Consider the following 55,705-nt stretch of genomic DNA (forward strand, 5'->3'; position numbering starts at 1 on the left):
ATCCCGACAAAGTGGACATGGCCAAGGCCCGTAATTTCCCCTCGCGCCAGAGCGAGTTCGCCCGCCGCTTCAAGCACCTGCGCGCCTATGGGCCGCACGCCTTCGGCTGGAAGATGTCCGACCTCAATTCCGAAGGCGTCGCCGGCAATGCTGCTGCCGCCACCGCCGCGCGCGGCGAAGTCCTCATCGCCCACGCGGTGAAAGGTATAATCGAGTTGCTCCAGGACGTTCAGGCCTTCGACGCCGGCGACTTTGCCTGACCGCGTCGCCTGCGCCGTGTGCCGGCGAAAGGCCGCCCCGCGCATTTGCGCTTCGCTCCGCCATCTCCTATATGAGACGCCAACACTTTTGATAGCCGCGGCGCATCGCCAATCCTCGAGGCCCCCATGACCGAAACATCGACGCAGAAGCCGATCCCCGTCACCGTGCTTACGGGCTATCTGGGCGCCGGCAAGACGACGCTCCTCAACCGCATCTTGAGCGAGAATCATGGCCGCCGTTATGCAGTCATCGTCAACGAATTCGGCGAGATCGGCATCGACAACGACCTGATCGTCGAGTCCGACGAGGAAATCTACGAAATGAACAATGGCTGCGTCTGCTGCACGGTGCGCGGCGACCTGATCCGGGTCGTCGAAGGGCTGATGCGCCGTCCCGGCCGTTTCGACGCGATCATCGTCGAGACCACCGGGCTCGCCGATCCGGTGCCGGTCGCCCAGACCTTCTTCATGGACGACGACGTGCGCGCCAAGACCGAACTCGATGCCGTCGTAGCGCTGGTCGATGCCAAGCACCTGCCGCTCCGGCTGAAGGACAGCCGCGAGGCGGAAGATCAGATCGCATTTGCCGACGTCGTGCTGCTCAACAAGACGGATCTCGTCACGCCGGAAGAGCTCGACCGCATCGAGGCGACGGTACGCGTGATCAACCCGTCCGCCCGCATCTACCGGACGCAGCGCTCGGAGATCGAACTGGCCAAGGTCCTCGACCAGGGCGCCTTCAATCTCGAGAAGGCGCTCGAGAACGACCCGCACTTCCTCGATCAGGACCAGCATGACGATCATGTCTGCGGCCCCGACTGCGACCACGATCACCACCACCATCATGATCATCATGATCACCACGATCATCATGATCATCGCCACCATCATCACCATGACCACGCCCCCTCGCCGATCCATGATGTGACGGTGCAATCGATCTCTCTGCGCGGTGGCGAGTTGAATCCGGAGCGCTTCTTCCCCTGGATCCAGAAGGTCACCCAGACGCAGGGACCAAATATATTGCGCCTGAAGGGCATCGTGGCTTTTTCCGGCGACGCGGAACGCTACGTGGTCCAGGGGGTGCACATGATCATCGAAGGCGACCACCAGCGCCCCTGGAAGGAGGACGAGAAGCGCGAGAGCCGCCTTGTCTTCATCGGCCGCGATCTCGACCGCGAGAAGCTCGAACGCACCTTCAAGGCCTGCGAAGCCCAGGCATGACCGCCAGACGCGGATTTGCCGGATTTCGAATGACGTCAATCTGTAACCAGAGAGCCTCACCAACCGATGCCGACCGTCGCACCGCTCGATCTCGAAGGCCACATCGTCGGCGTGGCCTTTCTGAAAGACATTCCCTTTTTTGCCGGGGCCGTCGGCGCCATTCACCGGCTCGATCACGGCCACAGGACCACCGAAGCGCACGACGGCCTGCTATCGCTGGCCCATGACGAAGTAACGGATACGCTTCTGACCGGTGGAGAGGATGGCAAGGTGATGCGCATCCTGGCCGACGGCACGGCGAGCCTCGTCGCCGAAACGCCGCGCAAGTGGATTTCCGAAGTGGCGGCCGGGCCCCAAGGCGCGGTCGCATACGCCTTCGGCAAGACCGCCTATGTCCGCCTTGCCGACGGCAACACAAAGGAATTTGCCGAGGACCGCACGGTCGAGGGCATTGCCTTTGCCCCCAAGGGCTTGCGCATCGCGGTTGCACGCTACAACGGCGTGTCGTTGCACTGGGTGGCGATGGCCGGAAAGCCGGTCGACCTCGAATGGAAGGGCGCCCATACGGGCGTCACCTTCTCTCCCGACGGGCGCTTCGTGGTCACCTCGATGCAGGAAAACGCCCTGCATGGCTGGAAGCTCGACGCGAAACCCGGTGCCGAGGCTCGGCACATGCGCATGACCGGCTATCCCGCCAAGGTGAAATCGCTCTCCTGGTCTGCCAAAGGCAAGTGGCTCGCCTCCTCCGGCGCGCCGGCGGCGATCGTCTGGCCCTTTCAGGGTAAGGACGGGCCCATGGGCAAGGCGCCGCTCGAACTCGGCACCCGCGGCAATACCATGGTGACGGCGGTCTCCTGCCACCCGGCGGAGGATATCGTCGCGATCGGATATGAGGACGGCATGATCATCGCCGCCCGTTTCGCCGACAGCAAGGAAGTACTGCTGCGCCGTCCCGGCAAGGGCGCAATCACCGCCATGGCCTGGAACAAGACCGGCCGTCAACTCGCCTTCAGTTCGGCCGCCGGCGATTGCGGCGTCGTGGACCTTGCGGGGTAGCGGGTGACGCCTGCGATGGCCAATCGCATCTCGACGCGAAAAGTCCCTTCAACCAAGATTTGCCGAATGTTGCACACAACGGTTGCGCGCACGCAACAGCTGTGAGACCACTGGGCTTCCTTGAGGGAGGATATCATGAGCGACGCCACGACACTTGCATTCGCGCTCGTTGCCTTTATCGGCATCGCGACGCCAGGTCCGACGGTTCTCCTCGCGCTCACGAATGGCTCGCGCCACGGCATGAAGAAGGCGGTGGCGGGCATGATCGGCGCAGTTCTGTCCGATTTCGCCCTGATCGGCGCCGTGGCGCTCGGTCTCGGAGCTCTGCTGGCAGCATCCGAATTCTGGTTCACGGTGGTCAAGTGGCTGGGCGCTGCTTATCTCGCTTTTTTGGGCATCCTGCTTCTGCGCTCCAAGGGCACGCTTGATGTTGCGAGCGGAACGCCGGACGCATCGGCGAGCACATCGCGTGCTGTCTTCCTGAAGAGTTTTCTGGTCGCTGTCACCAATCCCAAGGGCTACCTGTTCTTTTCCGCGTTCCTACCGCAGTTTATCGACCCCGCGCTGCCGCAACCGCCGCAATACGCCGCGCTTGCCGTCGTCTTCGCCTCGATCGATTTCCTCGTGATGTTCGGCTACGCCCTCGTGGGTTCCCAAGCCGTCCGGTTCCTGAAACGGTCCGGCGCCGTATGGCTCGACCGGATATGCGGCGGTGCGCTTCTGGCGCTTGCCGGATCGCTGGCGTTCTATCGGCGGGCACCCTCGTGAACGCCTACCCCAAAAGCAAACGGCGCCCCCGTGCCCGGACACGCGAGCGCCGTTGATAATCGCCCCTGCAGGGTTGGAGACGAGAAAATGTCAGGCCGCGCGCTTGAGCGGCGGCAGCGCTAGCTTGCGGCCGCTGGCGACCAGCATGCCGGCCGCACCTTCCAGCCAGCCTTCCTTGAGCTCGAGCGCCAGGAAACGGTTGCGCTCGAAGGGGCCGGGCATGACAAGGTGCTGCGTCCGCTCCGCGAAAAAGCCGAAGCGCTCGTAGTAGGCGGCATCGCCGACGAGCAGAATCGCGCCGTGGCCGCGACTCTTCGCCTCCTCTATCGCCGCACGCATCAGCATGCCGCCGATGCCCTTGCCCTCATGCGTCGGATCGACGGCAAGTGGACCGAGAAGCAGCGCCGGCACGGCGTGCCCTTCACGGTCTATGCCGGCCTCGACGTTCCAGAGGCGGACGGTGGCGATGACATGGCCGTCGCGGTCACGCGCGACGAGGGCAAGCCCTTCGGCCGGCACACGACCGCGCCGCAACTTTTCCGACGACTTCCTGCGGCGGCCGGGGCCCATGGCCCGGTCGAGCAGGTTTTCGCGCGCGACGACGTCGCCCGCATTTTCGGAATCGATCACAAAGGTGGACGGCGCGAAGAATGCGCGCAGGGTGTCAACAACAGCGGCCATCGGGGCCTCCCGTCATCAAAACCGCTTCAGGCGGACCGGACAAGAATTGTGAAGTGGCCGCTCCCGCAATCACGGGAGCGTGCCGGATCAGATCACGTAAGCCTTCAGCGGCTCGAAACCATTGAAGGCGACGGCCGAGTAGGTGGTCGTGTAGGCACCGGTGCCTTCGATCAGAACCTCATCGCCGATCGTCAGCGAGATCGGCAGCGGATACATGTTCTTCTCGTAAAGCACGTCGGCCGAGTCGCAGGTCGGGCCAGCGAGCACGCAGGGCTCCATCGCGTCGTCGTCGCGCACGGTGCGGATCGGGTAGCGGATCGCCTCGTCCATGGTCTCGGCGAGACCGCCGAACTTGCCGATATCGAGGAAGACCCAGCGGTGGTTGTCGTTGTCCGACTTCTTCGAGACGAGAACGACCTCCGCCTTGATCACGCCGGCATTGCCGACCATGCCACGGCCCGGCTCGATGATGGTCTCCGGGATGTTGTTGCCGAAGTGCTTCTTCAGCGCACCGAAGATTGCCTGGCCATAAGCTTCGGACGACGGGACGTCCCTGAGGTACTTCGTCGGGAAGCCGCCGCCCATATTGACCATCTTGAGCTCGATGCCCTGCTTGGCAAGCTGGACGAAGACGCGCTTGGCATCGGCAAGAGCCGAATCCCAGGCGTCGAGCTTCGTCATCTGCGAGCCGACGTGGAACGACACGCCATAGGAGACGAGGCCGAGCTGATGGGCATAGACGAGCACGTCCACGGCCATTTGCGGTACGCAGCCGAACTTGCGCGACAGCGGCCACTCGGCCCCTTCGCCGTCGGTCAGGACGCGGCAGAAGACCCGGGCGCCGGGAGCGGCACGCGCAATCTTTTCCGCTTCCTCGTGGCTGTCGACCGCGAACAGGCTGACCCCAAGCGCATGGGCGCGGGCGATATCGCGCTCCTTCTTGATGGTGTTGCCGTAAGAAATGCGGCTCGGCGTCGCGCCCGCATCGAGCGCCATTTCGATTTCGGCGACGGACGCGCAATCGAAATTGGAGCCGAGGCCGGCGAGGAGGCGCAGGATTTCCGGGGCCGGGTTGGCCTTGACGGCGTAAAAGATCGCGCTGTCGGGAAGCGCATGGCGGAAAGCCTTGAAATTATCGCGCACAACGTCGAGATCGACGACGAGGCAAGGGCCTTCCGGACGTCGGGTGTTCAGGAAGTCGATGATGCGTGCCGTGGTCATGGCGATATTCCCCTGATCCAATAGCTCCACCTGAGTGGAGGACAAAGGGCATGCGCGCTTGCACTGGCACCAGCCGGTGGAGACCCCGGAACCATGCATGCGCTCGATGCGCGAACGATGAATCGAAGCCCGCGAAGGCTAGGACTCGGCTTTGTCTGCCATGGATTGGAGGGGATATCCCAACCGCACTTCCGGCAATGAAGGTGTGCCTCTTCAGTAACCCCGGCTGTTGGAGAGCCGGCAGACACCAGAAAGGCCCGCACCGTCGTTGCTTCAAGATGTCCTCGCATTTCCCGGTTGGCCGGAATAGCGACTGGAGGGGTTAGTTCCAGGTACCTTACCGATACCCTCACCTAATCGAGGGTCGGCGGACACCCACAGGCACGTGCGACTTTGGGCAAGGGCGTAGGTAAGAAAAATCATTGTCGTAATCAAGAGTTTTTTCCGCTCGCCTCATAATTTTTTCTGGACCGGGCGTCACCGCCAGTGTTCACTTTGATCAAACGATTTCCGGGCTGTCGTCGGTGCAGCAAAGACGCCGAAGAATGCGGATGCGTCTTTGGCGGCCGGAACAGCGCGACGAGAAAGACGAGTTATGGACACCTTGACCCGAATCCGCGCCTTCATCGACGTCGTGGATGCGGAGGGTTTTTCGGCCGCCGCCCGCCGGGTCGGCAAATCCAAGGCGCTGCTCTCGAAATATGTGCGGGAACTCGAAGACGAACTCGGCGCCCTTCTCCTCAACCGGACGACGCGGCAATTCTCGCTGACCGAGGCCGGCCATACCTATTACCGCAGCGCCTCGGAGATCCTGAAGGAAATCGACAACCTCGCCGATCTCGTCCGCGCCAACAATTCCGACCTGCGCGGCCGGTTGAGGATCACCGTACCGCGCACCTTCGTCGATGCCGAGATCGGCCAGTCGCTGATCGACTTCGGCAGGGAGCACCCGGAATTATCCCTGGATATCGTCTCCGACGACCGCTTCGTCGATCTCGTCGAAGAAGGATTTGACGTGGCCATTCGGATCACCCGGCTCGAGGATTCGACGCTGATCGCGCGCAAGCTCGACGATTTCCAGATCGTTATCTGCGCCTCGCCGGACTATATTGCGAAAAGCGGCCCGCTCGAGCATCCGAGCGAGCTTTCGAAGGCCGCGTGTATCCTCGACACCAACGGCCGCTCCTATTCGAATTGGCGGTTCGTCGGGGCGGACGGCGCCTCCTTCACCGTTCCGGTGAGCGGGCCGATCGAGGTCAACAGTCCGCTTGCCACCCTGCGGGCGGCGGCGGCCGGCCTCGGTGTTGCCGCCGTGCCGGATTTCATCGCCCGCCCGAAGGTTCAGTCGGGCGAGCTCGTGTCGCTGTTCGACGATTTCCTGCCCAGGGATCGCGGCATCTACGCAATCTATCCGCACCGGCGCTACCTGCCGACAAAGGTGCGCACCTTCGTCGATTTCCTGCACAGCTGGTTCCGGAGAACGTAGTAAAGCGCGCTGCGACCGTCGTACATGCCGAAGCAGTATGGGCCAAGTCCCAATTCCGTCCCATTTCGGGTACATTCGGGAGGCGATTCGAACGGCCGCTCCGGCCGAGAAGGGTTCCCAAACGAATGAAGACACGACGCCTCGCCATGGCCGGTCTCGCAATGCTGCTTTCGCCCACGCTTGCCGCCGCTCATCCGCATATTTTCGCCGAAGCGCGACTCGAGATCGTTTCGGACGACAAGGGTGAGATCGGCGAGTTGCGCAATGTCTGGCGCTTCGATGAGATGTTTTCGGCAAGCGTCGTGCTGGATTTCGACAAGAACGCGAATGCCACGCTCGATCCGGACGAGTTGCAGGAGGTCGGGCAGACCGTGCTCGAATCCCTGGCTGAGTACGATTACTACACGACAATTCTCGACAACGGCAAATCGGTGAAGGTCAACCCGCCCGACAAGATCACCGTCGACTACAAGGACAATCAGCTCCTGATGATGTTCGCCGTCACGCCGGCCGAAGCCATGCCGCTTAAAGGCAAGCTCTCCTTCGGCGTCTACGATCCGACCATGTACACGGCGATGGATTTCCCGACCGACAACGATCTCACCGTCATCGGCGACAAGATCGAGGCCTGCAAGCATCAGGTGGTGCGGCCGGACCCGGACGAAGTGCTGGCCGAAAACAAGGACACGCTCACGGACGCCTTCTGGAACGATCCGACGGGCACCAACATGTCGAAGCTCTTCGCAACCAGGATCGAGTTAACATGCTGAACGTCCGCAGGATCGGCGGCTCGCTCGCGGCTGCACTTTTGTTGACGACCCTTTCTGCAACCATCGCCATGGCCCAGTCGCCGCTCGGCATCGGCGCCGCCGAGCCCTCCTTCCAGACCACGGGGATCTTCGGCGGCTTTTTCGCCTGGGTGAACATGGAGCAACAGAGCTTCTATCGACTGCTGACCGGCGCGCTCAAGGGCATGCGCGAGAACCCCTGGCAGCTCTGGTCGCTGGTCGGGCTCTCCTTCACCTATGGCGTGCTCCACGCGGCTGGCCCCGGCCACGGCAAGGCGGTCATCTCCTCCTACATGATCGCCAACGAGACGGAGCTCAAACGCGGCGTGCTCCTGTCGTTTCTTTCCTCACTCCTGCAGGGCGTCGTCGCCATCCTCCTGATCGGCGCGGTCTATCTCGTGCTGCGCGGCTCCTCGATCAACATGACTCGCGCGACCCAGTCGCTCGAAATCGCAAGCTATGGGCTGATAGCCGCCTTCGGCGGCTGGCTGCTCTTCCGCAAGCTGCGCTCCATTTCGCGGCCTGCCATCGCCTTGTCCGGCGTGCATGACCACCACGATCACGTGCACCATGATCACAGCCATCACGATCACGGTCACCACCAAAACAATCACGGCCCTGCGCAAGCTCCCGGCGGGATCTGCGCCACCTGCGGCCATGCCCATGCGCCCGACCCGAAAATGCTGAAAGGCGACCGATTCGCCCTCAGCGAGGCCTGGTCGGCGATCGTCGCCGTCGGCCTGCGCCCCTGCTCCGGCGCGCTGATCGTGCTTTCCTTCGCCCTGCTGAACGGGCTCTATCTCGGCGGCGTGCTCTCGGTCTTCGCCATGTCGATCGGCACCGCGATCACCGTCTCGACCCTCGCCACCATGGCCGTGACAGCTAAGGGCTTCGCGCTACGTTACGTCTCGAGCCGATCGGCCGCGATGCGCATTTCAAACGGCATAGAGATTGCCGGCGCTCTGCTGGTGCTTATCCTCGGGCTAGTGCTGTTGGGCGCGGCGCTGCAGAGCTGAGCGGCACTGAAGCTTCTCCTTCTGTACCTGCCTCTCGCCGCAAGTGGTCGGAGTGAGGGACAACCGCCCGATCGGCATCCGAGACCGGAAGACTACAGCGCCGCGCGTCTGAAAAAGACGCGCGGCGCTGTAACAGCAAGTTCACTGTCCGCGCCGACGCTGGTGGCGGGCGCGCAGCCAGAAGATCAGGAAGAAGGCGAGCACGAAAAGGGCGCCGAAGCCGGCGGCGAGCCAGGGCGAGATGTCGCCCAGCCGCAGCATGATCGAAGGCAGGGCGAAGAAGCCGGTGCCGACGACGACGAGAATGATCGCCGCCGCGATTGCCGGAGATTTTTCTTTCTTGTCGGCCATGTCACGCCTGCTCCTTTGCCGAAAGCTCCGCGCGGATATCCTCGAGACGCCGCCGCTGGCGCCCCTCGCCGTCGAAATTGTCAGGCGACAGCCAGTCTTCGAAGGCGGCCCTGATGAGCGGCCATTCGCAGTCGATCATCGAGTACCATGCCGTGTCGCGATTGGCGTGCTTGGAAACCATGTGCTGGCGGAAAATGCCCTCGAAGGTGAAGCCGAGCCGTAGTGCCGCGGCGCGGCTCCGCTGGTTCTCGCTGTGGCATTTCCACTCGTAGCGGCGATAGCCGAGATTCTCGAAGGCGTGTCGCGCCAGCAGGTATTGCGCTTCCGTCGAGAGGGCCGAGCGGGCCATGGCGGGCCCATGTGCAATACCGCCGACCTCCACCACGCCGTTGGTCGGGTCGGCGCGCATATAGTTCGCCATGCCGACGATCTTGTCCGTCGCCCGATCGCGAAACACCTCCGTGATCCAGCCGGCTTTCGTCTGCACGGCAGAGAGCCAGTCCTCGAAGGCCGCGATGCCGGAAAAATCATCCTGCGTGAAATATTTAAGCAACGGATTGATCGCCAGACCACCAAACGCGTCATGCCAGAGCGCCTCGAGATGCGTCGCGCGGTCGTAGGGCTCCACGCGCACGTAGCGCCCGTCGATCGTCACCGGCTGCGGCGCCGGGCAGGCCGTCCAATGGGCAAGATCACGCATCGATTTCTCCCGCTTTGCATTTGCCTCGCAATACAGCGCCGCGCGTCTTGTTAGACGCGCAAAGGTCGCTGTAGCATTTTGAATTGCTGCATGTCTTTGCTCTTTAATTGAGGTCGATCAAACGAGACATGCAGTAGGACGGACGCCGATCGACGGCAAATTCAAAGTCGTGATGCATCCGACAAGCGAACCGGATGGCGCCTCTGATTCGCCGACATCGCTTCAGACGGGAAGTTTCGCCGCAGATACGGTGGCTTCGATATGGTCGACGAGCGCATCGGCAAGACCAAGCCGGCCGGCCAGCAGATCGAGGTAACCGCGCTCGGCCCGGCTTTCCGGCTCGATCGCAAGGCGCGAGGCGGTATAAATCTCCACCCTTTTTTCCTCCGTCGTCCCGGCGGCAATGATCGCGTCGAGATCGACCGGGTTTACCAACTCGCTTTCGAGGAAGGCGGCCGCCTCTGCCGAAAGGCCGGAAACGGACAGCTTGTCCATGATACGGCCCCGCTCAGACTCGTCGATATGTCCATCGGCCCGGGCAGCAGCAATCATTGCGCGGACGAGGACCAGGGCGAAGTCATCGCTCACCGCCTCCGGCGCGACGAAGCCGGAATCGGCCGGCGGCGCCGGCAATTGCGCGGGCGCCGGGGTGGCGGGCTCGGCCGCGGGCGCCTGGCCCGCCTGATACTTCTTGTAGGCCTGGTATCCGAGGCCGGCGATCGCCGCCAGGCCGCCGAGAGCCACCGCATTGCCGGCCAGATTTCGGCCGGACTTGGTGCCTAGGAGGACCGCCGCGATCGCACCCGTTGCCAAGGGATTGTCCTTGGCGAGCTTCGTCACCTGGTCCGCGCGGTCGCGAACCGTGCCGCCGGCACCGGGCACCTGCGATCCCAGGAACTGATCCAGCAATTTCTTCGCGTCGAACATCGGCCTCGCTCCTTATGGGTTTGGCTGGGACGCTTTCAGCGTTCCCACCCGCTCCGGTCGGCGGAGAGAGACATAGGAACCTTGCCGGCAAAATACAAACACCCGAGGAAGAGGATGGACCGCCTCCGGCCTTCCAGGCAAGCTGCGTCAAGCCTTCAGTGCAGCTGCCTCCGCGGCGAGCTTGGTGATTCCAGCCCAGTCACCCTTGGCTACGAGGTCCTTCGGCGCCACCCAGGAACCGCCGACGCAGACGACGTTCGGCAACGAGAGGTATTCGCATGCATTGGCGAGCGAGATGCCGCCGGTCGGGCAGAACAGGCTGCCAGCGAGCGGCGAAGAAAGCGACTTCAGATAGGCAGCGCCCCCGGCCTGTTCGGCGGGGAAGAACTTCATCACTTCATAGCCTTCCTCGCGAAGGCCCATCACTTCGCTGGCCGTTGCCGCACCGGGCAGCAGCGGCACTTCGTGGTCATTGGCGACATCGATCAGTTCCTGTGTCGTGCCGGGGCTGACGATGAATTGCGACCCAGCCTCGACGGCCGCTTCGAACTGCGCCGCATTGAGGATAGTTCCGGCGCCCGCAACCGCGCCTTCGACTTCATCTGCCACCGCGCGGATCGCCTCGAGGGCCGCCGGCGTACGCAACGTGATCTCGATCGCCTTGAGGCCGCCGGCAACCAGCGCCCGAGCGAGCGGTACGGCGGTCGCCGCATCATCGATCACCAAGACCGGTACCACCGGTTGCAGCTTGAGGATGGAAAGAAGCCTGTCGGTCTTGACGCTCATGCCCGCCGTCCTTTTAAAACGATTGAATCCTGCCCTTCGAATACTCCGCCCGCCTGTCATTGTCGACCCCAAAGCTGCACCGCACCCACCACCCTGATGAAGCAGACGATAAAATATCATCCACGACAAAGAGATGGCTTGAGCCGGACCGATTAGACGCTAGTCTTGCCGTAAGGGACCTCTCAAGACCGGCAGGCTTCCATGGCTAAGGAGATCGAACGAAAATTCCTGGTCGCGTCCGACGGCTGGAAACACCACGCCGACAAGGGTATCAGGCTTCGGCAGGCCTATATCGTGACCATGGCGGATCGCTCGGTGCGGGTCCGCATCCACGGCAACAAATGGGCGCGCCTCACCGTGAAGATCGGCAAATCCTCGCTCGTTCGAAATGAATACGAATATGATCTGCCGATGGACGACGCCCGCGAGTTGCTGGGCCAGGCGGTCGGCCTCGTCATCGAGAAGCGGCGCTTTCGCGTGCCGCACAAGGGTTTCACCTGGGAGGTCGACGTCTACGAGGGCGCGCTCGGGGGACTCGTCGTCGCCGAGGTGGAAATGAAGCGGGAATCGGATCTGCCCGCCTTGCCCGTCTGGGTGGGGCGGGAGATCACCGGCGACCGCCGCTATTCCAACCAGGCGCTCGCCACTGAAGGGGTCCTGGTGGCTCAGCCATGACCTATGCCTTCGACCCTGCCCATCCCTTCACGGAAGACTTCCGCGCGATCGCGGCCGAGCAGATCGGGTGCGCAGTAGCCGTGCTGGAGGAGCAGCCGGGAGGCATGCATGAGGCGATCCACGACGCCCGCAAGAACTTCAAGCGTCTGCGAGCCCTCTACCGTTTGGTGGCCTGCGACGCGGCGCTCTTCCAGAAGCAGGAAAACGCCCGCATTCGGGAAATGGCGCGGAATCTGTCGATCGTGCGCGATGCGGCCGCGCTTGTCGAAAACGCCAATTACCTGCGTGCGCATGCGGCAAGTGAGGAGCAGCAGGTCGCTCTGGATAAGGTCTGCGCGATCCTGGCGATCCGCCGCGACAGGATCGCTGCAGAGGAAACCGATCTCGAGCGAAAAATCTGCGTGACAATCGCCGGCTGCGAAGCGGCGCTTGCGGCACTCGCGCGCGTGTCGTTCCATGATGGCAGGCGAAAATCGGCCGCCCGACTGGAAAAGGGCTGGCGGCGCACGCTGAAACGCGCGGCGCGCGCGAGGTCTGCCTGCGAAACGGGCACCGACGCCGTGCTCTTTCACGAGTTGCGCAAGCGTGCCCAGGACTATCGGATGCATCTCGCCCTCCTCAGGGAAGTGTGGCCATCAGCCATGCAGGCAAAGCGGTCAGACACCAAGGAATTGGTCGACCTGCTCGGCCACCTGAACGACCTCTCCACCCTGACGTCGCTCATCGACGAAGAGCCGGAGATCGCCGGCGACAGTCAGAACCAGACACATCTCCTTTCAGCCGTAATCGCCCGCCAGGAAGAACTTCGTCAGGAGGCTCTGCAGCGGGCGCAAGCCGTCTTTTTCGACGCGCCGGAGCGGGAGAGCCGGACGGTCGGATTACTCTGGCTCGAGGCGGGACGGTAGCTTCTTTTGCCTCTCATCCGGCCTCCCCGCCATCTTCCCCCCGTTTGCAGGGGAGCGGCGATCACAGGCGCTATTCGCCGCAATTGCGCCGGAGGCCCGAAAGCTGTATTTGCCTGCCCATGAACGACACCTTCACGACACCGCGCCCGGAGACGCAAGGCCAATTTCTCGTGGCCGCGCTCTATCACTTCGTTTCCTTTCCGCGCTTCGCCGAATTCCGCGGACCGCTGCAGGTCGTCTGCGATGAAAACGGGATCAAGGGCACGCTGCTCATCGCCCGGGAGGGCATCAACGGCACGATCGCCGGCAGCGAGAAAGGAATCGCCGCGGTGCTCGCCTTTCTGCGCGCGCAGCCCGAATTCGCCCGCCTCGAGCACAAGGAGAGCCGGGCCTCGTCCATGCCCTTCCTGCGCATGAAGGTGCGCCTGAAGAAGGAGATCGTCACCATGGGCGTCGAGAACATCGACCCCAATCGGGTGGTCGGCACCTATGTGGAGCCGAGGGACTGGAACGCGTTGATCTCCGATCCCGAGACGCTCGTCATCGATACGCGCAACGACTACGAAACCGCGATCGGCCTCTTCCGCGGCGCCGTCGACCCGAAGACGAAGAGCTTCCGGGAGTTTCCCGATTGGGTACGCAACCATGGCGGGCTGCACAACAAGCCGAAGATCGCCATGTACTGCACCGGCGGCATACGCTGCGAGAAGGCGACCGCCTTCATGAAGGAACAGGGCTTCGAGGAGGTCTACCATCTCAAGGGCGGCATTCTCAAATATCTCGAGGAAATCCCGTTGGAGGAGAGCCTCTGGGACGGCGCCTGCTTCGTCTTCGACGAGCGCGTTTCGGTCACCCACGGCCTTCAGGAAGGCGAGCACACGCTCTGCCATGCCTGCCGCCAGCCCTTGACGCCCGAAGACCTGTTCTCGCCTCTCCACGAAGAAGGCGTCTCCTGTGTGCATTGTCACGACGAGCGCAGCGAGGAGGATCGGGAGCGCTACCGGGAACGAAAGCGGCAGATCGCCCTGGCGAAGAAGCGCGGAGATAGGCATCTGGGGAACTGAACCGAACGACGACCTTCCCGAGCCGTTCAGGTACGCATGCAGTAATTCAAAGTGCTACAGCGCGTCTAATAAGACCCGCGGCGCTGTAGTGTCACACAGCCCTATGGTTGCCCTTCGGGAACCGCTCCGCCAGTTCCTGGTACCAGTAACCGCTCTTCTTGATTGTTCGCACCTGCGTCTCGTAATCAACATGGACGATGCCGAAGCGCATGCGATAGCCTTCGGCCCATTCGAAATTGTCCATGAGGCTCCAGGCGAAATAGCCGCGCATGGGATATCCCTTGGCGATAAGGTCTGCCGTCACCGCCAGGTGGTCGGCGATGTAATCGAGCCGCGGCTGGTCGTCGACAGCGCCTTTCTCGACGCCCATGTTGTAGCAGGCGCCGTTTTCGGTGATGTAGCAGTCGGGGAGCGCATAACGGGCGTTCAGCGTTTCGACCAGAGTGCCGAGCGCCGGCGCGAAGACCTCCCAGCCGATATCCGTCTTCACCTCGCTGACCGGCTTGCTACTGACCGTGGCCGGATATTCGGCACCCGGGGCGGGGTCCTGCGAGACGCGCATCGGCGTGTAATAATTGAGCCCCCACCAGTCGAGGGGCTGTGCGATCGTCGCCATGTCGCCGTCTTCGATCGGCGGCATGCGGGAACCGAGCGCCGCCAGGAAGCCCTCCGGGTACTCGCCCTTGAAGACCGGATCGAAGAAGACGCCATTGTGGAAATCGAAAGCACGTTCGGCCGCAGCCTTGTCCTCGGCGCTGTCGCTGCCGGGATAGACCGAATGAGCGTTGATGACCATGCCGACCGGCAGTTCCGGCCGTTCCGAGCGGATTGCTCCGACGCCGAGGCCGTGGGCGAGATTGGTAAAATGCAGTGCGGCAAGCGCCGCATCCATGTTGCGCTCGCCCGGCGCATGGATACCGTAAAGATGTCCGAGCCAGACGGAGCACCAGGGCTCGTTGAAGGTCGCCACCGCGTCAAGTCGGTCGCCGAGACGGGCGATCACCGTCTTGGCATAACGCTGATAGGCATAGGCGGTGGTCCGCGCTGTCCAGCCGCCGTCGCCCATCAGCGCCAGTGGCAGGTCCCAGTGGTAAAGTGTGGCAAAGGCCTTGATGCCGCGGGCCCTCAGGCCGTCGACGAGCCGATCGTAGAAGTCGAGCCCCCTCTCGTTGACCGGTCCCGTGCCTTCCGGAATGATGCGTGGCCAGGCGATCGAAAAGCGATAGGCCTCGACGCCGAGGCTCTTGATCAGGTCGAGGTCCTGCTCCAGCCGATTGTAGTGATCGCAGGCGATGTCGCCGTTGTGGCGCCCGAAAACACGGCCGGGCATATTGGAAAAGGCATCCCAGATCGACGGCTTGCGTCCGTCCGCCTTGCTGGCGCCCTCGATCTGGAAGGAAGCTGTGGCAACGCCGAAGACAAAGTCGCCCGGGAAGCGCTCTGCGAGTTTCCTGGCTTCGATCATGCTCATCATCCTTGCTCTGGCAGCGGCGTCCGGCCGACAAGCCGTGGCCGCCGCTGCGCCTCTTCTATTCCGACCACCGCCTGAAGCGACAGTGGCAAATGTCAACCCGCGACGGAAGGGTTGCCCCTCCCATCGCCCGGGCCTCAAACCTTTATCCAGGCGCCGTTGCGCTTCGAGGAGCGAACGCAGGCGTCGACAAAGACCATGCCCTTCATACCGTCGTCGATTGTCGGATAAGTGACGGCCGGGTCCACCGTTTCGCCGTTGCCCCTGGCATGGATCGCCCGCGCCGCTTCCGTATAGATATTGGCAAAGGCTTCGAGATAGCCTTCCGGATGGCCCGAAGGAATACGCGATGCTCGGGCAGCCGCCGGTGATGCACCCGCACCGGCGCGGGTCAGCAGGCGCTTCGGCTCGCCGAAGGGCGTGTACCAGAGATAATTGGGGTCCTTCTGCGTCCATTCGAGACCGCCCTTGCTGCCATAGACGCGCAGCATCAGCCCATTTTCGTTACCGGGCGCCACCTGGCTGCACCAGAGCATGCCTTTTGCGCGCGCGCCGTCCTTCTCCTTGAAGCGCAGCATCACATGGGCGTTGTCGTCGAGCTGACGGCCGGGAACGAAACTGTCGAGATCGGCGGAAAGCTCGTCCAGTTCCAGCCCCGATACGAAGCAGCCGAGATTATACGCGTGAGTGCCGATATCGCCGGTCGAGCCGCCGACGCCGGAGCGCGCCGGATCCGTCCGCCATGCCGCCTGTTTCTGGCCGGACTGCTCGATGCTCTCGGTCAGCCAGTCCTGCGGGTATTCCATGTGGACGAGGCGGACGGCGCCGATCTCCCCATTCGCGATCATCTCGCGCGCCTGCCGCACCATCGGATAGCCGGTGTAGTTATGCGTCAGGACGAAGAGCGCATCGCTTTCGTCCGCCGCCTGCTTGAGCTTCTTCGCATCGGCAAGTGTCGAGGTCAGCGGCTTGTCGCAGATCACGTGAATGCCGCGCTTCAGAAATTCCTTGGCGGCGGCATAATGCACGTGATTGGGCGTGACGATCGCCACCGCCTCGATGCCGTTCTTCAGCTTCGCCTCGCGGATCGCCATTTCCTTGAAATCGGAATAGACGCGCGAGGGGTCTAGGCCGAGCTCGCGGCCCGAGGCCTGGGCCTTGTCCGGCGTCGACGACAGAGCGCCGGCGACCAACTCATAGTGACCGTCGAGCCGAGCGGCGATGCGATGCACCGCGCCGATGAAGGCGCCGGAGCCGCCGCCCACCATGCCGAGACGGATGCGCTTCTGATGAGTTTCCGTGCTGCTTCCCTCAACTGCCATGCGTGTTTCCTCTCCTGACCTTAGCTGTTGGGCAATACAAAGCCCCCTCCCCACCCCCTCCCCACAAGGGGGAGCGGCTTCACCTGCCGTCCGCTCCATTCATGTCCCGACGCCTTTCGGGAGTATGGATATCTTGCTGATGATGACGGCGGGAGCAGTTCGGGAAGCCCCTCCCCCTTGTGGGGAGGGGTTGGGGAGGGGTTTCCCGCTTAAATCCCCAGCATCCGCCGGTTCGCCGCCTCATCCGTGCCGCTGTCGGCGAAATCGTCGAAGGCCTTTTCGGTGACGTGGATGATGTGCGCCTTGACGAACTCCGCGCCCTCGCGCGCGCCGTCCTCCGGGTGCTTCAAGGCGCATTCCCACTCAACCACAGCCCAGCCGGCGAAGTCGTTCGCCGCCATCTTCGAAAACACCGCACCGAAATCCACCTGACCGTCGCCGAGCGAACGGAAGCGGCCAGCGCGGTTGACCCAGCCCTGATAACCGCCATAGACGCCCTGCCGCCCGGTCGGATTGAACTCCGCATCCTTGACGTGAAACATCCGGATGCGGTCCTTGTAGATGTCGATATTGTCGAGATAATCGAGGCACTGCAGCACGTAGTGGGACGGATCGAAGAGCATGCAAGCGCGGGCGTGATTGCCGGTCCGTTCGAGGAACATCTCGTAGGTTATGCCGTCGTGCAAGTCCTCGCCCGGGTGGATTTCATAGCAGACGTCGACGCCGCAATCCTCCGCATGGTCGAGGATCGGTTTCCACCGCCGGGCGAGCTCGTCGAAGGCGGTTTCCACCAGGCCTGTGGGACGCTGCGGCCAAGGATAGACGAAGGGCCAGGCGAGCGCGCCGGAAAAGCTTGCCATGGCGTTGAGACCGAGGTTCTTCGAAGCCGTCAGCGCCAGCTTCACCTGCTCGACCGCCCATTCCTGGCGCGCCTTCGGATTGCCGCGAACCTCCGGTGCGGCGAAACCGTCGAAGGCCTCGTCATAGGCGGGATGCACCGCCACCAATTGGCCCTGAAGATGGGTCGAAAGCTCGGTGATCTCGACGCCGTTGTCGCGTGCCGTGCCGGTGATCTCGTCGCAATAGGTCTTCGATGCGGCTGCCTTCTTCAGGTCGAAGAGCCGGCCGTCCCAGCTCGGTACCTGCACGCCCTTGTAGCCGCAATCGGCGGCCCATTTGGTGATCGCGTCCCAGGAGTTGAACGGCGCCGCATCGCCGGCGAATTGCGCAAGAAAGAGCCCCGGTCCCTTGATGGTCCTCATGCAAATTTCCTCCCTTTTGCCTCTCTGAGAAAACCGGCGTGCCGGTCAAGTGGTGGCCGTTGAGCGCTTCGTCCCCGCAATTTCGTGACAACCGACATACCTGCAACGTTGCAGGAGCCAAAAGCTAACAGAATTTCCGTCAGGGGCAATGGGCTTCTGCCGCCTTGTGGAAAAAGAACTCGTCACGCCGGCAGGAGCGCTGACCACGCCCCTGCCAAGGGACGGATGCCCGTCAGACGTAACGGTTGACGATGTTTTCCAGAAGTTCCTGCTTGCCGGATTTGGGCTGCGGATTGAGGTCGGCCTTCAGAACCCAGGCCTCGATCTCTTCGAGCGAGAAGCCGCCCTCGAGCATCTTCTTCGCTTCGGGTACAGCCCAGCCGGCGTAACGTTTGTCGAGCGGGGCCGAGAGCGCCTTGTCCCCGATCATCTTCGCCGCCGCCTTCAGGCCGCGCGCGCAGCAATCCATGCCGCCGATATGGCCGATCAGCAGATCCTCCGGATCGATCGACTGGCGGCGCAGCTTCGCATCGAAATTGGTGCCGCCGGTCTTGAAGCCGCCGCCGGACAGGATCTGATAGTAGGCGAGCGCCATTTCCGGAACATTGTTCGGGAACTGGTCGGTATCCCAGCCGGACTGGTAATCGTTGCGGTTCATGTCGATCGAGCCGAAGATGCCGAGCGCATTGGCAAGTGCCAGTTCGTGCTCGAACGAGTGGCCGGCGAGGATCGCGTGGCCCTGCTCGATATTCACCTTCACCTCGTTTTCGAGGCCGTATTTCTTCAGGAAGCCGTAGACGGTCGCGACGTCGTAATCGTATTGGTGCTTTGTCGGCTCCTGCGGCTTCGGCTCGATGAGGATCGTGCCCTTGAAGCCGATCTTGTGCTTGTATTCGACGACGAGATTTAAAAAGCGGCCGAGTTGGTCGAGCTCGCGCTTCATGTCGGTGTTGAGCAGCGTCTCATATCCCTCGCGCCCGCCCCAGAGCACGTAGTTCTCGCCGCCGAGCTTTTGCGTCGCGTCGATGCAGGTCTTCACGGTCGCCGCCGCGAAGGCGAAGACGTCCGGGTCGGGATTGGTCGCGGCACCGCCCATATAGCGGCGGTTCGAGAAGAGGTTCGCGGTACCCCAAAGCAGCTTTACCCCGCTGTCCGCCTGCTTCCTGGCGAAATAGTCGACGATCTCATTGAGGTTGCTGGTGTTCTCGGCAAAGTTCCGGCCCTCCGGGCGCACATCCGCGTCATGGAAGCAGTAGTAGGGCGTGCCGAGCAACTGGAAGAACTCGAAGGCAACGTCGGCCTTGAGCTTCGCCGCTTCCATCGTGTCCTTGAACCATGGACGCTCGAAGGTCTGTCCGCCGAAGGGATCGCCGCCCGGCCAGACGAATGTGTGCCAGTAGGCGACGGCGAAGCGCAGATGCTCCTCCATCCGCTTGCCAAGGACGATCTCGTCCGGATTGTAGTGACGGAAGGCAAGCGGATTGGTGCTTTCCGGCCCTTCATATTTGATCTTGGCGATATCGCCGAAAAAACCCGTGTTCACGGCTGGCTCCTCTCATGGACTCTGCAATGCCGGCTCTGTCCGGCCGTCTGGTGGAAAGGTAATCGTTTACAGTCCCTCGGGTGACCGGCACCGGCCGGCTGTGCCTGGCTCGTTACATCGTCGCTCCCTTGATTGCGGGGTAAAGCCGACGGTAGCGCCGGTAGGCGTCTTCATAGGCCGGCACCAGCGAGGCGTCGGGCGCGATCGTTTCCGCCGTCTCGGGCGCCGTGCAGACAGAAAACGCATCCGCGCCGGTCGCGGCGATCAGACCGAGCCGCGCCGAGCCAAACGCCGCACCGAAATCGCCATCGGCCGGTAGGTCGACCGGCAGGTCGAGCGCCGTCGCGATCGATTTCAGCCAATAGCGGGAGCGGGAGCCGCCGCCGATCGCAGTGACGCGGGAAAGCAACGTGCCGGCCGACCGCAAGGCTTCCAGGCTGTCGCGAATCGCAAAGGAAACGCCTTCGAGCACCGCCTGCGTCAGCACCGCTCGCGAGCTCTCGTGCCCAAGGCCGGCAAAGGCGCCGCGGATCGCCGCGTCGTTGTGCGGCGTGCGCTCTCCGGAGAGATAGGGAAGGAAGGTGACCGAACCGGGCGCCTTGAGCTCATCGCCAAGCTCTGCGGTGAGATCCGCCGCGCTCCTGCCGGTTACGCCCGCATGCCAGTTCAGCGCGTCGGTCGCCGAAAGTATGACGCCCATCTGATGCCATGTGTTGGGCAGCGCATGGCAGAAGGCATGAACGGCGCTTTCCGGATTGGGGAGATAGCGGGCGTTGGCGGAAAAGAGCACGCCGGACGTTCCGAGCGAGACGAAAGCATCCCCCTCGCCGACGGTGCCCATGCCGCAGGCAGACGCCGCATTGTCGCCGGCGCCGCCGGCCACGACGACGTTCTGGCCCATGCCCCAGCGGCTCGCAAGTTCCGGCCTCAAGGCGCCGGCCCCTTCGGTCCCCTCGACGAGGCTCGGCATCTGCCGCTCCTCGAGGTATGTGGCGGCAAGCAGACTCTCGGACCACCGGCGCTTGCCCGTGTCGAGCCACGACGTGCCGGCGGAATCCGACATTTCCGACATGTGCTCGCCGGTCAGCCACAGGCGGAGATAGTCCTTGGGCAGCAGGACCCAGCGCAGCTGCGCGAAGATCTCCGGCTCGTTTTCCCGCACCCAGGCGAGCTTCGGCGCGGTGAAGCCGGGAAAGACAATGTTGCCGGTGAGCGCGCGGAACTGCGGGTCGCTGTCGAGTTCGGCTGCTTCGGCGTAGCTGCGGGTGTCGTTCCAGAGTATGCACGGCCGAAGCACGGCGTCATGCTTGTCGAGAAGCGTTGCGCCGTGCATCTGGCCGGACAAGCCGATCCCGCGGACGGCGGCAAGCGCCTGTGAATGGGCCGCCTTGAGCCCGCCGATCGCCTCGTCAGCCGCACGGATCCAGTCGGCGGGATCCTGTTCCGACCAGCCGGGACGCGGGCGAGACACGTCGAGACCGGCCGAGGCGGAACCGACGATGCGTTGGTCGTCATCGATCAGCATCGCCTTGACGCCGGAGGTACCGAGATCCAGTCCGAGATACATGGGTATCCTCCTAAGCCTGCCCGTTCGGCAGATTGTCCTTCAGGAATATATCGATGCGGATGCGTTCCTGCGCCGCAATCACCGGCAGGCCGTCCGCCTTGGCCTTGAGGACGCGGATCGCGCTCCTGACCTCGTGGCCGGCATCCTGGTTGAGGATCACGTCGATCGTTCCGGAGACAAGCGCGGCGCGGCTATAGGGGGTCAGTTCGTGTGCAACCACGCAGATCGTTTCCGCCTTGCCCGCCGTCTCGAGCGCCGCGACGAGACCGCGATTGCCGGCGCCGAGACTATAGATGCCGGCAAGATCCGGCTGCGCAGCGAGAAGCGCCGCGACCAGCTTCTGGGCGAGCACCGCATCGTCCTGGCCCTCGATTACCGGCAGCAGCGCGCGGGCGCCGAAATGGTCGCGCATCACCGCATGAAAGCCTTCAAGCCGATCCCTGTGATCGCGCACGAGCATGGAGCCGGCCAGCACGGCGACCGGTCCTTCGCGGCTGCCGAGAAAGCGTCCGATCAGATTGCCGGCCGTGCGCCCGGCGGCGATATTGTCGATGCCGGCGAAATGATCGCGCGCCGAACCCGGCAGATCCGAGACGAGAGTCACAACGGCAATACCGTCGTCGCGAAGACGTTTCACCGCCGCGGTCACTTCTGGCGCATCGATAGCGACGACGGCAACGCCTGCCGGCTGTCGCCGATGCGCCTCTTCGAGTGCCTCCGCCAACGCCTGCGGATTGAAGGCCGGTACCGACAGAATGGTGATCTCCGTGCGCTCCGCCGCCGAGCGGGCGATCGCCGCCCTGACTTCGACCTCCAGGCCGCGCATGAAGGAGTTGTCGCCCGCCGGAACGATGAAAACCAGCGGATAGGTGCGGCCCTTTGCAAGGTTCGCTGCCGTGACGTCGCGTACGTAGCCAAGCGTTTCGATCGCCCGCTCGACCTTGTCGCGCGTCACGGCCCGGACGCCCGGACGCTTGTTCAGCACCCGGTCGACGGTGGCCAGGCTGACGCCCGCTTCGGCGGCGATATCGTGAACGGTTGGGCGCATCTTCTCCTCCTCGGGAATCCCCTTAGAGGAATTTCTGATGTACGTAAATCAAAAATGTATTGAGGGCGCCATTGGCAGGAGGGGATGGTTCAATACAAAAACGCCCGCAACGAGTTTGACACTCTTGCACCGTGGTGGCCCCTCACGCTTGTCCCGCAAAAGGCAACGGAACGGGAGCACAACGGCCACCATTCTCTCCGCCAACGCCTAGCACAGGCAAAGAGCGGCTGGAAAGTTGCCGCATCTCCCTCCGCCCTATGCGGGGTAGCTGGGCGGATGAGGGATTCGTAGCCTTTAATGCCCGCCGCCGGTGCTGCCATCCTGCGGTTTGCTGATCATCAGGACGCCGGTGATCATCACCAGGAAGAGTGCGGTCAAAAGCAGGAATATGTCGCCGAACGACATGATCGCCGCCTGTTGCTGCACCATGGCGGCCAGTTGCTTGACGGCGGCGGTCGTGCCGTCAAGGCCATAGGCGTCGAAATTCGCCGCCATGCTGTTGAGGCGATCCACCGCCTCGGGATTGCCCCATTGAACGTGCTCGGCAAGTCGGGCGTGATGGAAATCCTGCCGCGCTGTCAGGATCGTATTGATGATCGCAAGTCCGACGGCGCCGCCGAGATTGCGCGTCAGATTAAAGAGACCGGAGGCATTGCGGACGCGCTCGGGCGGCAACGTACCGAGCGCGATATTGTTGATCGGCACCATGCAGAGCATCAGCGAGCAACCGCGCAGGATCTGCGGCACGAACAGTTCCCAGAAGTCCCAGTCCGCGGTCAAATGGCCCATCATCCAGGTGCCCGCCGCGAATCCCGCAAAGCCGATCCCCATCATCAGTCTGGGATCGAGGCGCCCCGCCAGGAAACCTGCGACCGGCGCGGTGAAGAACATGGCGAGGCCCGAGACGAACATGGTCTCGCCGATCATCAGCGAATCATAACCGCGTATCCGGCCGAGGTAGAGCGGATAGAGATAGGTGAGTCCGTAGAGACCGATGCCCATGACGAAGGAGAAGAGTGAGCCGAATGTGAAGTTGCGGTTGGCGAAGGCCCTGAGATCGACCACAGGAAATTCCGCCGCGAATGCCCGGTGGAAGAACACAAGGGCACCGAGCGCGGCCGCGACCGCGCCCATGACGATATGTGTGTCATTGAACCAATCATTGGCGTTGCCTTCCTCCAGCACGTATTCGAGCGAGCCCAGAAAGATTGCCATCGAAAGAAGGCCCCACCAGTCGAACTTCTTCATCAGTCCCAGTTCCGGCTTGTCGAAGTCGATGAAGGTCCAGGTCAGCGACGCAACGATGATGCCGGGAATGACATTGACGAGGAACAGCCAGTGCCAGGAAAAGGCGTGGCTCAGATAGCCGCCGACCGTCGGGCCGATGGTGGGCGCCAACGTCGCGATCAGCCCGATGATTGGCGAGACGACGTTGCGCTTCGACGGCGGGAAGATGGTAAAGGCGGCGGCAAAGACCGAGGGAATCATGCCCCCGCCGATAAAGCCCTGGATCGCACGGTAGACGATCATCTGCTCTATGTTGGTAGCGGTCGCGGCGAGTGCGCTAGCCGCCGTGAAACCGGCGGCGGCGACGGAAAAGAGCACGCGCGTCGAAACGATGCGGGCGAGTGTGCCCGACAGCGGGATCATGATGACTTCGGCGATCAGATAGGCAGTCTGCACCCATCCGATCTCGTCCGAGCCGGCGGAGAGCCCCGCCTGGATTTCGGCAAGTGAGGCCGAAACGATCTGGATGTCGAGGATCGCCATGAACATGCCGACCACCATAGCCAGGAAAGCGATCAGCCGCCGCGGGTCCATGCGTTCTTCCGCGCCGACGGCGCGTGCCGCCACGACGCCCGCTGCTGCCGTTGCCGCCATCCTGGGCACTCCTCGCTTGTCGCTTACTTCGCCTCGGCGACCGTCGCGCCTTTCGGGGCCGTTCGGGTATCGACGTCGACAACGACGCTCAGCCCCGCGCGCAGATTGCCCTTGGCGAGCGCATCGGCCGGCAGCGTGATGCGGACCGGGACGCGCTGGGTGATCTTGGTGAAGTTGCCCGTGGCGTTTTCCGCCGGCAGCAGTGAGAAGACCGCGCCGGAGGCCGGCGAAATCGACGCGACGGTGCCTTCGATGGAGTGCCCGTCATAGGCGTCGACATGGATCTGGACCTTGGAACCCGGCACCAGATCCGCAATCTGCGTTTCCTTGAAATTGGCGTCGATATAGAGCGCGTTTACCGGCACGAGCGCCGCAAGGCGCTGTCCTGCGGAAACGAGGTCGCCGACCTGGACCGCGACATTGCCGACGACACCGTCATAGGGCGCCTTCAGCACGGTGAAGGCGAGGTCGCGGTTCGCCTTGTCGCGCGCAAGTTCAAGCGATCGGATGGTGCTCTCCGCTTCCTGGCGCTGCGCCTGGAGCACGGTGATATTAGCCTGGGCCGCGGCGATATTGGCATCCGCGCCGACGAGGTTCGCGCGTGCTTGGTCCAGTGCAACCTGTGCGCTGTCGCGAGCGGCGTCGGTCCCGAAGTCCTTTGACTGCAGATCGCTGGCTCGCTTCTGCGCCAGTTCTGCGCCCCTGAGCGCCGCCTCGAAGGATTCCTTCTGCGCTTGCGCCTGGTTGAGGCTTGCCTTCGCGCCGGCGATCTGCGCGTCGAAGCGGCTGAGCGCCAGCTTCTGCGTCAAAATCTGCGCCTCGGCCTGCTCGGCCGCGATGCGATAGTCGCCATCGTCGAGCGTGACGAGCGAGGCGCCGGCCTTCACGTGCTGGTTGGCGACGACATTGACCTTGGCGACATAGCCAGACACCTTTGGCGAGATGGTGGCGATATCCGCCTCGATATAGGCGTCGTCGGTCGTGACCATGAAGCGGCCGTTCGTCCACCAGTCATAGCCATACCAGCCGCCCGCCGCGAGCAACGCGAGGCCCAGAACCGGAAGTATCGGGTTTCGGCGCTTCTTCTGAGGCGCTGCCGTATCGGTCGATGGCCGTCCCCTCGCCGACGCCGCTTCGCCGCTCGGAGCCTCGACCTTGCCGGTGAGGTCCTTGACTTCGAAGTCATCGTCGACGGGACGGACGCGGGCAGCGCTCGAGATGCTGTTGCTGGACATGGGGACACCGGTCTGAATGAATGATTGCTAAAATTGACTGAACCGTTCGGTTCGATGTCGCTTGACATAGGGCCTTTGTCGCCGCATATCAAGTGCAAATCGAACCGATCGGTTCGAAAAACAAAGTGGTAAGAGGCGCCGACCGCTCAGTACCCCTTTCTTTTTATTGGATCCGATCGCGCCTATGGTTTTTGGATCGGCTCCAGAAACCAACGCGAAGCAGTGGAGAAGCCCGGCAATCATGAAGCCATCGAACAGCGACCAGCAGGAAAGGCATCCGCAGGAGCAGGAACAGCCGTCCACGAGCGGCGGCCGGCGACCCGCCGGCGCGGATCCGGTGAAGCGCGAGCAGATTCTCGAGGGCGCCAAACGCGTTTTCATGCGCAGCAACTTCGATGCAGCCAGTATGAACGACATTACCCGCGAGGCTGGCGTCTCAAAGGGCACTCTCTATGTCTATTTCGAGAACAAGGAAGACCTGTTCGAGGCGTTGATCGCGCGCGAGCGCAGCCGCATCGTCAGCAGCATCAAACAGTTGCTGAACGATCATGACTCCATTGAGGTCGCGCTTCACGATTTCGGCGTGGCCCTCGTGACCAGCATCACCTCCGACTACACGATCCGCGCGATGCGCACCGTGCTCGGTGTCATCGACCGAATGCCGCGGCTGGCACAACGCTTCTTCACCGCTACGCCGGAAAACGGCTATACCGTCCTGAAGTCCTATCTCGACCGGCAGGTGGCCAAGGGCATGCTGTCGATCGACGATACGGAGCTGGCAGCGAAACAGTTCATCGAGCTCTCCATGGCCGGCCTCTTCAAGGGCCGCCTCTTCGGCATGTGCGACGCGGTTCCGGCCGCACAGTTGGAAAAGAACGTGAGCTCAGCCATCCGCGTCTTCATGGCCGCCTATGGGCAGAAATCGCAAACCGGCTGAAACGGCACCCCGGGACACGCAGCGCCATTCTCGTCCAATCCCGCAATTGCGATCAAACGTGTCCGCCTGCGAGGCCGTATCAGCTGGATCGTCTGCCACGGGAGTGAACATGAGTGCCATCGGACGGGCGATCTGGTTCATTGAAAGCCATTTCGCCAGAGATATATCGCTGGAGCAGATTGCCGAGGCCGCCGGGCTGTCGCGCTATCATTTGTCGCGCGTCTTCGGCCTTGCGACCGGTCGTTCGATCAGCACCTATATCCGCGGGCGCCGCCTGAGCGGGGCGGCACGCCTCCTCGCCGACGGCAACTCGACCATTCTCGAGGTGGCCCTCGATGCGGGCTACGGCTCGCACGAGGCCTTCACCCGTGCCTTTCGCGAGCAATTCGGCGTGACTCCCGAATCCATCCGCAAGCAAGGGCATTTTCGCAACATCGAACTGATGGAGCCCATCAGAATGGACGACACACGCACCCTGAAAATCGACCCGCCGCGCTTCGAGGATGGCCCCGCGCTTCTCCTCGCCGGCCTGGCGGAGACTTATACCTACAATCGCACCGAGGGCATCCCCTCCCTCTGGCAGCGCTTCAACACCTATTTCGGCAACATCCCGGGCCAACGCGGCAATGTCGCCTATGGCGTTTGCACCCACGCGGATGCGGCGACCGGGAGCTTCCGTTACATGGCCGCCGTCGAAGTCGAAGACGCGGACTCGCTGCCGAACGGATTTTCGACCCTGAAGCTGCCGAAGCAACGCTATGCGGTGTTCCTGCATCGAGGGCACATTTCCGCGATCTCCAACACGGCTCAACACATCTTCGGGTCTTGGTTTCCGCAATCGGGACTCGAGCATGGCCAGACCCCCGACCTCATCGAACGCTATGACGAGCGCTTCGATCCGGAAACAGGCCAGGGCGTCGTCGAGATGTGGGTACCCATAAAGGAATGAGCGCATCATGCCGCAACGCCGCCGCGAAAGGCGCGGCGGCGCTTGCGACTTTCAGAAGTATCCCTAAATACTGCGGCGATCTTGCGCGACGACGCGCCCGGAGCGGGTTCCCGCTCTGCTTTGGTCTAGGAAAGGAAAAGATCGCCGATGCAGGAAATCCTCACACTCGTCCAAAGTCCCGAGGCTTGGGTCGCCCTGGTGACGCTCATCGTCATGGAGGTCGTGCTCGGCATCGACAACCTGATCTTCATCTCGATCCTCACCAACAAGTTGCCTGCAGCCCACCGTGTCAGTGCCCGCCGCATCGGCATCGGCCTTGCGCTGATCATGCGCCTGGCACTGCTCGGAACAATCGCGTGGATCGTGCAACTGACCCAGCCGGTCTTCGAAGCCTTCGGGCACGGCTTCTCCTGGAAGGACATGATCCTGATCGCCGGCGGCCTGTTCCTTGTCTGGAAAGCGACGAAAGAAATCCACCACAGCGTCGATCCGAAAGATCACGCGGAGGATTTCATCGCCACCTCAGCGATCAACAGCTTCACCGCAGCCATCGGCCAGATTCTGCTGCTCGACCTTGTCTTCTCCGTCGACAGCATCATCACCGCTGTCGGCATGACGCCGCACCTGCCGATCATGGTGGCCGCGGTTGTCGTCGCCGTTACAGTCATGCTGCTTGCGGCAACGCCGCTCGCCAACTTCATCGAGCGGAACCCGACCATCGTGATGCTGGCGCTCGCCTTCCTGCTGATGATCGGCACCACGCTGATCGCCGAGGGCATGGGCTTCCACGTCCCGAAGGGCTATGTCTATGCGGCCATGGCATTCTCGGCGCTGGTCGAGGGGCTGAATATGATGGCCCGCAATGCTCGTCTGAAGAGGCGGGCGGAAAAGCTCCACTAGCGCATGATCCGACCGGAGTGAAACGAGGATCGACAAGATCATGCGTCAAAAAGAAAGCGTTAGAGCGCCGATCTGATCCAGGCAGATCGAAACGCGCTCTAGCCGCCCCTCGATATGGGGGTCGGCATCGCGGACCTCCATGAGAATGAGCGGGCTCCGCCGTCCCGCGGCACGATCACCGCTACCGAAGCGTCTCCTTCCGGTTTCCGTTGACAGGAGGGGCTTTCTATGGTCTCACCCCTGCCGACTGGAATTGCCCGCCGATACCGCTGGTGCGGCGCCCTTGCGGGCGTTTCCTTCCCATAAAAAAGGCGCCCCGCCTGCGGGAGTACGCTCCGGCAGAGGGCCCCAAAGCACGTCAAGACGGGCAAGACCATGGCAGATTCAGGAGTCCGGGTGCGCATCGCGCCCTCCCCCACCGGCGAACCGCATGTCGGTACCGCCTACATCGCGCTGTTCAACTATCTCTTCGCGAAGAAGCATGGCGGCGAGTTCATCCTGCGCATCGAGGACACCGATGCGACACGCTCGACGCCGGAATTCGAGAAGAAGGTGCTCGATGCCCTGGAATGGTGCGGCCTCAAGTGGTCGGAAGGTCCCGATATCGGCGGCCCCTACGGTCCCTATCGCCAGAGCGACCGCAAGGATATCTATAAGCCCTATGTCGAGAAGATCGTTGCAAACGGCCACGGCTTCCGCTGTTTCTGCACGCCCGAGCGGCTGGAAGAGATGCGCGAGGCGCAGCGCGCCGCGGGCAAGCCGCCGAAATATGACGGTCTCTGCCTCAGCCTTGCAGCCGAGGAAGTGACCTCGCGAGTCGCCGCCGGCGAGCCCCACGTCGTGCGCATGAAGATCCCGACGGAAGGCTCCTGCAAGTTCCACGACGGCGTCTACGGCGACGTCGAGATCCCGTGGGATGCGGTCGACATGCAGGTGCTGCTCAAGGCCGACGGCATGCCGACCTACCACATGGCGAACGTCGTCGACGACCACCTGATGAAGATCACCCATGTCGCGCGCGGCGAGGAATGGCTCGCCTCCGTGCCGAAGCACATCCTGATCTACCAGTATCTCGGCCTCGAACCGCCGAAGTTCATGCACCTTTCGCTTATGCGCAACGCCGACAAGTCGAAGCTGTCGAAGCGCAAGAACCCCACGTCGATCTCCTATTACACCGCGCTCGGCTACCTGCCTGAAGCGCTGATGAACTTCCTCGGCCTGTTTTTCATCCAGATCGCAGAAGGTGAAGAGCTGTTGACGGTCGACGAGTTGGCGGAGAAATTCGACCCGGAAAACCTTTCGAAGGCCGGCGCCATATTCGACGTCCAGAAGCTCGACTGGCTGAACGCCCGCTGGATCCGCGAGAAGCTTTCCGAAGAAGAATTCGCCGCCCGCGTCTTCGCCTGGGCGCGCGAGAACGACCGCCTCATGGAAGGCCTCAAGCTCTCGCAGTCGCGTATTTCCAAGCTCGGTGAACTGCCCGACCTCGCCGCCTTCCTGTTCAAGTCGGACCTCGGCCTGCAGCCCGCCGCCTTTGCCGGCGTCAAGGCTTCGCCCGAGGACATGCTGGAAATCCTGAACACGGTACAGCCGCATCTCGAGAAGATCCTCGAATGGAACAAGGAGTCGATCGAGGCGGAACTGCGCGCCGTCGCCGAAGCGACCGGCAAGAAGCTGAAGGCGATCGTCGCGCCGCTCTTCGTCGCCGTCTCAGGCTCGCAGCGCTCGCTGCCGCTCTTCGATTCAATGGAGTTGCTCGGCCGCGCGGTCGTGCGCCAGCGCCTGAAGGTGGCGTCTCAGGTCGTCGCTTCGATGGTCGGCGGCGGAAAGTAAGGACAAGACGATGAATCAGACGACTGAAAACGCCGGCCTTTCCTCCGACGCGACCGAGGTTCGCGCCCAGAAGCTGAAACTCCTGCGCGAGCAGGTCGGCGACGTCTACCCGGCGCATTTCCATCGCACCATCACCAATGCGGAACTTGCCGAAAAATACGCCGGGCTCGAACCGGAGACGGAAAGCGGCGAGACGGTAACGGTCGCCGGCCGCGTCTTCTCCTCGCGCAATTCCGGCATGTTCATCGATATCCATGACGCATCCGGCAAGATCCAGATCTTCTCGCACAAGGATACGGCGCCGGAAGAGGCGCGGGCCCTGCTCCCGATGATCGACCTCGGCGATATCATCGGCGTCACCGGCGAGGTGCGGCGCACCAAGCGGGGCGAGCTGACGGTGAACGCGAAAGAGATCACCATGCTCTGCAAGTCGCTTTTGCCGATGCCGGAGAAGTATCACGGCCTCGCCGACATCGAGACCCGCTACCGCAAGCGCTATCTCGACATCATGGTCAACGAGGAGTCCAAGCTGCGCTTTCAGCAGCGCAGCCGCATCGTCTCGAGCCTGCGCCGCTTCCTTGAGGACGAGAGCTTCATGGAAGTGGAAACGCCGATGCTGCAGCCGATCTATGGCGGTGCGACGGCCGAACCCTTCAAGACCCATCACAACACGCTGAAGCTCGACATGTATCTGCGCATCGCGCCCGAGCTTTACCTGAAGCGCGTTCTCGTTTCCGGCCTCACCGACAAGGTGTTCGAAATCAACCGCAACTTCCGCAACGAAGGCGTCTCCACCCGGCACAATCCGGAATTCACGATGATGGAGTGCTATTGGGCCTATGCGGATTACGAGGACATGATGGGCCTCGTCGAACGCATGTTCGAGGCGCTGGCGCTGGCGGTGCACGGTAAGACCGAGTTCGAATTCGGCGACAAGCAGCTCTCTTTCAAGGGACCATTCCCGCGCGTCTCCATGCCGGCGGCCGTAAAGGAGGCGACCGGCATCGATTTCCTTGCGATTAAGACCGATGAGGAAGCCCGCGAGGCCGCAAGAATGGCCGGTTTCGAGATCGAGAAGGACGCGACGTGGGGCGAAGTTCTCGCTTTCGTCTTCGAGGAAAGGGTCGAGGCGACGCTCATACAGCCCGCCCACGTCGTCCACTTCCCCAAGGATATCTCGCCCTTCGCCAAGGAAGTGCCGGGCGAGCCGCGGCTCGTGGAGCGCTTCGAGACCTATTGCAACGGCTGGGAGATCGGCAATGCCTTCTCCGAGCTCAACGATCCGGTCGAACAGCGCGCCCGCATGGTCGAGCAGATGGAACAGGCCCACGCCCGCGGCGAGACGGAAAAGACGCTCGACGAAGACTTCCTAGAAGCCATGGACCAGGGCATGCCGCCCGCCGGCGGGTTGGGGATCGGCGTCGACCGGCTCATCATGCTGCTCACCAATTCGCCGTCGATCCGCGATATCATCCTCTTCCCGGCCCGCCGCCACAAAGTCGATTGAGCGAAGCAGCAGTCGACGAAAAAGGGCGCCTGCCGCGCGAGCGGCGGGCTTTCCAAAGATTCCGGGGTTTCGGGTGATGCGATGGGCTAGTGGCTCCCATGCGCGGCGCTCTCGCTCGCCTGCGCAATCTCAGTTCCCTCGGACTCGAGGCACAGCGAGCGATCGTCCATTTTGGCCATCATGCTTCGGACATCGTCGAGTTCGAGATCGACCACATTGCCGTGAAACATGCCGATCCGATTGGCCTTCCCGTCGTTATAGGAGGCACGGAACGGTTCATCCATGCCGATGACGCTTCGCGGCCCGGGGGCAAAAAGCACCTCCGCACCGATCGCCGCGCCGCGCACCGCCGCGCGCTCCTCCGGACCGGCAGCATCCAGCACCACCACTTGGTAGAGATCCGCCTTTTCCCTGTTTGCCAACGCCCCGACGACGCGCAGCGCCGTTCGGACGCGATCCGGGCCGCTTGCCCTGTCCGTCTTCACATGCATGCGGATCCAGCGCTGGCCATGGTGATCGAGCTTCACTGTCCTGAGCGTCGTGCAGGCAAGGCCCGAGAGTGAGGGTTGCCCGAGGTGCGACATGAGCCGGTCGCCGCCGACATAAACGGCAGCGGCGCCGGAAGCGGCGGAAACGGCAAAGGCCGCGGACAGCATAAGCACAAGGCGCTTCGAAGGACGCAATTTACTCAGGATAACCTTCACGCTCGGCTCCGCGCTCGTCGTAAGGATTGCAGGGAATACCAGTGGATTCCTGCAAGGATAAGCGACGCACCCTTTCGGAAAGTTTAAGCACCGCCAACGGGCGGATCGCAGCCGCTTGAGTATCCTCATTCTCGGAAGGGCCGCGCCGCAGGCGATTGACTTTCGCCCGCACCTTGTCCATTGCCGCCCGCACGCAACAACAGGCAATGAGGCGGGGAACCCGCCGGAAAGAACAGGCGACATCATGCACAAGGTCATCTTCGATACGGATCCGGGCGTCGACGACGCGATGGCCCTTCTCTTCCTGCACCGGCACCCGAACATCGATCTCATCGGCATCACCTCTGTCTTCGGCAACGCCTCTATCGAGACGACCACGCGCAACGCACTTTTTCTGAAGCAAGCCTGGGGCATCGCCGCGCCGGTCGCCCGCGGCCTCGGAGAAACATTCGATCCGAGCCGGCCGCATGCCGATTGGCCGACGGGTATCCATGGCCATGACGGGCTCGGCAATATCGACGTGCCAAAGGGGATCGATCTGCCGCTCGATCCCCGCCCGGCCCACCAATTCATCATCGACACCGTGCGCGCCAATCCCGGCGAAGTGACGCTCGTGGCGGTCGGCCGCATGACCAATCTGGCGCGGGCGGTCCGCAACGACCCTGACATCGCGCTCCTGGTCAAGGAGGTCGTCATCATGGGCGGAGCCTTCGACGTGCCCGGCAACATCACGCCGGCGGCCGAAGCCAATATCCACGGTGACCCGGAGGCCGCGGACATGGTGATGACGGCGCCCTGGCCGGTGACCGTCGTCGGACTCGACGTAACCTCGCAGACGATGATGACGCGCGCCGTCCTCGCCGACATTGCCGAGCGCGGCGGCACGGCGGCACGGCTGCTCGCCGATATCTCGCGCTTCTACATCACCTTCTACGAGCAGCATGTCGACGACGGCATGGTCGTGCACGACAGCTGCGCCTGCGCCTATGTCGTCGCACCGGAACTCTTCGAAATCCGCAGCGGCGCCATCCGCGTTCTTTGCGGCGGCATCGCCGATGGGCAGACGATCCAGAAGCCGGATGGACGTCTCTTCCCGCCGAATGCCTGGGACGGACTGCCGAGCCAGCGGGCCTGCATCGGCATCGATGCCGAAGCCGTCCTCAAGCTTATCGGTGAAACGCTGGCGAAGGTCCGTTGACGCCAAAAAACTTGCCTTGGATAGCTGGCAGGCGGGCGTCGGCCGGCTATCTTTATCCGCATGAAGCCGGAGATTTTGCTCTATCCCGCCCCGAAGGGGCTCTATTGCGAAAAGGGAAACTTCTACATCGACCCGGTGCAGCCGGTCGAAAGGGCGCTGATCACCCACGGCCATTCCGATCATGCCCGCGCCGGCCATGGCCATGTGCTTGCGACACGCGAGACGCTCGACATCATGCGGCTGCGCTATGGCGACGGCTTTTGCGGCGCGAGCGAGATTGCGCGCCTCGGAGAAACAATTGTCATCGACGGCGTGCGCTTGCGCTTCCATCCGGCCGGCCATGTGCTCGGATCGGCGCAGGTCTCGATTGAAGCGAATGGAACGCGGATCGTCGTCTCCGGCGATTACAAGCGCCGGCCGGATCCGACCTGCCTCAGTTTCGAGCCCGTCCCCTGCGACGTCTTCATCACCGAAGCGACCTTCGGCCTGCCGGTCTTCCACCACCCGGACGACAGGGCGGAAGTTGCCCGGCTGCTTCAGTCGCTGAGGCAATTCCCCGAGCGTGCCCATCTGGTCGGCGCCTATGCGCTCGGCAAGGCGCAGCGCGTCATCGCCCTCCTTCGCCGGCAGGGCTATGATGCCCCGATCCACATCCATGGCGCGCTCTCAAAACTGTGCGAGTACTACCAGCGCGAAGGTATCGATCTCGGCGAGATCCGCCACGCCACGGTCGAGGGCGAGAATCGGCCGGACCTCGCCGGCGCGATCATCGTCGGCCCTCCCTCGGCCTTCTCCGATCGCTGGGCGCGGCGCTTCGCCGAGCCGCTCGCCGCCTTTGCATCCGGCTGGATGCTTATTCGCCAGCGAGCGAAGCAGCGCGGCGTCGAACTGCCGCTCGTCATCTCCGATCATTGCGACTGGGCAGAACTGACGCAGACCATACGGGAGATCGCGCCAGGCGAGGTCTGGGTGACGCACGGCCGCGAAGAGGCCCTGGTGCGCTGGTGCGAGTTGGAGGGTATCCCGGCACGCCCGCTGCACCTCGTCGGCTACGAAGACGAAGGGGAGTGAGCGATGAGGGCCTTCGCCGAACTCCTCAACCGCCTCGTGCTGACGCCGCAGCGAAACGCAAAGATCCGGCTGCTCGTCGATTATTTCCGTACCACCCGGGACCCGAGCCGCGGTTATGCGCTGGCGGCAATCGCCGGCACGCTTTCGCTCCACGCCGTGAAGCCGGCCCTGATCCGGGACCTCCTGCTCGAGCGCATGGACAAAGCCCTGTTCCACTACTCCTATGATTATGTGGGCGATCTCGCCGAGACGGTTTCGCTGGCCTGGGAACCACCGGCCGACGTCGTACCGGCGGACATTCCCCTGGGAGAGATCGTCGAACGCCTCCAGAGGACGGGACGCACCGAAGTGCGCTCGCTCGTGCGCGACACGCTGGACCAGCTCGATGCTTCCGGCCGTCTCGCCTTCTTGAAGCTCGTCACCGGCGGGTTGCGCATCGGCGTCTCGGCGCGGCTCGCCAAACAGGCGCTGGCCGCCATGGGTGGCAAGGATGTCGGCGAGATAGAGAGGCTCTGGCACGGCCTGGCACCGCCCTATCTGCCCCTCTTCCTCTGGCTCAGTGGAGAGGGTGAGATGCCTGTGCTCAAGACGCCCGCCGTGTTTCACTCGGTGATGCTGGCGACGCCGGTCGCCGAGCGCGAACTCGAGGGACTCGATCCCGCCGATTTCGCGGCCGAATGGAAATGGGATGGCATCCGAGTGCAGCTTGCCAACAGCGGTGGCGTGCGACGCCTCTATTCGCGCAGCGGCGATGAGATCTCGGGCGCCTTTCCGGAAATCCTCGATGCCGCCGACTTCGCCGGCGTAATCGACGGCGAGTTGCTGATCGGCGGGACCGCGCGTAGCAACCGCGCGACGGGCAGCTTCGCCGACCTGCAGCAGCGCCTGAACCGCAAGACCGTCAGCCGCAGGCTGCTTGCGGACTTTCCGGCCTTCATCCGCGGCTACGACATCCTGTTTTCCGGCGAGCAGGACATCCGGCCCGAGCCCTTTCATGTCCGCCGCGAAGCTCTGTCCGCCATGATCGACTCTTCCTCGCCGCAACATTTCGACCTCTCTCCGCTGGTCCCCTTTTCCAGTTGGGAGGAACTGGACCGCCTGCGCTCGAGCCCGCCGGATCCGGTGATCGAAGGCGTCATGCTGAAGCGGCTCGATTCCGCCTACCTGGCCGGCCGCGTCAAAGGCCCCTGGTTCAAGTGGAAGCGCGAACCTTTCAATATCGACGCGGTGCTGATGTATGCGCAACGCGGCCACGGCAAACGTTCCAGCTACTATTCCGATTTCACGTTCGGTGTCTGGACGGGAGGGGAAGACGGAACGGCGCTCGTTCCAGTCGGCAAGGCGTATTTCGGCTTCACCGACGCCGAACTCGAAATCCTCGATCGCTTCGTGCGCGACAACACTGTCGAGCGATTCGGTCCTGTTCGCGCCGTGCGGGCAGAACCCGACGCCGGATTCGTCGTCGAAGTCGCCTTCGAAGGCATCAACCGTTCCACGCGCCACAAATCGGGCGTCGCCATGCGCTTTCCACGCATCTCCCGCCTGCGGCCCGACAAGCTGCCGCGCGACGCCGACCGTCTGGAAACCCTGCAGGCGATGATCGCCGCAAGGGCATGATCCTATTTCAGCTACGACGCATGAAGAATTGTTAAGGAGAATCTGGAATCATCGCTGCGACCATGTGCGTGCGCGTCTGCTGGGTAGTCTTGTGCCAGATAACAACATCCACAACGTCGGAAAGTCCCGGCTTTCGCGATTCCTGACCCCGAATTACCTCCCGGCGGCTATCGCTACCATTGTCGTGATAGTTGCCGGGATCTTTGCCGACCATCAAAACCGGGTCATTTCGGAAGCGCGCACGCGCTCGCTCGTTGCCGACGAACTGGCGCCGATCCATTCAAAGCTCGAGAACAGCATTAACGGCAACATCCAACTCGTCCGCGGTCTGATCGGCACGATCGCCACCGAACCGGAGATGCAGCAGCAACGCTTTGCCGAACTCGCGCAAAGCATCTTCACCGAGCGCTCACAGCTGCGCAACCTAGCGGCCGCCCCGGATCTGGTCGTATCGATGGTCTATCCGGTCGAAGGCAACGAAAAGGCCGTTGGCCTCGATTATCGCAACAATGAAAAGCAGCGTGCGGGCGCGTTGCGGGTGATGGAGACGAGAAAGCTCGTGCTCGCCGGCCCCGTCGAGCTCGTGCAGGGCGGACAGGGTTTGATCGGCCGTTTTCCGGTGATAACCGGTGAGGGAAAGCGCTTCTGGGGCCTTGTCTCGGCCGTCATCGATATCGATCAGCTCTATCGCGACAGCGGCCTGGTTTCGCCCGATCTCGACATCGATATAGCCATCGCCGGTCGCGACGGGCTGGGGCGCCATGGTTCCGTCTTCTTCGGAGATGCGACGATCTTCCGGAAAACGCCGGTCGAGATAGATGTTGCTCTGCCGGGCGGCTCCTGGCGCATCGCGGCGGTTCCGAAGGGCGGATGGCCGGCGACGCCGCAAAATGCCTGGACGGTTCGCCTGCTGATCCTGCTCGGTGGCCTGACGATCGTCGGTCCGATGATCATGACCGGCCGCCTGACGACGGAGCGCCAGGAAAATATCCGGGCGCTGAAGCGCAGCAAGGATCTGCTCCAAGAATTGTCTCACCGCTTGAAGATCGCGCTCGACGCGTCGAAGATCGGCATTTGGGAGGTGGATATCGACAGCGGCAGGCTGCTCTGGGACAGCCGGATGAAGGAGCTCTACGGCGTTCGATCGCATGTGGGCACGACGACCGCCGACTGGGAAGAGAGATTGCACCCGGACGATCGCGCACGTGCCGAAGCGGAGTTCGCCGAAGCGGTCGCCACGGGTGGAGCCTATAATTCCGAATTCCGCGTCGTCCTCCCCAGCGGCCGGATTCGCCATATCCGCGCCATCGGCTCCACCTATCTCGCCGAAAGCGGCACACGCAAGATCGTCGGCGTCAACTGGGACGTAACGGCCGATATCGAAACGCGGGCGCGGCTTTCGGAAGCCAAGCGCCTTGCAGAGGCGCACAGCGCCGAGCTGGAGGCCGCGCGCCACCGCATGGAATTCAATGCGCTTCACGATCCACTCACCGGATTGCCCAATCGGCGCTTCCTCGACCAGATCCTGGCGGATCGCAGCATGCAGTTCGATCCCGGGGCAAAACTCAGCATCTTTCACATCGATCTCGACCGCTTCAAGCAAATCAATGACACGCTCGGCCATGCCGCCGGCGACGAGATCCTCAGGCATGCCGCCGCGCTGCTGCAGGAAAATGCGCGCGAGGGCGACTTCGTCGGACGAATCGGCGGGGATGAATTCGTCATCATCCGTGCAAGCGACAGTCCGGACGATGATGCCGCACTGGCCTCACGGATTATCGAGGCGATGAGCACACCGGTGCGCTACAAGGACCAGGAATGCCGCATCGGCGTCAGCATCGGCATCGCTGCCCAGGCCGCCGCCGCGGACGAACTCTCCCAGGTTTTGGTCAACGCCGATATCGCGCTTTACGAGGCCAAGCGCCGTGGCCGCAATCGCCACGAAACCTTCACGGGTGCACTCAAGACCGAGGTTTTCAAGACCAAGCAGACCGCCGACGAAATCCTTCGCGCTCTCGAGCAGAACGAATTCGTCGCGCATTTCCAGCCGCAATTCTGTCCGAAGTCGCTGGAGGTGATCGGCGTAGAGGCGCTGGCGCGCTGGGACCATCCGACCAAAGGGCTCATCGGTCCGCATGCCTTTTTGAAGACGGCCGAGGACATCAACGTGGTCGCGGCAATCGATCAGACGATCCTGGAGCAGGCGCTCTTCCAGATCTGCCGGTGGGAGGCGAATGGTGTCCGCATACCGAAGGTCTCCGTGAATCTCTCCTATTCGCGCCTGAGCGACGAGCGGCTGATCGAGCGGCTGGAACAGATGCACATTCCCGAAGGACGGCTTTCCTTCGAACTGCTCGAATCGATATCCTTCGACGAGAACGACCTGACGGTGCTGTCGAATATCCGGCGCATAAAGGAGCTCGGCATCGACATCGAGATCGACGATTTCGGCACCGGCTATGCCTCGATCGTCAGCCTTTTGAAGTTGACGCCACGCCGGCTCAAGATCGACCGGCAACTGATCTTGCCGATCCGCGAGTCGGTCCAGCAGCGGCGCCTGGTGGAATCGATCATCGACATTGGCACGTCGCTCGGCATCGAGGTGATCGCCGAGGGCGTGGAAACGCTGGAGCATGCCGCCATTCTCGAGGAACTCGGCTGCCACGGCCTCCAAGGGTATGCCTTCGCGCGGCCCATGGGTGCGAACGATCTTGCCACCTTCGTCTTCGAGCGGCGATGGCGTGCCGATGAGCGCAAGCTGGGGGCTTGAAGCCGGCGCTACAGGCGCCGGCTATTTCTCTCCGGCGGGCTGCGCAGCCGACTGAAAAAAGCCATAAAAACATATGCGTTTGCCGATCGGACGACGGTCCGGGCATTGCCTTCGTCGGCCGCTTCGGCGACGATGTTATCGCGCACCAGGACCCAATCCCAAACACAGGCAGTCAGGAGTCGAACGATCGAATACGCGGAGAAATTGCTTTTCATCTTTCTTCTCGCCCCTTTCGGGGGGAGTCTCCTCGTACTCTTCTTCCCGTCCGATCAACGCGGCGCCACGGCCTGGTTCGCCGGCGCCATTGCGCTCGTCTGTTTTCTGCTGGCGGCTGGTCTCTACCCTTTGGTCACCGCGGGCGGCGTGCTTCGTTTCGAACTCGATTGGATCCCAGAGCTCGGTCTGAACCTCACATTGCGCATGGACGGCTTCGCCTGGCTTTTTGCGACGCTGATCACCGCCATCGGCGTTCTCGTCGTGCTTTATGCACGCTATTACATGGCGGCCGAAGACCCCGTCCCCCGCTTCTTCTCGCTGTTCCTCGCCTTCATGGGCTCCATGCTTGGCGTCGTGCTTTCCGGCAACCTGATCCTGCTCGCCGTCTTCTGGGAATTGACGAGCATCGTTTCCTTCCTGCTGATCGGCTATTGGCACCACAACGCCCATGCGCGCGACGGCGCCCGCATCGCACTGACGATGACCGCGATGGGCGGCCTCTCCATGCTGATCGGCCTGCTGCTCATCGGACGCGTGGTCGGCAGCTACGAGCTCGATGCGGTGCTCGCCTCCGGCAATGCGATCCGCAATGATCCGCTATACCTGCCGATCCTGATCCTCATCCTCTTCGGCGCGCTGACGAAGAGCGCACAGTTCCCGTTTCATTTTTGGCTGCCGCACGCCATGGCCGCGCCGACACCGGTTTCCGCCTACCTGCACTCGGCAACCATGGTGAAGGCCGGCGTCTTTCTGCTTGCGCGGCTCTGGCCGGTCATGGCAGGCACGGAAGCCTGGTTTTGGATCGTCGGCCTTGCGGGCCTGTCGACGCTGTTGCTCGGCGCCTATTTCGCCATCTTCCAGCAGGATCTGAAGGGCCTGCTTGCCTATTCGACCATCAGCCATCTCGGGCTGATCACCGTACTGCTCAGCCTCGGCAGCCCGATCGCGGCGGTCGCCGCCGTCTTCCACATCGTCAATCATGCCACCTTCAAGGCGTCCTTGTTCATGGCGGCCGGCATCATCGACCATGAGACCGGCACGCGCGACATGCGCAGGCTGAGCGGCCTCTTCCGCTACATGCCGATCACGGCGACGCTCGCCATGGTCGCCAGCGCCGCAATGGCCGGCGTGCCGTTGCTGAACGGCTTCCTGTCGAAGGAGATGTTCTTCGCCGAGGCGATCGAGACGCATCTCGTCAATACGCTCGATACGGCGACGCCCTATGTCGCGACGATTGCGGGCATGTTCGCCGTTACCTACTCGCTGCGCTTCATCCACAGCGTCTTCTTTGGTGATCCGCCTGCGGATCTGCCGAAGAAGCCGCACGAGCCACCGCGCTGGATGCGGGCACCGATCGAGTTCCTGGTGCTCGCCTGCCTGGTCGTCGGCATTCTTCCTGGCCGAACGATCGGTCCTTTCCTGCACACGGCCGTCGTTTCGATCCTCGGGGACAGGACGCCGGACTACAGCCTGGCCGTCTGGCACGGCTGGAACGTCCCGCTGATCATGAGTTTCGTAGCGCTTTCGGGCGGCGTCGGTCTTTACTTCCTGATGCGCTCCTATCTCGCAACCGGGATCGAGGGGCCGCCGGTCTTCCGGCTGCTCGAAGGACAGCGCATATTCGAGCGCGTGCTGGTGACGCTTTCATGGAAATGGGCGCGCTGGCTCGAACAGAGGTTTGGTACACGGCGGCTGCAACCACAGATGTTGCTCCTCGTTTTTCTCGCGGTCACGGCGGCCGCATTCCCGCTTTTCCTCCGCGGTTTCGAGTTGCCGCCCCTGATGATACGCGGCATCGACCCGGCCTTCGCCCTGCTCTGGGGGATCGGCATTGCCTGCGCCGTCGGCGCGGCCTACCAGGCAAAATTCCACCGCCTGTTCGCGCTCGTGCTGCTCGGCGGTGCGGGGCTCATCACCTGCGTCACCTTCGTCTGGCTCTCCGCACCGGACCTGGCGGTTACCCAGCTTCTCGTCGAGATCGTCACGACCGTGCTCATCCTACTCGGATTGCGTTGGCTGCCGAAACGGATCCAGGAACCGGAGTCGGAGGATATTCCACTTAAGGTTCGCTTCCGGCGTCTGCGCGACTTTCTGCTTGCGCTTGCCGCCGGCGGCGGGATGAGCCTCATCGCCTATCGCGTGATGACGCAGCCCGCATCCGAGTCCATCGCCAGTTACTTCCTCGAGCGCGCCTATAGCGAAGGCGGCGGCACCAATGTCGTCAACGTCATCCTGGTCGACTTCCGCGGCTTCGACACGCTGGGCGAAATCGCCGTTCTCTGTATCGTCGCACTGACGGTCTTCGCGCTGCTCCTGCGTTTCCGCCCGCACTTGGACAACCAGGATATCCCGCTGCAGCAACGGGTGCAGAACGCCTTTGACGACGACCATCCGGATCGAAGCGCCGGCGACAGCATAGCCGAATACCTCCACATTCCCTCCGCGATCATGCGCTGGATGTTCCCGGTCATCGGAATGCTCGCCGCCTATCTCTTCCTGCGGGGTCACGACCTGCCGGGCGGCGGCTTTGCCGCGGGGATCGCCCTGTCGATCGGCTTTCTCCTGCAATACATGTCCGGCGGCACGCGCTGGGTCGAGGAGCGGCTGCGCATCCATCCGCTCCGCTGGATGAGCATCGGCCTCCTGGTCGCGGCCGGCACCGGCATCGGCTCCTGGGTGTTCGGCTATCCGTTCCTGACGTCGCATTCGCAATATGCGACGCTTCCGATCATCGGCAAGGTGCCGCTGGCGAGCGCCATCCTTTTTGACCTGGGTGTCTTTTCGCTCGTACTCGGCGCCACGGTGCTGATGCTCATCGCGCTGGCACACCAGTCCGTCCGCGCACCGCGCGCCCATGCGAGACCCGCGCGCACCGCGAGGGAGGCGGCCCAGTAATGGAACTCATCCTCTCCGCCGGCATCGGAGCACTGACCGCGTCAGGCGTCTATCTGCTGTTGCGACCGCGAACCTATCAGGTCATCATCGGGCTTTCGCTACTTTCCTACGCGGTCAATCTCTTCATCTTCGGCATGGGGCGGCTGCGGGTGAATGCCCCGCCCATTCTCGACCCGGGCGGCGTCGGCGATCTGGCACGCTACACGGATCCCGTGCCGCAGGCGCTGGTGCTGACCGCTATCGTCATCGGCTTTGCCATGACCGCCCTGTTTCTCGTGGTGATTCTCGCCTCGCGCGGCTTCACCGGCACCGACCACGTCGACGGCAGGGAGCAGCGCGGTGACTGAGTGGCTGCACCATCTGTCGATCCTGCCAATTCTCGCGCCGCTCGCGGTTGCGGCCGCGTTGGTCCCGATCAATGAGCGCGAGCGGACCCTCAAAGGTTCCATCGGCATTGTCTCGACATTCGTCGTCTTCATCGTGGCGATGATCCTCATGCGCCTTGCGGCAGCAGGCGAAGACAGCCTGCCGGGCTCCGGCGTCTACCAGCCCGGCAACTGGCCGGCGCCCTTCGGCATCGTTCTCGTTGTCGATCGGCTCTCGGCGCTCATGTTGTGCCTGACGAGCGGCCTTGCGCTAGCCGCCCAGGTCTATTCCATGGCGCGCTGGCATACGGCCGGACATCACTTCCATTCCCTCATCCAGCTTCTGCTGGCCGGCCTCAACGGCGCTTTCCTGACAGGCGACCTCTTCAATCTCTTCGTTTTCTTCGAAATGATGCTCGCAGCGTCCTACGGTCTCCTGCTGCACGGCTCCGGCCCGCTGCGGGTGAAGGCGGGATTGCACTACATCGCCATCAATCTTGCCGCCTCCTCGCTTTTCCTGATCGGCGTCAGCCTGATCTACGGCACCACCGGCACGCTCAACATGGCCGATCTCGCGACGAAGCTCCCAGCGCTGACCCCCGAAAGCAGGATGCTCGTCGAAACAGGCGCCGCCCTTCTCGGCATCGCATTCCTGGTAAAAGCGGGCATGTGGCCGCTTGGCTTCTGGCTGCCGACAGCCTATGCCGCGGCAACGCCACCCGCCGCCGCCATTTTCGCCATACTGACGAAGGTCGGGATCTACGTCATCCTCCGTTTGCACCTGCTCGTCTTCGGCGCCGCGGCGGGCGCCTCGGCCGGCTTCGGCCAGAGTTGGCTGCTTGCGGGCGGCGTGGCGACGATCGCCTTCGGCGCCATCGGCGTGCTGGCATCGCAGGCGATGGGCCGACTCGCCGGCTATTCCGTCCTCGTCTCCTCCGGCACGTTGCTTGCCGCCATCGGGCTCGGGCGTGAGGAGATGCTGGCCGGCGCGCTCTTCTACCTCGTCAGTTCGACGCTGACCATCGCCGCCTTCTTCCTGCTGATCGAGCTCGTCGAGCGCGGCCGCGATGCCGCAGCCGACGTTCTGGCGGTGACGATGGAGGCCTATGGCGATTTCGATGAGGACGAGGAGGAAGAGGAAGCGGGCGTCGCCATTCCCCGCACCATGGCCGTGCTCGGCCTCTGCTTCTCGCTCTGTGCCGTGCTCTTGTCCGGCCTGCCGCCGCTTTCCGGGTTCGTCGCCAAATTCGCACTCCTCCAGGGCCTCTTCGGAATGCCGGCGGCGGACCCGGCAAGAGCCCTCTCGGCCGCCGACTGGACCTATGTAACGCTAATCATACTCTCCGGGCTCGCAGCCATGATCGCCATGAACCGCATCGGCATCCGCACCTTCTGGGCCTCGATCGAAGGCACCATCCCGCGCGTCGTCATCATCGAGATCACGCCCGTCCTGGTCCTGCTTGCCGCCTGCCTCTTCCTGAGCTTCCATCCGGCCCCTGCCATGCGTTACATGCAGGAGACGGTCGGCGACCTTCTTACCCCGGGCCTCTACAAAGAGCGGGTCCTTTCCGCACCCAGGGCCGGAGACCGATAGCCGATGCGCGCCTGGTTTCCCTACCCGCTGCTGTCGACCGCGCTTCTCCTCATGTGGCTGTTGCTGAACCAATCTGTGGCACCGGGAACGATTCTCGTCGGTATTATCCTCAGTACGATTCTCGCCTGGGTATTGCTGAAGCTGCAGCCGCCGCGGTCGCATCTGCGCCGCCTCGGCCATTTCGCAAGCTTCGCTCTTCACGTCATCGCCGATATTGCCCGCTCGAATATCGCAGTGGCACGCATCATCCTGCGATCGCGGCGGCAGCCGGTGAAATCCGGCTTCATCTCCGTCGATCTGGATATCGAGGACGAGAACGCGCTGGCGCTGCTTGCCTGTATCCTGACGGCGACGCCGGGCACGGCCTGGCTGGAACACGATCGGCGCGAGAAGAAGCTGCTCTTCCACATCCTCGACATGGACAACGCCTATGCTTGGCGGCAAACGCTTGCGCGCTACGAGGCATCGCTGAAGGAGATATTCCGATGACGGAGCTGGCAATCCTCTGGTCCATCCTGCTCGCCCAGGTCATGCTCGCGCTCGCCATGGCCTTCGCCCTCTACCGGATCATCAAGGGGCCACACGCCCAGGACCGCGTCCTCGGCCTGGACACGCTCTACATCAATGCCATGCTGATGCTCGTTGCCTTTGGCGTTCGCACGGCCAACACGGTCTATTTCGAGACGGCACTCATCATCGCGCTGCTCGGTTTCGTTTCGTCGATCGCCTTCGCGAAATTTCTCATGCGCGGGGAGATTATCGAATGAGCCACCTCACCGATCTGCCTGCCTGGGCGGCGATTGCCGTCTGCGGTCTTTTGCTCCTCGGCGCGGCAATGACGCTGATCGGCTCGATCGGCCTGTTGCGCCTTCCGACATTCTACGACCGCCTGCACGCGCCGACGATCACGACGAGCGGCGGCACGATTCTCGTTTGCTTCGCCTCGATGCTCTGCTTCGCGGTGCTGCAGAGCCGCTGGATATTCCACGAAGCGCTGATCATCGTCTTCATCACGGTGACCACGCCCGTGACGCTGATGCTGCTTGGCCAGGCCTCCCTTTACCGCCACCGCTTCGAGAAGCCGCAGGACGTTCCCCGGAAGCCAAGGCCGATATCTCCACCGGATGCGCAATAGCCGTCCGAGCTACTCGCCGGCCTGACGAAGCGCCTCTCGCGAATCGTCCAGATGGAGCGCGAAGCCGGTCGCAGCCGCATCGGTCAGTCCGGGACGGAGCTGCATGGTTGGGATCAGATAGTCTCCCCCATTCTGCTGCCGATAGGGAATGGGCGGGGTGGTCGCGAGCGTCCTCATCCGCTCGCGCAGGCGCTCGGCCAAGACGTCGAAACCTGCCTTATCAAGACGATCGACGCGATAGGCGACGAAGGGGGGAAGCACGTCATAGCCGGGATAATAGAGGATGCCGTGATTGATGGGGAACAGCAGGTCTTCGATCGGCCCGTTGACCCCACGGGCGGAATAGTGCTCCTCCCAGCCGCCAGCCGTCACGATCAGCATCGCGCGCTTGCCAGCCAAGGTCCCTTCGCCGTAGCGGTCGCCCCAGCGCTTGTCGCTATGTTCGCCGACGCCATAGGCAAAGCCGTAGGCGAAGACCCGGTCGACCCAGCCCTTGAGGATCGCCGGCATGGTGAACCACCAGAGCGGGAACTGGAGGATCAGAACGTCGGCCCATAGAAGCTTCTCGATCTCTGCGCTGACATCTTCGGTCAGTGCCTTCGCATGAAAGGCCTCCTTCGAGGCCGCGACCGGTATGAGTCGCGCGTCTGGCGCCAGCAGCGGAAAATCGGCGCGATCGACCTCCGATTTCCATCCGTCGGCATAGAGGTCCGACATCCGCACCTCGTGTCCTTGGGCTTCGAGATCCTTGAGCGCGACGTCGCGGAGCGCCGCGTTTAGCGAGCGCGGATCGGGATGGGCAAAGACAAGCAGTACTTTCATGGGGCAGTCTCCTGGTGACAGTTGTTCGATCTAGGTAGCCAGCATTCGAATAATCCGCTACCTGTAGAGAATGCATATTATTGTGCCGAAAAATGGATAAATCAGACATCACGCTTGAGCGCATGCGCACGTTCGTCCGCGTCGCCGAACGCGGAAGCTTGTCGGCGGTTGCGCGCGAACTCGGGATCGGCCAGTCGACCGTCACGCGGCATTTGCGCGAGCTCGAGGAAGCGATCGGCGTGCCCTTGCTCAGCAGGACCACGCGGCGGGTCACGATGACCGATGAAGGCAGCCGCTATTATGCCAACAGCGTCGAGATCCTGCGCCTCGTGGAGCAGGCCGCCGAACAGGCACGGGGCACGGGCGGTGCGACGGCTGGCACGATCCGGATTTCCTGTACGGCCGCTTTCGGCGTCCTGCATGTCAGCCGGCTGATCTTCGCCTTTCAGGACCGCTACCCGGATATCGGCGCTGACCTCAGCCTCACAGACGAACGCGTCGACCTGGTGCGGGAGGGTGTCGATATCGCACTTCGCCTGGGTCCGCTCGCTGACAGTTCCATGAAACTCAGGGCTCTTGGCCGAAGCCGGCGTCTACTGGTGGCGGCGCCGGCCTATCTGGCGGATCGAGGCAGGCCGCTTCTGCCGCAGCACCTTTCTCGGCACGAAGGCATTCGGATGTCCAACGTCGCGGGCAGCGATACGCTGGCCTTGCGGGGACCGGATGGCCAGCATCATATGGTGCCCTTCGGAGGACGACTGCGAGTCGATCATGGGCTCGCCGCACGGGAAGCGCTCGTCGCCGGGCGCGGCATCGCGCCCGCGCATCATTGGCTCGTCGGCGATCTACTGGCCGCGGGTCGGCTCGAGGCTGTCCTACCCGCCTATTCACTGCCGCCTGTACCGCTGAGCATGCTGATCGTTCCGGAACGAGCGGGCATCGCTCGGGTCCGGCTTCTGGTCGAGTTTCTCGCCGAGCAGATTGGCGATATCCCGGGAATCCAGCAGACCAGGGTCTAGCCGGCGCGCCTCACCCTTTTGCGGACGCATTGCGCATCCTGATCCCCGCCTTCATTCGCGCCCGCGGAAGCGGCGCTGGTAGGCCGGATCGTAGAGCGAACTCTCGCGGAAATCCAATGCCTCGAGCCCCGGTCCGACGAAGATCAGCGCGGTGCGCTCGATCGGCTCGGCAGCAACCTTGGCGGCGATATCGCCGAGCGTGCCGCGCAGGACTCGTTCATCCGGCCAGGAGGCCTTGACGATGATCGCTACCGGGCAATCGGCGCCATAGAGCGGCCTCAATTCGTCGACGACGCGGTCGAGCGCGTGGATCGCGAGATGGATCGCCAGCGTCGAACCGGTGGCACCGAAGCCCGCCAGCGTCTCACGCGTCGGCATTGGCGAGGCGCGGCCTGAGACGCGCGTCAGGACAAGGCTTTGAGCAATCTCCGGGATCGTCAGCTCGCGGCCGAGCGCTGCTGCAGCGGCGGCAAAGGACGGCACGCCGGGCGTCATGCTATAGGCAATGTCGTGCTTTTGAAGCCGCCGGATCTGCTCGGCAACCGCGCTCCACACCGAGAGATCGCCCGAATGCAGCCGCGCGACATCCTCGCCGGCCGATGCGGCGCGAACATATTCCGCCTCGATTTCGTCGAGGGACATCGGCGCCGTATCGACGATGCGCGCACCGGGAGGGCAATATTGCAGGAGCTCCGGCGAAACGATCGAACCGGCATAGAGGCACACGGGGCAACGGGCGATCAGATCCCTGCCCCGGACCGTGATGAGGTCCGCCGCGCCCGGACCGGCGCCGATGAAATGAACGGTCATGATCTATTCCTCTTGAACTATTCTGCTCAGGTCCTGGTCCACGACCATTGCGTGACGGGCATCGCCGGCCGCCACCCCGTCATGGTCCCCACCGGCGAGGCGCGCGCGACATCGACGCGGATCAGCGATCCGCCAAGCCGCGCGTGATGTGCGAGAAGCACCGCTTCCATTTCCGTCGTCACCGCATTGGCGACGAGCCTGCCGCCGGGCGGAAGCGCAGCGATCGCCGTACCCATAACTCCCGGCTCGCTGCCGCCGCCGCCGATGAAGATCGCATCGGGCTCCGGCAGATCCCGCAGCGCCCCCGGCGCCTGGCCTTCGACGACGAGAAGCCCCGGTACGCCGAAGCTTGCGGCGTTGCGGCCGATCCGCGCCGCCCGCTCCGGCGATGCCTCGATGGCGATTGCCCGCATGGCCGGGTCGCTCAGCATCCATTCAATGGAGACCGATCCGGAGCCGGCGCCGATATCCCAGAGAAGCTCGCCCCTGCGCGGGGCAAGCGCCGAAAGCGTCAGCGCCCGCACCTCGCGCTTGGTGATCTGGCCGTCATGCTCGAACAGGGCGTCGTCGCGACCGCAGGCGAGCGGCAGCACGCGCGCGCAAGCCGCGCCAATCACTTCGATCGCGCAGAGATTCAGGGAATGAATGTCCTCGAGCGCGAAATCGGCGGCGACCTGCCGCGAAATCCGCTCACGCGCGCCTCCCAGCGCTTCCAGCACGACAATCCGGGACTGGCCCAATCCGCTTTCGGTAAGGAGCTCGGCAAGCGCCCGCGGGCCACTTCCGTCCGATGTCAGCGCCAGCACCCGGGCCCCGGGCTGCAGATGCGGCCGGACGAGGTCGAGCGGGCGGCCGTGCAGCGACACGGTCGTGACGTCCTGCAGAGCCCAGCCGAGGCGCGATGCAGCCAGGCTGAAGGCCGAGGGTGCCGGAATTGTTCGGATCTCGCTCGGGTCGACGCGCCGGGCAAGCGTTGCTCCAACGCCGTAGAGAAATGGATCCCCCGAGGCAAGCACGACGACGGGGCTGCCGCGCCGCGCCACGATCGCCTCGACCGATCTTTCAAAGGGGCTCTGCCAGACCTGGCATTCGCCCTTGATCAGCGATGCCGCGAGCTCCAGATGGCGGGCGCCGCCGAAAACGACCGGCGCCGTCGCAATGGCCTGCTTGGCCCGGTCGCCGAGACCGGTTACACCATCCTCGCCGATACCGATAATAGTAATCCAGGGAGCGGCCATGGCCGAGACGCTATTCGACATGTCAGCCACGGGCAGACCTCGCATTCTGATCCTTGGTGGAACCACCGAAGCGCGGCAGCTTGCCGAGCGTCTCGCGGACAATGGGCGCTACGCGGCAGCAATCTCGCTTGCCGGGCGCACGGCCGACCCCCGCCCGCAACCGCTGCCGACGCGCATCGGCGGCTTCGGCGGCGCGGAAGGGCTCGCCGCCTGGCTGATGTCCGAAGAGATTTCCCTGCTCGTCGACGCGACCCATCCCTTTGCCGCCCGCATCTCGCACAATGCCGCCACGGCAGCGGAGGCAAGCGGGACGCCGATTCTTGCGCTGTGCCGCCCTGCCTGGATAGCAGTGCCCGGCGATCGCTGGACTCAAGTGCAGAGCATTCCCGAGGCGGTGGCCGCGCTCGGCGATGTTCCGCGCCGCGTCTTCCTGGCGATCGGCCGGCAAGAGGCGTTCCATTTCGAAAAGGCTCCGCAGCACAGCTATGTCCTGCGCAGCGTCGACCCCGTCACGCCGCCGCTCGACCTGCCGGACGTGACGCCGATTCTCGCCAGCGGCCCCTTTGCGGAAGCAAAGGAGGTGAAGCTCTTCCGTGATCAAGAAATCGACGTCGTCGTCGCCAAGAACAGCGGCGGCGGCGCGACCTACGGCAAAATCGCCGCCGCCCGCACGCTCGGGCTCGAAGTGGTGATGGTCGAGCGCCACGCGCCCGCCGATGTGCCCGCAGTAAGCACGTGCGACGAGGCGCTCGAACGCATCCATCAATGGCTTTCCCCTAAAAAGGATCGGGGCGTGTAGACGAGATCCGGCCTGCCTTCGCGGGCGATCACCCGGGTCTCGGGCGATCCGATGATCACGCAGGTCGCCATGTCGGCGCGGTTTGCATCGGCCTCGCCGAGTGGCATGACCGTGATGCGCTCGTCCGGCCGGCCGGCAGCCCGGCCGAAAATGACCGGCACGCTGGCCGGTAGCACATTGCGCAGGACCTCGAAAGCCTCGCCGAGTTGCCAGGGACGCGCCTTGCTGATCGGGTTATAGAGGGCGATCACCAGCCCTGCCTCGGCGGTGAGCCTCAAACGCCGGGTGATGACGTCCCAGGGTTTCAGGTTGTCCGACAGCGACATGGCGCAGAAGTCATGACCGAGCGGCGCGCCGATGCGCGCGGCCACCGCGAGCATTGCCGTCACACCCGGCGTGACCACGAGATCGACCTGTCGCCACTCCGGTGGGCCTTTGTCGACCGCCTCGCAGACCGCGGCCGCCATGGCGAAGATACCAGGATCGCCGCCGGAGACGACGCAGACATTCGCACCGGCGGCCGCGCGCGCGAGCGCGGCCTGGGCCCGGTCGAGCTCCTCGCGATTGTCGGAGGCAATGCGGACCTGGTCGGAGCGAAGGTCCAACCGATCCAGATATGGTCCGTAGCCGAAGAACTCGGTCGCAGCCGCGATCGCTTCCCGCGTTTCCGGCGTCATCTGTGACGGCTTACCGGGACCGGTGCCGACGATGAAGAGTTTGCCGCTCATGCCCTTGCCTCCTGGACAGTCTCGATCGAGCAGGGCTTGTCCTTCCAACCGGGCACGAGCACCAGCGAGAAATAGGGTGCCGCGTCGTCCGGCTTCTCGTTAAGCGGGATCATTGCCGCGTTTTTCATCGTGCCGCGCTCGACATAGACGGCGGCCTTCAGTCGACCTGCGGCCGCAAGGGCGCGACGGATCTTCGGCAGGTTGCGACCGACTTTCATGATGACGGCCGCTTCAGTGTCCGCAAGACGGCGCTGGAGCTCGGCCTCGCCCATTGTGCCGGGAAGCACTGAGAGGACGTCGTCACCCTGTACCAGCGGCAGGCCGGCCAGCGACCAGCAACCCGACATGGCGGTTATGCCGGGAATGACTTCGACCGGAAAGCGGTCGGCAAGCCGCACATGCAAGTGCATATAGGAACCGTAGAAGAGCGGGTCGCCCTCGCTCAGCACGGCGACGGTCCGCCCTGCCCGCAGATGCAACGCGACCGCTTCCGCGGAGGCATTGTAGAAAGCGGTGATCTGGCCCTTATATGCCGCGTCGTCCTTGTCGATCTCGGTCGTCACCGGGTAATAGAGCGGCAACTCGACGAGATTCGGCTTCAGCAGCCCCTCGACCACGGCGCGGCCATTGCCGCTGCGCCCGGCCTTGGCGAAATAGGCGACGACGTCTGCCTCGCCGAGCGCCCGCACTGCCTTCACGGTCAGGAGCTCCGGATCGCCCGGTCCGGTGCCGACACCTATGAGCCTGCCTGCACCCACCCCGCTCACAGGCCCGGCCTCGCGAGTGCGTTGAGTGCGGCCGCCGTCATCGCGCTACCGCCGAGGCGGCCACGAACGATGGCAAAGGGCACGCCGTAAGAGTTCTCGGCAAGCGCATCCTTCGATTCCGCCGCGCCGACGAAGCCGACCGGCATTCCGAGGATCGCGGCCGGCTTGGGTGCGCCGTCGCTGAGCAGTTCGAGCAGATAGAACAGCGCCGTCGGCGCATTGCCGATGGCGACCACCGAGCCGGCCATCCGCTCGCGCCAGAGTTTCAGCGCCGCCGCCGAGCGCGTGTTGCCAATTCCGGCCGCAAGCTCTGGCGTGCGCGGGTCGCGCAACGTGCAGATGACGTCATTGCCAGCCGGCAGGCGGGCCCTCGTTACGCCATGCGCCACCATTTCCGCGTCGCAGAAGATCGGCGCGCCATTTTTCAACGCCGTGCGCGCGGCGGAAACGAAGTCCGGCGAGAAGACGAATTGGCGCGCCGCCTCGACAGAGCCGCAAGCATGCACCATGCGGACTGCGAGATCCGCTTCCTCTTCCGAAAAGCCGGAAAGATCGGCCTCGGCGCGAATGATCGCAAAGGAACGCTCATAAATGGCGTTGCCATCGCGGATATAATCATAATCAGGCATTGCTATCCCTGTTCAAACGCTGCGGCGATCGGCCCGCTCCCGAGCCGGGTAAGACAGGAGCGTGCCGATTCGCCAGCGCCTTTGTTCTCCCGCACCAGCCCATTGAGACGCGCCAGCGCCGACCCTATTCCATTTTCATTCGTGTAGGCGCTCGGCGCGACGGAAGCCGTACCATTTACGACAAGCGCATATCCTGATGGCGCACCGACGAGTGTCAACGGAGAGGCCGTCGGCCTCGCGCACCCCTTGGCACAGCCCGACAGGTGGACCGCGAGCGAGCCGTCGAGCAGGTCGCCGCCCGCCTCCGCCAAGAGCCTTGCCACCGCTTTCGTGTCCATCAGCGCAGAGGCGCAGGCGCGGCCGGCGCAGGCGGCGATATGGTTGCGCGGATCATCGGGCGAGACCAGCAGGCCCTGGGTGGACGCCAGGCCTTGCACACGGGTTGCCGCTTCACGGGACAGACCAAGCACCAGCAAGCCATGCCGCGGCGAAAGCCGTATCTCCGTCGCGCCCATCTCCTCCGCCCCGTTCATCAAAGCGATGAGTGTGCTCGCCTCCGCCTGCCCATAGGCAAGACCGAGGCCGAGCACGATGCGGCCGTCGCCGAAGTCGTGGATGCCCGCCGGCAGCCAGGGCGCATGCCCGTCGAGCACCGCCGTCGATGCCGCATCGGGCAGGCGCTGCCGGATGCGATCAGCGTCGAGATCGCGGCCCCGCGCGCTTGGTCCAAGGGAGTTCAGTTCCGCGAGGACCTCCATGACCGCAGGAAGGCTCTGCTCGGATGCGAGCAGAGCGACCGGACGCGCCGAGCGGACCGTGCCGCCGACCGACAGCCGCCAGCGGCCGCCACCCTCTCCGTCGAGTGCGTCGAGCCGCAGGTCGCCGGAAACCTCCTTTAAATGGAAGCGCCCGCCGCCATCGACGACGATCGACAATTTCGGCGCGAGCGCCAGCGCCGGCTGGTGATTGGCGATCGCCGCGCGCAATTGAGCGCCAAGCGGCCGTGGATCGGCGATTTCCTCCGGATCGAAACCGGCAAGCGGCGGCATCTCCAGCGTGACGCCGTCGGAAATCGCAATCCCGGCTTCGGCAATAGCCGAGGCGAGCGGCGCAACGGCCAAGGCCGTCAGCCCGCGAATTTGCAGGTTGCCGCGGGCCGTCACCTCGATGAGGCCATTGCCGAAGCGCCCCGCGAGCGTCGCGATCTTGCGCATATCCGTCGGCGCGAGCGAGCCGGCGGGACGCAGGCGCACCAGCAGACCGTCGCCGGTCTGCATCGGGCTTGCCAGCGACGGACATGCGCCGCGGCGCAGCGAGGGGTTCGGCTTGGTCACGGCATAGTTCGTCATCGCTCCAGTCAATCTCCCCCCGAGGCTGCGCCCCGGCATCTCCGCCATTGTGCCTTTGATCGACCCTATATCACAGGCCCGCGCCTTGAGAGAGATCAAACGCGCGGCAATAGCGACCCCCGCGCGCGCTGCCTCGTCAGTCGTCGAAATCGGCGCCCCTGCGCAGGAGATAGATATCCATGATCCAGCCCATACGCTCCCGCGCCTCCGCGCGCGTCCTCAGGATTTCATCCTTTACCTCATCAAGGCGCCCGGAGATGACGATCTCGTCCGGAGTGCCGAGATAGGCGCCCCAATAGATTTCCGCCTCAGGGTCCTCGATCTTGTGGAACGCCTGTTCCCCGTCGAGCATCACCGCCGCCGTCGCGGTTTTCTCCGGAAAACTCTCGACAAGCTGGCGGCCGGTGGTGATCTCGACCGGTTTTCCGACGAGGTTGAGGGGAATGCGGTGGCTGGCGCAGAGCGCCTGCAGACTGGTGATGCCCGGAATGACATCGAAACCGAATGGGACACGTCCCCGCATCCGCACCCGTTCGACGATGCGGATCGTGCTGTCGTAGAGCATGGGATCGCCCCAGACGAGGAAAGCGCCGATCTGCCCCTCCGAGAGTTCGCGTTCGAGCAGTTCCTCATAGGTCACCGCGATGCTGGCATGCCACTCGTCGACGCTTTCCGTGTAACTCCGCCCTTCGGTGCGGCGCACCGGCACGGCGAACTCGACCGTGCGGCTGTCAGGCCGGGTGACATAGAGGGCGCAAATATCGCGGCGCACTTCGGCAAGCTCCGCCTTCTTCGCGCCCTTGGTGGGGATGAAGAGCACGTCGGCCCGGTTCAGCGCATTGATCGCCTGGACGGTGATGTGTTCGGGATTGCCCGCGCCGATACCGATGATCAGGATATGCCGCATGCCGTCTCTCCCGCTTGTACGCCCGTCGGTCTTTGGCGGATCCGGGCTGCCGACGCAAGCCCGGCCGCGACAGAAGGGCGCATGGGAGCGCCAGAACGGGACGCCCCGTTACGGATCAGCTCTGAGGGGCGGATTGTCCGGCAGCCGCCAATCGATCGGATCGAGTGCCTTCGCGGTCAGAAAGGCATTGGCCTTCGAGAAATGCCGGCAGCCGAAGAAGCCGGAATGCGCCGAGAGCGGCGAGGGATGCGGCGCCGTCAGGACGAGGTGGCGGGAGCGATCGACGAAGGCTGCCTTCTTCTGAGCATAGGAACCCCAGAGCATGAAGACGACGGGCTGTTGCTGGTCATTGATGATGCGAATGACCGCGTCGGTGAAGCGCTCCCAGCCCCGGCCCTGATGCGAAGCCGCCCGGCCGCGTTCGACCGTCAGCACCGCGTTCAGGAGGAGCACGCCCTGGCGCGCCCAGCTTTCGAGGAAGCCGTGCCGCGCCGGCGGAATACCGAGGTCGACCTCGAGTTCCTTATAGATATTGACGAGCGATGGCGGGATGCGCACGCCGGGTAGGACGCTGAAGCAGAGCCCATGCGCCTGGCCCTCGCCGTGGTAGGGGTCCTGACCGAGGATGACCACCCGCACCCGGCCGAGCGGTGTCAGGTCGAGCGCCCGGAAATACTCGCTGCCCTTCGGGAATATCTGTCGGCCTTGGTGCCTCTGCTCAATGAGGAAGCGCTTGAGATCGGCCATATAGCCATGCCGGAACTCCGGCGCCAAGGCCGCCTTCCAGCTTTCTTCCAGCTTGATCGTCGCATCCATGGGCGCCCAACTCCTCGTTCGGCCCAAGAATTTAGCCACGTTGGCACCCGGCACAAGCATTCACCCGCAATTTTACCGCGTCGGTTCACTGCTTTGCTTGCCTCATCCACGAGCATTGTATTTCTCCCGATATAGCGCTAACAGAAGACGGAGCGTTATATACTCAGGAATATCGCGGGACACAGAGCAAGGATACTGATGATGGGACGCAGGGACTGGTTAACGAGACTGGCGCTGGCGCTTGGTCTTGTTCTCTCCGGCGCGGGCTTCACCCCAGTCAGCGCGGCCGAGAGGGTGACGATATTCGCTGCGGCGAGCCTGAAGAGCGCGCTCGATGCGGTCAATGCCGAATGGAAGAGGCTAACGGAGGGTGACGTGACCGCTTCCTATGCGGCGAGCTCTGCGCTCGCCAAGCAGATCGAACAGGGAGCGCCGGCCGATATCTTCATCTCGGCCGATCTTGCCTGGATGGATTATCTGGCCGAGAAGAACCTCATCAAGGCCGATAGCCGATCAAACCTGCTCGGCAATCGGCTCGTCCTCGTTTCCGCCAACGCGGACGCCGGCCCGGTGGACATCAAGGCCGGCCTCGACCTCGCCGGCCTCCTCGGTAATGGGCGCCTGGCCATGGGCGCGGTCGATTCGGTCCCCGCCGGCAAATACGGCAAGGCGGCGCTCGAAAATCTCGGCCTCTGGCCGATGGTTTCCGACAGGGTCGCCGGCTCTGAAAGCGTGCGCGCCGCCCTTCTGCTCGTTTCGCGCGGCGAAGCGCCCTATGGCATCGTTTATCAGACCGACGCGGCGGCCGATCCCGGTGTGGAAATGGTCGGGACTTTCCCGGAAGACAGCCATCCCCCAATCATCTATCCGATCGCGATCACCGCCGACAGCGC

General features: G+C 63.5%; 53 protein-coding genes (2 of these 53 running past the window's edge). 28 read left to right on the forward strand and 25 right to left on the reverse strand.

The window, feature by feature from the left end:
- From AC4P1R_RS13335 to AC4P1R_RS13350, 4 genes are all read left to right on the forward strand, one after another.
- Positions 1-260 carry the 3' portion of a creatininase family protein gene (locus tag AC4P1R_RS13335; protein ID WP_273361772.1) on the forward strand. 532 nt of this gene lie to the left of the window's left edge, so 260 of the gene's 792 nt are visible here — the last part of the coding sequence; its start codon lies beyond the left edge, outside the window; its stop codon occupies positions 258-260.
- Between the two features lie 126 nt (positions 261-386).
- Positions 387-1,484 (forward strand): CobW family GTP-binding protein, encoded by a 1,098-nt coding sequence (locus AC4P1R_RS13340; RefSeq protein ID WP_069459081.1) that lies wholly within the window; start codon positions 387-389, stop codon positions 1,482-1,484.
- A gap of 66 nt (positions 1,485-1,550) precedes the next feature.
- On the forward strand, positions 1,551-2,540 hold the full coding sequence (locus AC4P1R_RS13345) for a WD40 repeat domain-containing protein (protein WP_492177078.1): 990 nt from the start codon (positions 1,551-1,553) through the stop codon (positions 2,538-2,540).
- A 135-nt stretch (positions 2,541-2,675) separates the two neighbouring features.
- Positions 2,676-3,308: a LysE family translocator gene (locus AC4P1R_RS13350; protein WP_151611602.1), complete on the forward strand. Its 633-nt coding sequence runs from the start codon at positions 2,676-2,678 to the stop codon at positions 3,306-3,308.
- Between the two features lie 90 nt (positions 3,309-3,398).
- Here AC4P1R_RS13350 and AC4P1R_RS13355 read toward each other — a convergent pair whose 3' ends face one another.
- Both AC4P1R_RS13355 and odc2 read right to left on the reverse strand, forming a co-directional pair.
- On the reverse strand, positions 3,399-3,989 hold the full coding sequence (locus AC4P1R_RS13355; RefSeq protein WP_069459078.1) for a GNAT family N-acetyltransferase: 591 nt from the start codon (positions 3,987-3,989) through the stop codon (positions 3,399-3,401).
- An 87-nt stretch (positions 3,990-4,076) separates the two neighbouring features.
- Positions 4,077-5,210 (reverse strand): ornithine/lysine decarboxylase, encoded by a 1,134-nt coding sequence (gene odc2, locus AC4P1R_RS13360; protein WP_069459077.1) that lies wholly within the window; start codon positions 5,208-5,210, stop codon positions 4,077-4,079.
- Positions 5,211-5,805: 595 nt separating this feature from the next.
- On the opposite strand from odc2, the gene AC4P1R_RS13365 reads away from it, so the two are divergent.
- The 3 genes from AC4P1R_RS13365 (at position 5,806) to AC4P1R_RS13375 (ending at position 8,500) form a co-directional block, all read left to right on the forward strand.
- Positions 5,806-6,696, forward strand: a complete 891-nt coding sequence (locus AC4P1R_RS13365) for a LysR family transcriptional regulator (protein WP_069459076.1) — start codon at positions 5,806-5,808, stop codon at positions 6,694-6,696.
- A 125-nt stretch (positions 6,697-6,821) separates the two neighbouring features.
- The gene (locus AC4P1R_RS13370; RefSeq protein ID WP_069459075.1) at positions 6,822-7,466 is read left to right on the forward strand and encodes a DUF1007 family protein; all 645 of its coding nucleotides are present in this window, start codon (positions 6,822-6,824) and stop codon (positions 7,464-7,466) included.
- The gene (locus AC4P1R_RS13375) at positions 7,460-8,500 is read left to right on the forward strand and encodes a nickel/cobalt transporter (protein WP_151611603.1); all 1,041 of its coding nucleotides are present in this window, start codon (positions 7,460-7,462) and stop codon (positions 8,498-8,500) included. The genes AC4P1R_RS13370 and AC4P1R_RS13375 overlap by 7 nt, the downstream gene beginning before the upstream one ends.
- A 141-nt stretch (positions 8,501-8,641) precedes the next feature.
- Here AC4P1R_RS13375 and AC4P1R_RS13380 read toward each other — a convergent pair whose 3' ends face one another.
- From AC4P1R_RS13380 to AC4P1R_RS13395, 4 genes are all read right to left on the reverse strand, one after another.
- Complete coding sequence (locus AC4P1R_RS13380) at positions 8,642-8,851, reverse strand: hypothetical protein (RefSeq protein ID WP_069459073.1); 210 nt, start codon at positions 8,849-8,851, stop codon at positions 8,642-8,644.
- A 1-nt stretch (position 8,852) separates the two neighbouring features.
- Positions 8,853-9,551 (reverse strand): GNAT family N-acetyltransferase, encoded by a 699-nt coding sequence (locus AC4P1R_RS13385; RefSeq protein ID WP_151611604.1) that lies wholly within the window; start codon positions 9,549-9,551, stop codon positions 8,853-8,855.
- A 222-nt stretch (positions 9,552-9,773) separates the two neighbouring features.
- Positions 9,774-10,478, reverse strand: coding sequence for a tellurite resistance TerB family protein (locus tag AC4P1R_RS13390; protein ID WP_069459071.1), 705 nt, complete (start codon positions 10,476-10,478; stop codon positions 9,774-9,776).
- A 147-nt stretch (positions 10,479-10,625) separates the two neighbouring features.
- Entirely contained in the window at positions 10,626-11,264 is a 639-nt protein-coding gene (locus AC4P1R_RS13395; protein WP_151611605.1) for a 2-dehydro-3-deoxy-phosphogluconate aldolase, read from the reverse strand.
- Between the two features lie 201 nt (positions 11,265-11,465).
- On the opposite strand from AC4P1R_RS13395, the gene AC4P1R_RS13400 reads away from it, so the two are divergent.
- The 3 genes from AC4P1R_RS13400 to trhO all read left to right on the forward strand — a co-directional run bounded on the left by AC4P1R_RS13400 (position 11,466) and on the right by trhO (position 13,908).
- On the forward strand, positions 11,466-11,939 hold the full coding sequence (locus AC4P1R_RS13400) for a CYTH domain-containing protein (RefSeq protein WP_151611606.1): 474 nt from the start codon (positions 11,466-11,468) through the stop codon (positions 11,937-11,939).
- The gene (locus AC4P1R_RS13405; RefSeq protein ID WP_492177079.1) at positions 11,936-12,844 is read left to right on the forward strand and encodes a CHAD domain-containing protein; all 909 of its coding nucleotides are present in this window, start codon (positions 11,936-11,938) and stop codon (positions 12,842-12,844) included. The genes AC4P1R_RS13400 and AC4P1R_RS13405 overlap by 4 nt, the downstream gene beginning before the upstream one ends.
- 119 nt (positions 12,845-12,963) lie before the next feature.
- Complete coding sequence (gene trhO, locus AC4P1R_RS13410) at positions 12,964-13,908, forward strand: oxygen-dependent tRNA uridine(34) hydroxylase TrhO (protein WP_273360553.1); 945 nt, start codon at positions 12,964-12,966, stop codon at positions 13,906-13,908.
- Between the two features lie 91 nt (positions 13,909-13,999).
- On the opposite strand, the gene AC4P1R_RS13415 is transcribed toward trhO, so the two are convergent.
- The 8 genes from AC4P1R_RS13415 to AC4P1R_RS13450 form a co-directional block, all read right to left on the reverse strand.
- Positions 14,000-15,373, reverse strand: a complete 1,374-nt coding sequence (locus tag AC4P1R_RS13415) for a GH1 family beta-glucosidase (protein ID WP_273360554.1) — start codon at positions 15,371-15,373, stop codon at positions 14,000-14,002.
- 143 nt (positions 15,374-15,516) lie between these two features.
- On the reverse strand, positions 15,517-16,701 hold the full coding sequence (locus AC4P1R_RS13420; RefSeq protein WP_069459065.1) for a Gfo/Idh/MocA family protein: 1,185 nt from the start codon (positions 16,699-16,701) through the stop codon (positions 15,517-15,519).
- Positions 16,702-16,910: 209 nt separating this feature from the next.
- Positions 16,911-17,963, reverse strand: coding sequence for a sugar phosphate isomerase/epimerase (locus AC4P1R_RS13425; RefSeq protein WP_273360556.1), 1,053 nt, complete (start codon positions 17,961-17,963; stop codon positions 16,911-16,913).
- A 232-nt stretch (positions 17,964-18,195) separates the two neighbouring features.
- A complete protein-coding gene (gene xylA / locus AC4P1R_RS13430) occupies positions 18,196-19,506 on the reverse strand; it encodes a xylose isomerase (RefSeq protein WP_151611611.1) in 1,311 nt (436 codons plus the stop codon).
- A 112-nt stretch (positions 19,507-19,618) separates the two neighbouring features.
- Positions 19,619-21,073, reverse strand: a complete 1,455-nt coding sequence (gene xylB / locus AC4P1R_RS13435; protein WP_069459062.1) for a xylulokinase — start codon at positions 21,071-21,073, stop codon at positions 19,619-19,621.
- Positions 21,074-21,083: 10 nt separating this feature from the next.
- Positions 21,084-22,121, reverse strand: a complete 1,038-nt coding sequence (locus AC4P1R_RS13440) for a LacI family DNA-binding transcriptional regulator (protein ID WP_069459061.1) — start codon at positions 22,119-22,121, stop codon at positions 21,084-21,086.
- 294 nt (positions 22,122-22,415) lie between these two features.
- Entirely contained in the window at positions 22,416-24,002 is a 1,587-nt protein-coding gene (locus tag AC4P1R_RS13445) for a DHA2 family efflux MFS transporter permease subunit (protein WP_151611612.1), read from the reverse strand.
- A 23-nt stretch (positions 24,003-24,025) separates the two neighbouring features.
- Complete coding sequence (locus AC4P1R_RS13450) at positions 24,026-25,237, reverse strand: HlyD family secretion protein (protein WP_151611613.1); 1,212 nt, start codon at positions 25,235-25,237, stop codon at positions 24,026-24,028.
- A 241-nt stretch (positions 25,238-25,478) separates the two neighbouring features.
- Here AC4P1R_RS13450 and AC4P1R_RS13455 point away from each other — a divergent pair, with 241 nt between their 5' ends.
- The 5 genes from AC4P1R_RS13455 to lysS all read left to right on the forward strand — a co-directional run bounded on the left by AC4P1R_RS13455 (position 25,479) and on the right by lysS (position 31,363).
- Positions 25,479-26,174 carry a TetR/AcrR family transcriptional regulator gene (locus tag AC4P1R_RS13455; RefSeq protein WP_069459058.1) on the forward strand — a complete coding sequence of 232 codons (696 nt, stop codon included), beginning with the start codon at positions 25,479-25,481 and terminating at the stop codon, positions 26,172-26,174.
- Positions 26,175-26,283: 109 nt separating this feature from the next.
- Positions 26,284-27,123 carry an AraC family transcriptional regulator gene (locus AC4P1R_RS13460; RefSeq protein ID WP_492177080.1) on the forward strand — a complete coding sequence of 280 codons (840 nt, stop codon included), beginning with the start codon at positions 26,284-26,286 and terminating at the stop codon, positions 27,121-27,123.
- A 147-nt stretch (positions 27,124-27,270) separates the two neighbouring features.
- Positions 27,271-28,023: a TerC family protein gene (locus AC4P1R_RS13465; protein ID WP_069459056.1), complete on the forward strand. Its 753-nt coding sequence runs from the start codon at positions 27,271-27,273 to the stop codon at positions 28,021-28,023.
- 375 nt (positions 28,024-28,398) lie between these two features.
- Positions 28,399-29,856 (forward strand): glutamate--tRNA ligase, encoded by a 1,458-nt coding sequence (gene gltX, locus AC4P1R_RS13470; protein ID WP_151611615.1) that lies wholly within the window; start codon positions 28,399-28,401, stop codon positions 29,854-29,856.
- 10 nt (positions 29,857-29,866) lie between these two features.
- The gene (lysS, locus tag AC4P1R_RS13475) at positions 29,867-31,363 is read left to right on the forward strand and encodes a lysine--tRNA ligase (protein ID WP_151611616.1); all 1,497 of its coding nucleotides are present in this window, start codon (positions 29,867-29,869) and stop codon (positions 31,361-31,363) included.
- Positions 31,364-31,449: 86 nt separating this feature from the next.
- Here lysS and AC4P1R_RS13480 read toward each other — a convergent pair whose 3' ends face one another.
- Entirely contained in the window at positions 31,450-32,067 is a 618-nt protein-coding gene (locus AC4P1R_RS13480; RefSeq protein WP_069459053.1) for a hypothetical protein, read from the reverse strand.
- A gap of 244 nt (positions 32,068-32,311) precedes the next feature.
- On the opposite strand from AC4P1R_RS13480, the gene AC4P1R_RS13485 reads away from it, so the two are divergent.
- The 4 genes from AC4P1R_RS13485 (at position 32,312) to AC4P1R_RS13500 (ending at position 38,723) form a co-directional block, all read left to right on the forward strand.
- Positions 32,312-33,265 carry a nucleoside hydrolase gene (locus AC4P1R_RS13485; protein ID WP_492177081.1) on the forward strand — a complete coding sequence of 318 codons (954 nt, stop codon included), beginning with the start codon at positions 32,312-32,314 and terminating at the stop codon, positions 33,263-33,265.
- 60 nt (positions 33,266-33,325) lie between these two features.
- Positions 33,326-34,336, forward strand: coding sequence for a ligase-associated DNA damage response exonuclease (locus AC4P1R_RS13490; protein ID WP_069459051.1), 1,011 nt, complete (start codon positions 33,326-33,328; stop codon positions 34,334-34,336).
- A gap of 3 nt (positions 34,337-34,339) precedes the next feature.
- Positions 34,340-35,953 carry a cisplatin damage response ATP-dependent DNA ligase gene (locus tag AC4P1R_RS13495; protein ID WP_492177082.1) on the forward strand — a complete coding sequence of 538 codons (1,614 nt, stop codon included), beginning with the start codon at positions 34,340-34,342 and terminating at the stop codon, positions 35,951-35,953.
- Positions 35,954-36,044: 91 nt separating this feature from the next.
- Positions 36,045-38,723: a bifunctional diguanylate cyclase/phosphodiesterase gene (locus tag AC4P1R_RS13500; protein WP_069459301.1), complete on the forward strand. Its 2,679-nt coding sequence runs from the start codon at positions 36,045-36,047 to the stop codon at positions 38,721-38,723.
- Between the two features lie 8 nt (positions 38,724-38,731).
- Here the strand turns inward: AC4P1R_RS13500 and AC4P1R_RS13505 are convergent, their stop codons facing one another.
- Complete coding sequence (locus AC4P1R_RS13505; protein ID WP_131820484.1) at positions 38,732-38,938, reverse strand: hypothetical protein; 207 nt, start codon at positions 38,936-38,938, stop codon at positions 38,732-38,734.
- On the opposite strand from AC4P1R_RS13505, the gene AC4P1R_RS13510 reads away from it, so the two are divergent.
- The 6 genes from AC4P1R_RS13510 to mnhG are packed head-to-tail and all read left to right on the forward strand — an operon-like array spanning position 38,910 to position 44,928.
- Positions 38,910-41,834: a monovalent cation/H+ antiporter subunit A gene (locus AC4P1R_RS13510; protein WP_492177749.1), complete on the forward strand. Its 2,925-nt coding sequence runs from the start codon at positions 38,910-38,912 to the stop codon at positions 41,832-41,834. The genes AC4P1R_RS13505 and AC4P1R_RS13510 overlap by 29 nt on opposite strands.
- Complete coding sequence (locus AC4P1R_RS13515) at positions 41,834-42,181, forward strand: Na+/H+ antiporter subunit C (RefSeq protein ID WP_151611620.1); 348 nt, start codon at positions 41,834-41,836, stop codon at positions 42,179-42,181. Before AC4P1R_RS13510 ends, AC4P1R_RS13515 begins: the two co-directional genes overlap by 1 nt.
- Positions 42,174-43,793 carry a monovalent cation/H+ antiporter subunit D gene (locus tag AC4P1R_RS13520; RefSeq protein WP_069459047.1) on the forward strand — a complete coding sequence of 540 codons (1,620 nt, stop codon included), beginning with the start codon at positions 42,174-42,176 and terminating at the stop codon, positions 43,791-43,793. The genes AC4P1R_RS13515 and AC4P1R_RS13520 overlap by 8 nt, the downstream gene beginning before the upstream one ends.
- A gap of 3 nt (positions 43,794-43,796) precedes the next feature.
- The gene (locus tag AC4P1R_RS13525) at positions 43,797-44,282 is read left to right on the forward strand and encodes a Na+/H+ antiporter subunit E (RefSeq protein ID WP_069459046.1); all 486 of its coding nucleotides are present in this window, start codon (positions 43,797-43,799) and stop codon (positions 44,280-44,282) included.
- Entirely contained in the window at positions 44,279-44,560 is a 282-nt protein-coding gene (locus tag AC4P1R_RS13530; RefSeq protein WP_069459045.1) for a K+/H+ antiporter subunit F, read from the forward strand. The genes AC4P1R_RS13525 and AC4P1R_RS13530 overlap by 4 nt, the downstream gene beginning before the upstream one ends.
- Entirely contained in the window at positions 44,557-44,928 is a 372-nt protein-coding gene (gene mnhG, locus AC4P1R_RS13535) for a monovalent cation/H(+) antiporter subunit G (protein WP_069459044.1), read from the forward strand. The genes AC4P1R_RS13530 and mnhG overlap by 4 nt, the downstream gene beginning before the upstream one ends.
- A gap of 9 nt (positions 44,929-44,937) precedes the next feature.
- Here mnhG and AC4P1R_RS13540 read toward each other — a convergent pair whose 3' ends face one another.
- Complete coding sequence (locus AC4P1R_RS13540; protein ID WP_151611621.1) at positions 44,938-45,750, reverse strand: NAD(P)H-dependent oxidoreductase; 813 nt, start codon at positions 45,748-45,750, stop codon at positions 44,938-44,940.
- A gap of 92 nt (positions 45,751-45,842) precedes the next feature.
- Between AC4P1R_RS13540 and AC4P1R_RS13545 the strand changes: the two genes are divergently transcribed.
- Positions 45,843-46,769 carry a LysR family transcriptional regulator gene (locus tag AC4P1R_RS13545; RefSeq protein ID WP_069459042.1) on the forward strand — a complete coding sequence of 309 codons (927 nt, stop codon included), beginning with the start codon at positions 45,843-45,845 and terminating at the stop codon, positions 46,767-46,769.
- A 51-nt stretch (positions 46,770-46,820) separates the two neighbouring features.
- Here AC4P1R_RS13545 and cobM read toward each other — a convergent pair whose 3' ends face one another.
- Positions 46,821-47,579, reverse strand: a complete 759-nt coding sequence (cobM, locus tag AC4P1R_RS13550) for a precorrin-4 C(11)-methyltransferase (protein ID WP_151611622.1) — start codon at positions 47,577-47,579, stop codon at positions 46,821-46,823.
- 26 nt (positions 47,580-47,605) lie between these two features.
- Entirely contained in the window at positions 47,606-48,838 is a 1,233-nt protein-coding gene (locus AC4P1R_RS13555) for a bifunctional cobalt-precorrin-7 (C(5))-methyltransferase/cobalt-precorrin-6B (C(15))-methyltransferase (protein ID WP_069459040.1), read from the reverse strand.
- On the opposite strand from AC4P1R_RS13555, the gene AC4P1R_RS13560 reads away from it, so the two are divergent.
- Positions 48,816-49,616 carry a cobalt-precorrin-6A reductase gene (locus AC4P1R_RS13560; protein ID WP_069459300.1) on the forward strand — a complete coding sequence of 267 codons (801 nt, stop codon included), beginning with the start codon at positions 48,816-48,818 and terminating at the stop codon, positions 49,614-49,616. The two genes, AC4P1R_RS13555 and AC4P1R_RS13560, sit on opposite strands and share 23 nt — an antisense overlap.
- Here AC4P1R_RS13560 and AC4P1R_RS13565 read toward each other — a convergent pair.
- From AC4P1R_RS13565 to ung, 6 genes are all read right to left on the reverse strand, one after another.
- Positions 49,580-50,344, reverse strand: coding sequence for a precorrin-3B C(17)-methyltransferase (locus AC4P1R_RS13565; RefSeq protein ID WP_492177083.1), 765 nt, complete (start codon positions 50,342-50,344; stop codon positions 49,580-49,582). The two genes, AC4P1R_RS13560 and AC4P1R_RS13565, sit on opposite strands and share 37 nt — an antisense overlap.
- Positions 50,341-51,111: a precorrin-2 C(20)-methyltransferase gene (locus AC4P1R_RS13570; protein ID WP_069459038.1), complete on the reverse strand. Its 771-nt coding sequence runs from the start codon at positions 51,109-51,111 to the stop codon at positions 50,341-50,343. Before AC4P1R_RS13570 ends, AC4P1R_RS13565 begins: the two co-directional genes overlap by 4 nt.
- A complete protein-coding gene (locus AC4P1R_RS13575) occupies positions 51,108-51,740 on the reverse strand; it encodes a precorrin-8X methylmutase (RefSeq protein WP_069459037.1) in 633 nt (210 codons plus the stop codon). The genes AC4P1R_RS13570 and AC4P1R_RS13575 overlap by 4 nt, the downstream gene beginning before the upstream one ends.
- Positions 51,741-51,742: 2 nt before the next feature.
- Positions 51,743-53,089 carry a precorrin-3B synthase gene (gene cobG, locus AC4P1R_RS13580; RefSeq protein ID WP_069459036.1) on the reverse strand — a complete coding sequence of 449 codons (1,347 nt, stop codon included), beginning with the start codon at positions 53,087-53,089 and terminating at the stop codon, positions 51,743-51,745.
- Positions 53,090-53,225: 136 nt separating this feature from the next.
- Positions 53,226-53,996 (reverse strand): precorrin-6A synthase (deacetylating), encoded by a 771-nt coding sequence (gene cobF, locus AC4P1R_RS13585; RefSeq protein ID WP_151611623.1) that lies wholly within the window; start codon positions 53,994-53,996, stop codon positions 53,226-53,228.
- A 108-nt stretch (positions 53,997-54,104) separates the two neighbouring features.
- Complete coding sequence (ung, locus tag AC4P1R_RS13590; protein WP_069459034.1) at positions 54,105-54,812, reverse strand: uracil-DNA glycosylase; 708 nt, start codon at positions 54,810-54,812, stop codon at positions 54,105-54,107.
- 198 nt (positions 54,813-55,010) lie between these two features.
- Here ung and modA point away from each other — a divergent pair, with 198 nt between their 5' ends.
- Positions 55,011-55,705: the 5' portion of a molybdate ABC transporter substrate-binding protein gene (gene modA, locus AC4P1R_RS13595; protein ID WP_151611624.1), read on the forward strand. It continues 91 nt past the right edge of the window; the window shows 695 of its 786 coding nt (coding positions 1-695); its start codon is at positions 55,011-55,013; its stop codon lies off the right edge, out of view.

The sequence above is a fragment of the Sinorhizobium sp. Y406 genome (genome assembly GCF_058732025.1).

What these genes read in the sequence shown, in the direction of transcription:
- AC4P1R_RS13340 (WP_069459081.1), top strand. Translation starts at nt 387, where the DNA reads ATGACCGAAACATCGACGCAGAAGCCGATCCCCGTCACCGTGCTTACG.
- AC4P1R_RS13345 (WP_492177078.1), top strand. Translation starts at nt 1,551, where the DNA reads ATGCCGACCGTCGCACCGCTCGATCTCGAAGGCCACATCGTCGGCGTG.
- AC4P1R_RS13350 (WP_151611602.1), top strand. Translation starts at nt 2,676, where the DNA reads ATGAGCGACGCCACGACACTTGCATTCGCGCTCGTTGCCTTTATCGGC.
- AC4P1R_RS13355 (WP_069459078.1), bottom strand. Translation starts at nt 3,989, where the DNA reads ATGGCCGCTGTTGTTGACACCCTGCGCGCATTCTTCGCGCCGTCCACC.
- odc2 (WP_069459077.1), bottom strand. Translation starts at nt 5,210, where the DNA reads ATGACCACGGCACGCATCATCGACTTCCTGAACACCCGACGTCCGGAA.
- AC4P1R_RS13365 (WP_069459076.1), top strand. Translation starts at nt 5,806, where the DNA reads ATGGACACCTTGACCCGAATCCGCGCCTTCATCGACGTCGTGGATGCG.
- AC4P1R_RS13370 (WP_069459075.1), top strand. Translation starts at nt 6,822, where the DNA reads ATGAAGACACGACGCCTCGCCATGGCCGGTCTCGCAATGCTGCTTTCG.
- AC4P1R_RS13375 (WP_151611603.1), top strand. Translation starts at nt 7,460, where the DNA reads ATGCTGAACGTCCGCAGGATCGGCGGCTCGCTCGCGGCTGCACTTTTG.
- AC4P1R_RS13380 (WP_069459073.1), bottom strand. Translation starts at nt 8,851, where the DNA reads ATGGCCGACAAGAAAGAAAAATCTCCGGCAATCGCGGCGGCGATCATT.
- AC4P1R_RS13385 (WP_151611604.1), bottom strand. Translation starts at nt 9,551, where the DNA reads ATGCGTGATCTTGCCCATTGGACGGCCTGCCCGGCGCCGCAGCCGGTG.
- AC4P1R_RS13390 (WP_069459071.1), bottom strand. Translation starts at nt 10,478, where the DNA reads ATGTTCGACGCGAAGAAATTGCTGGATCAGTTCCTGGGATCGCAGGTG.
- AC4P1R_RS13395 (WP_151611605.1), bottom strand. Translation starts at nt 11,264, where the DNA reads ATGAGCGTCAAGACCGACAGGCTTCTTTCCATCCTCAAGCTGCAACCG.
- AC4P1R_RS13400 (WP_151611606.1), top strand. Translation starts at nt 11,466, where the DNA reads ATGGCTAAGGAGATCGAACGAAAATTCCTGGTCGCGTCCGACGGCTGG.
- AC4P1R_RS13405 (WP_492177079.1), top strand. Translation starts at nt 11,936, where the DNA reads ATGACCTATGCCTTCGACCCTGCCCATCCCTTCACGGAAGACTTCCGC.
- trhO (WP_273360553.1), top strand. Translation starts at nt 12,964, where the DNA reads ATGAACGACACCTTCACGACACCGCGCCCGGAGACGCAAGGCCAATTT.
- AC4P1R_RS13415 (WP_273360554.1), bottom strand. Translation starts at nt 15,373, where the DNA reads ATGATCGAAGCCAGGAAACTCGCAGAGCGCTTCCCGGGCGACTTTGTC.
- AC4P1R_RS13420 (WP_069459065.1), bottom strand. Translation starts at nt 16,701, where the DNA reads ATGGCAGTTGAGGGAAGCAGCACGGAAACTCATCAGAAGCGCATCCGT.
- AC4P1R_RS13425 (WP_273360556.1), bottom strand. Translation starts at nt 17,963, where the DNA reads ATGAGGACCATCAAGGGACCGGGGCTCTTTCTTGCGCAATTCGCCGGC.
- xylB (WP_069459062.1), bottom strand. Translation starts at nt 21,073, where the DNA reads ATGTATCTCGGACTGGATCTCGGTACCTCCGGCGTCAAGGCGATGCTG.
- AC4P1R_RS13440 (WP_069459061.1), bottom strand. Translation starts at nt 22,121, where the DNA reads ATGCGCCCAACCGTTCACGATATCGCCGCCGAAGCGGGCGTCAGCCTG.
- AC4P1R_RS13445 (WP_151611612.1), bottom strand. Translation starts at nt 24,002, where the DNA reads ATGGCGGCAACGGCAGCAGCGGGCGTCGTGGCGGCACGCGCCGTCGGC.
- AC4P1R_RS13450 (WP_151611613.1), bottom strand. Translation starts at nt 25,237, where the DNA reads ATGTCCAGCAACAGCATCTCGAGCGCTGCCCGCGTCCGTCCCGTCGAC.
- AC4P1R_RS13455 (WP_069459058.1), top strand. Translation starts at nt 25,479, where the DNA reads ATGAAGCCATCGAACAGCGACCAGCAGGAAAGGCATCCGCAGGAGCAG.
- AC4P1R_RS13460 (WP_492177080.1), top strand. Translation starts at nt 26,284, where the DNA reads ATGAGTGCCATCGGACGGGCGATCTGGTTCATTGAAAGCCATTTCGCC.
- AC4P1R_RS13465 (WP_069459056.1), top strand. Translation starts at nt 27,271, where the DNA reads ATGCAGGAAATCCTCACACTCGTCCAAAGTCCCGAGGCTTGGGTCGCC.
- gltX (WP_151611615.1), top strand. Translation starts at nt 28,399, where the DNA reads ATGGCAGATTCAGGAGTCCGGGTGCGCATCGCGCCCTCCCCCACCGGC.
- lysS (WP_151611616.1), top strand. Translation starts at nt 29,867, where the DNA reads ATGAATCAGACGACTGAAAACGCCGGCCTTTCCTCCGACGCGACCGAG.
- AC4P1R_RS13485 (WP_492177081.1), top strand. Translation starts at nt 32,312, where the DNA reads ATGCACAAGGTCATCTTCGATACGGATCCGGGCGTCGACGACGCGATG.
- AC4P1R_RS13490 (WP_069459051.1), top strand. Translation starts at nt 33,326, where the DNA reads ATGAAGCCGGAGATTTTGCTCTATCCCGCCCCGAAGGGGCTCTATTGC.
- AC4P1R_RS13495 (WP_492177082.1), top strand. Translation starts at nt 34,340, where the DNA reads ATGAGGGCCTTCGCCGAACTCCTCAACCGCCTCGTGCTGACGCCGCAG.
- AC4P1R_RS13505 (WP_131820484.1), bottom strand. Translation starts at nt 38,938, where the DNA reads ATGAAAAGCAATTTCTCCGCGTATTCGATCGTTCGACTCCTGACTGCC.
- AC4P1R_RS13515 (WP_151611620.1), top strand. Translation starts at nt 41,834, where the DNA reads ATGGAACTCATCCTCTCCGCCGGCATCGGAGCACTGACCGCGTCAGGC.
- AC4P1R_RS13525 (WP_069459046.1), top strand. Translation starts at nt 43,797, where the DNA reads ATGCGCGCCTGGTTTCCCTACCCGCTGCTGTCGACCGCGCTTCTCCTC.
- AC4P1R_RS13530 (WP_069459045.1), top strand. Translation starts at nt 44,279, where the DNA reads ATGACGGAGCTGGCAATCCTCTGGTCCATCCTGCTCGCCCAGGTCATG.
- mnhG (WP_069459044.1), top strand. Translation starts at nt 44,557, where the DNA reads ATGAGCCACCTCACCGATCTGCCTGCCTGGGCGGCGATTGCCGTCTGC.
- AC4P1R_RS13540 (WP_151611621.1), bottom strand. Translation starts at nt 45,750, where the DNA reads ATGAAAGTACTGCTTGTCTTTGCCCATCCCGATCCGCGCTCGCTAAAC.
- AC4P1R_RS13545 (WP_069459042.1), top strand. Translation starts at nt 45,843, where the DNA reads ATGGATAAATCAGACATCACGCTTGAGCGCATGCGCACGTTCGTCCGC.
- cobM (WP_151611622.1), bottom strand. Translation starts at nt 47,579, where the DNA reads ATGACCGTTCATTTCATCGGCGCCGGTCCGGGCGCGGCGGACCTCATC.
- AC4P1R_RS13560 (WP_069459300.1), top strand. Translation starts at nt 48,816, where the DNA reads ATGGCCGAGACGCTATTCGACATGTCAGCCACGGGCAGACCTCGCATT.
- AC4P1R_RS13555 (WP_069459040.1), bottom strand. Translation starts at nt 48,838, where the DNA reads ATGTCGAATAGCGTCTCGGCCATGGCCGCTCCCTGGATTACTATTATC.
- AC4P1R_RS13565 (WP_492177083.1), bottom strand. Translation starts at nt 50,344, where the DNA reads ATGAGCGGCAAACTCTTCATCGTCGGCACCGGTCCCGGTAAGCCGTCA.
- AC4P1R_RS13575 (WP_069459037.1), bottom strand. Translation starts at nt 51,740, where the DNA reads ATGCCTGATTATGATTATATCCGCGATGGCAACGCCATTTATGAGCGT.
- cobG (WP_069459036.1), bottom strand. Translation starts at nt 53,089, where the DNA reads ATGACGAACTATGCCGTGACCAAGCCGAACCCCTCGCTGCGCCGCGGC.
- cobF (WP_151611623.1), bottom strand. Translation starts at nt 53,996, where the DNA reads ATGCGGCATATCCTGATCATCGGTATCGGCGCGGGCAATCCCGAACAC.
- ung (WP_069459034.1), bottom strand. Translation starts at nt 54,812, where the DNA reads ATGGATGCGACGATCAAGCTGGAAGAAAGCTGGAAGGCGGCCTTGGCG.